Origin of the sequence: Neobacillus cucumis, from assembly GCF_002860255.1 — a bacterium.
Taxonomy (GTDB): domain Bacteria; phylum Bacillota; class Bacilli; order Bacillales; family Cytobacillaceae; genus Neobacillus; species Neobacillus cucumis_A.
This window is the reverse complement of sequence record NZ_PGVE01000054.1, coordinates 1-50,966: the sequence shown is the minus strand read 5'-3', so window position 1 is coordinate 50,966 and position 50,966 is coordinate 1. Positions and strand designations below refer to the sequence as shown.

The following is a 50,966-nucleotide window of genomic DNA, read 5'->3' as shown; positions in this document are numbered from 1 at the left end:
TAGCCCCGGTTTCCCGGAGTTATCCCAGTCTTACAGGCAGGTTACCCACGTGTTACTCACCCGTCCGCCGCTAACCAACAGGGAGCAAGCTCCTATTGTTCGCTCGACTTGCATGTATTAGGCACGCCGCCAGCGTTCGTCCTGAGCCAGGATCAAACTCTCCAAGAAAGTTGATTAGCTCAAAAATGTTACGTTGGCTTCATTTCGTAAGAAATGAATAATTATTGTTTGTTGACGTTTTTGTTTGTTTAGTTTTCAAAGAACAATCATCCTATCGCTCAAAGGCGACTTTGTTATCTTACCAAGTTATCAACGTAATGTCAACAACTTTTTAAATTCTTTTTTCTTCCTTGTTACTGTCTCGCAGCAACAGATAATAATATACCACCATTAATTAATGGGCGCAATACCTTTTTTCAAAGTAAAAATATTCACTCTTCTTTTCTTCAGCTATAGAAAAAGCGCCGGATTCCTCCAGCGCTTTTTACTATTTATTTATGACGCATTAATGGGAATAATAGTACATCACGAATGGACGGAGAATTAGTTAAAAGCATTACCAAACGGTCAATACCAATTCCTAATCCGCCTGTTGGCGGCATGCCATATTCTAAAGCTTCGACAAAGTCTTCGTCCATCTCATGCGCTTCATCATTACCCTGCTCACGTTCTTTTAATTGTGCTTCAAAACGCTCTCTTTGATCAATTGGATCATTAAGTTCAGTAAAGGCATTTGCATGCTCACGGGCAACAATAAACAACTCAAAACGATCAGTAAAACGTGGATCCTCTTCATTTTTCTTTGCAAGTGGTGAAATCTCCACAGGATGTCCGTAAATGAATGTCGGCTGAATTAATTTTTCCTCAACACGCTGTTCAAAAAACTCATTAACAATATGACCATAGAGCATGTGCTCTGTTATTTCAATATTGTGTTCTTTGGCAAGTGCACGAGCTTCTTCAACACTCATTTCCTTCCAGAAGTCGACTCCTGTATATTCTTTTATGGCATCAACCATATGAAGTCTCTTCCATTCAGGTTTAAGATCCACTTCATAGTCTCCGTATTGGACAGTTGTTGATCCTAAAACTTCTTGAGCGATGTGTGCAATTAGATTTTCCGTAAGACTCATTATATCTCTATAATCTGCATAGGCTTCATAAAGCTCAATCATTGTGAATTCTGGATTATGGCGGGTAGATACACCTTCGTTCCTAAAAACTCGGCCAATCTCGTATACTTTTTCTAAACCGCCAACAATTAGACGCTTTAAATGAAGCTCGATAGCAATCCGCATAAACAACGGCATATCTAGCGCATTATGGTGTGTGATAAACGGTCTTGCGGAAGCACCGCCGGCAATCGCATGCATCATTGGTGTTTCAACTTCTAAATAACCATGCTCATCCAGATAACGGCGCATAGATTGAATAATCCGGCTTCTAGTAATAAAAGTTTCCTTACTTTCCTGGCTCATGATTAAATCCAAATAACGTTGACGGTAACGCTGTTCTACATCCTTTAAACCGTGGAATTTATCTGGAAGAGGACGCAGTGCCTTCGAAAGGAACACAAACTCCTTAACTTTTACAGATAATTCGCCTACTTTTGTTTTAAAAAGGGTTCCAGTTACCCCAATGATGTCCCCAAGATCTGCTGAATCAAATAACTCATATGATTCTTCCCCAATAGCATCTTGACGAACATATACTTGAATTTGACCTGTCAAATCCTGAATATGGGCAAAACCAGCCTTTCCTTTACCACGTTTAGTCATAATCCGGCCAGCAAGAGAAACAGAAACATCTTTTGCCTCAAGTTCTTCTTTGTCTAATCCCTCGAATTGCTCAACAATTTCTTTTGTAGTATGAGAACGGTCAAAACGCTTGCCAAATGGATCTAATCCCTTTTCACGCATCGCATTCATTTTTTCACGTCTGACCAAAAATTGGTCGTTTAATTCTTCCTGACTCATCATTACTCAACTCCATAACTTTCTATATTATGTAAAACTAAAAGAATACTGGCGATTAACTTCTTTTGCTTCAGTGCCTAGCCACCTGGGAATTACATTATTCCTTTAAGCTGTTTGGCTAATTTTAGACCATCCGCTTTTTTGCATACTATATTATTTTACACAAACTTGATAATTCAGACATCAAAAAAGTTTTTAAATACATAAAAACTGCCAGTAATCTACCGGCAGCTTTAAATAGTAAACAAAATTATTATAGAGAATACGTACTTGACTGTCAAATTAACCTACAATTAACTGACTTTTTTCTATTTCTTCAACCTCGGCTACCAAACCGTTTAATAAGGTCACCAAGTCTTCTCTCGTATTACACTCATTAATGGCATTACGTACACTTGCATTCCCGCGGACACCTTTTAAATACCATGCTGCATGCTTACGCATTTCACGTACAGCGATATGTTCATTTTTAAGAGCAATTAGTCGATCTAAATGCAAGATACAAACGTCGATTTTTTCTCTAACAGAAGGTTCGCCTAAAAGCTTACCTGTTTCCAAGTATTGCACCGTACGATAAATCATCCATGGGTTGCCTAATGCAGCTCTTCCGATCATCACACCATCAACACCTGTTTCTTCAAGCATTCTTTTGGCATCCTGGGGTGTTTGTACATCTCCATTACCTATTACAGGGATGTTAACAGATTGTTTTACTTCACGAATGATATCCCAATTAGCTTTTCCTTCGTACATTTGTACACGCGTACGACCATGCATCGCGACTGCTTTACCTCCTGCACGTTCTACCATCCGGGCATTTTTGACTGCAAAAATATGCTCTTCATCCCAGCCCATGCGCATTTTTACCGTTACCGGTTTTTCTACAGCATCAACAACAGCCGAAACCATTTCATAGATTTTATCTGGGTCTAACAGCCATCTTGCTCCGGCATCACACTTAGTTATCTTCGGAACTGGACAACCCATATTAATATCAATAATGTCAGCATTAGTATTTTTATCTACAAATTTTGCTGCCTCAACAAGAGTTTCTTTTTCACCGCCAAAAATTTGCAGACTAAGCGGCTTTTCACGCTCATCGATATAAAGCATATTCATTGTTTTTTCATTCTTAAATAAAATCCCTTTATCACTTACCATTTCTGCACATACTAAACCAGCGCCAAACTCTTTAACAGTCAGACGGAATGCAGAGTTACATACACCTGCCATTGGTGCTAAAACAACAGGGTTTTTTATTTCAATATCACCTATTTTTAACATCGGGCAACCTCCTATTCTTTATTATTCTTTCGGCTTTAAATCCTCTATACTAATTTTTAAAGATTGAGCTATTCTTTCGATTAAATCTTCTGCAGGCAGTCGATTTCCTCTTTCGATCTCACCTAAAATAGATACTGATACACCTAGTTCCCTCGAGAAGCCTTCCTGTGTATAACCCTTTAGCTTCCGATAGGCACGAATACGTCTTCCCCATTTTTCCGCTTCCATATTCGGACTCCTTCTTTATCTGGTAGTTCGTTTAATAATATGTTAAGAGGTTCATCCACCCCAGGTAATCTAAGGTTTTGATCAATTTCTACTAATGGAACTAATACAAATGCCCGCTCTAGCATTCTAGGATGCGGTACAATAAGTTTCTCTGATTCAATATTTTCTTGGTTAAAAGTCAGAATGTCAAGGTCTACCGTCCGTGGGCCCCACTTAATTTCCCTTTTCCTTCCAAGTTCGTTTTCAGTTTTTAAACATATATCTAATAATCCTATCGCAGTCAGACTAGTCTTTACCTTGATTACCATGTTTAAAAATAAATCTTGATCCTCATATCCAACAGGGTCTGTCTCATAAATAGATGATAAATTTACCAATTGAATGGCAGGATATCCATTCAGCCGGTTAATCGCATTCACAATATTATCATATCGGTTTCCCATATTCGATCCAAGGGCAATATATGCTGTGTTTTCCAATATTATCTTCCCCTCGTTATTTCTACCGCAACAGATTTATAATGGCCGGGAATGGGCGGATCAGGTTTTATAACCTTTACAGTTACATCCACTATAAGCGGAAAGACCGTTAGAACGCTTGACGCAATTTTTTCTGCAACCGCCTCAAGGAGCTTATATGGTTTTCCTTCAACCACTTCTTTACAAACTTGATATAATTCCCCGTAGTTAACTGAAAAAGTAAGATCATCCGTTTCTCCAGCCTTTTTTATATCAACTGAGACAACTAAATCTACTATGAAACGCTGGCCAAGCCGATTCTCTTCTGCAAACACACCATGATAACCATAAAACTCCATCCTATTTACATAAATCTTATCCAATGGTGACATCCTTTCCCATCAATATATCCATCATTTTGGCCATTCGGCTCATTTCTTTTACATCGTGGACTCGAATCATCTGACATCCTTTTTGGATGCCGTAACAAATCGTTGCTCCAGTCCCTTCCATTCTTTCTTGGACAGGAAGATTTAAAGCCTGGCCAATCATTGATTTTCTGGATGTTCCTAATAATACAGGATAGCCCAACATAACAAACTTTTCTAGACTTTGCATGGTTAATACGTTTTGCTGATAATCTCTGGCAAACCCAATCCCAGGATCAAGGATAATATTCTCATCCTTAACACCAGCTTTTTTTGCAATAGAGATGCTTTCATACAGATCATTTAATACATCCCTGATAAAAGTGTGGTAGTTCCGGTCATGACGATTATGCATAAGAATGATAGGAACATTGTATTCTGCAGCAACCTGAGCCATTCTTTTGTCTGCTTTTGCTCCCCAAATATCGTTAATGATATGAGCACCAGCCTCAATGGCCTGCTTGGCTACTTCTGCTTTATAAGTATCAATTGATATTGGGATTGGAACCTGTTCCGAAATGGCTTTTATTACTGGTACGACCCGTTCAATCTCTTCCTCATCGGAAATGACCGTATAACCCGGCCTGGTGGATTCTCCTCCAATATCAATAATATCTGCCCCATTTGCTGCCATTTCCTTTGCACGTTCAACCGCCCGTTCAATTTGATTAAATTTTCCGCCATCAGAAAAGGAATCTGGGGTAACATTTAAAATTCCCATTACAATGGTCTTCTTGGAATAATCTAAGGTATATGGCCCGCATTTAATTTGTTCTGAAGTTGAATTCATCCCATATTCCCCCAAAGCTTGTTTTTTCACATTTTATCATATTTTTCACAAAAAAAGAGGCTTTGGCAAAAATGCCAACGCCTCCCGTTCTAATTATTCAGCATCATATTGGTAAAGTGGAGTACTTAAATAACGCTCACCGTTATCCGGAATAATCGCTAATACCTTTTTGCCCTTACCTAATTCCTTTGCTACTTTTAAAGCTGCAGAAATCGCTGCACCTGAAGAAATACCACCTAGGATTCCTTCCTCTCGAGCAGCACGGCGAGATGCTTCAAACGCTTCTTCTGTATTAATTTGAATAACCTCATCATAGATATTTGTATTTAGGGTATCAGGAACAAATCCTGCACCAAGTCCTTGAAGTTTGTGAGGACCAGGATTACCACCTGATAGTACAGGTGAATCTTTTGGTTCTACTGCAACAATCTTTACTTCTGGGAATTTCTCACGAATGACACTACCTGCACCTGAAATCGTTCCACCTGTTCCAATACCTGAAACAAACGCATCCAGTTGATCCATTTGTTCAACAATTTCTTTACCAGTAGTTCTCTTGTGAACTTCAGGGTTTGCTTGGTTTTTAAATTGTTGCGGTAAGAAATAACCATGTTCCTTCACTAGCTCTTCTGCTTTAGCAATAGCACCCTTCATACCTGCAGGTCCAGGTGTTAAAACTAGCTCTGCACCATATGCACGAAGAAGATTTCTTCTTTCTAAGCTCATTGTTTCAGGCATAACGAAGATTGCTTTGTAACCTTTTGCTGCAGCAATCATAGCAAGTCCAATACCTGTATTTCCACTTGTTGGTTCAATAATTGTATCGCCTGGTTTAATTAAACCTTGCTCTTCTGCAGCTTCAATCATTGCTAGACCAATACGATCTTTAACACTGCTGCCTGGGTTAAAATACTCAAGCTTTAAATAAACCTCTGCACTATTTTCATCTACTAATCTGTTTAACTTAACAATCGGTGTTTGGCCGACCAATTCGGCCACTGAATTTGCAACACGAACCATTAGGGCACCCCTATTCCGAGTAATTTTATTGGATTTATATTATTAAATTTACCAGTTTTTTAGCCAACTTGTCAATTGTTTTGATTCAAAAATTTCAAATAAATTGAAAATATTATAGTAGTTATGTACTACTAATTATAAGACATTTGCACTAGTTTCCGCCATGCCCTATTTCTACTATTTCCATTTCATAATAAAAAACACAGGATAGCACCTGTGTTTTCAACTGATATTAGCTTCATCCCAATTTTAGAAAAGCACATGGTTTATTTTGAGTAATTGAAACTTATTTTGCTTCTTCTCTAAACGCTTCTAATTCTTCCTTCGAATAGTGATATTTTTCATTACAGAAGTGACAGTGTGCCTCAGCCTGTCCATCTTCTTCAATCATTGCTGTAATTTCAGCCGCACCTAATCCTATAATGGCATTGGCAAAACGCTCTTTTGAACAATTACATTCAAAGCTGACTGGCATTGTTTCTAAAATCTTTATATGCTCTTTTCCAAACAGTTCTTCCAGGATTTGCTCCGGTGTCAGACCTCGTTCTACTAATTTTGAAATGGGTTCAATAGTTTTCAAACGCTCCTCTAATTGAGCAATAAGAGAATCAGGTGTGTTAGGCATTAATTGAAAAATAAATCCCCCAGCAGCCAAAATCGAATCATCCGGATTCACCAATACACCGACACCAACAGAAGAAGGTACTTGCTCAGAAGTTGCAAAGTAATAGGTAAAATCCTCGCCTAGTTCTCCAGAAACAAGAGGTACCTGTCCAGAAAAAAAGTCACGTAATCCAATATCCTTCACCACAGCTAACATACCCTCAGTGCCGACCGCACGGCGGACATCAAGCTTGCCATGTTCATTTGATTCAAAATCAACCTCCGGATTGGTTACATATCCACGGACTTCCCCTTTTGCGTTACTGTCTACAACAATCGGGCCAAGCGGACCTCCGCCATTAATTTTTACAGTGAGTTTATCCTCACCTTTTAGCATGGCCCCCATCATGACCGCTGCAGTCATCGTGCGGCCAAGCGCCGCTGACGCAGTACGCCATGTTTGATGACGTCGCTGCGCTTCGCTGATTGTATCAGTCGTGCGAACAGCATAGGCACGTATATTCCCATCATAGGCCAAAGCCTTTACTAGATAATCCTTCATTGTATAACTCCCTTCTTGCTGAATAACTATAGGTTATCCCATGTTTCGTTTATAGATAAGTGAAAGACCCTTTAAAGTTAAAAATGGATCGACGATATCAATGATAGTTGACTCCTGTGAAATTAAGCCCGCTAGTCCCCCTGTAGCAATGACAGTAGGTTTCTTTGCACTTTGATCCATCATTCTTTTCACGATTCCCTCTACCTGTCCTACATAGCCATACACTATCCCTGCCTGCATAGCAGAAACCGTGTTTTTCCCAATAACCCCTTCAGGTCTAGCAATTTCAATCCGCGGTAATTTTGCCGCTCTTGAATATAGTGCTTCAGTAGAAATTCCAATACCAGGAGCAATAGCACCTCCCATATATTGACGTTCCTCATTCACATAACAATAGGTTGTTGCTGTTCCAAAATCCACAATAATGAGCGGGCTGCCATATTCATGTATAGCAGCAACTGCATTAACAATGCGGTCTGCCCCGACTTCTCTTGGATTTTCGTATTTAATATTAAGCCCTGTCTTAATGCCAGGTCCGACGACAAGAGGCTTTAGGTGAAAATACTTTTGACACATTCTTTCTAAAGCAAACATAATAGGCGGCACTACTGAAGAAATAATAATGCCATCAATATCAGAAAATTTAAGACCTGAAAAGTCAAATAATGATTTTATATTCATTCCAAATTCATCTTCTGTACGATTGCGGTTTGTTTCAATCCGCCAATGATACTTAAGGTTATCCCCATCATAAACACCTAAGACGATATTGGTATTTCCCACATCAAATACGAAAATCAAATCTATCACTCGCTTTTATTTATATTCTTTTCCTCATACGCAACATCATATCATAAATAGTATATGAGTAAAAAAAAAGAGTGCCTCCTTGAAGCACTCTTTTCACTTTATTTACTTATAATCAATATCATCAGAAGGACTATCTAGGAAAGACTTTTCCTCGTTATCTGCTTCATCCTTCTTTTTATTGATATTAACCTTTACATCGTCCACCTTCTTCGGTTCAACCTTAACTGACTCTAAAGTTAGCGAAGGATCAGGCATGTGACCGTGGTCAACTAAGTATCTAATTTGTTCAGCGTTAAGTGTCTCAACTTCAAGAAGCGTTTTAGCGATGAGATCTAGCTTATCGCGATTTTCAGTAAGAATCTGCTTCGCTCTTTCGTAGGACTCTTTAATGATACGTTGAATCTCAAGATCAATTTCATAAGCAATGGCATCAGAATAGTTTTGCTCATTGTGAAGGTCACGACCAAGGAATACTTGACCGCCTGATGCTTGACCGAACTGTAAAGGTCCCAGTTTATCACTCATACCATATTCAGTTACCATCTTACGGGCGATACCAGTTGCACGCTGGAAGTCGTTGTGGGCGCCAGTACTTACCTCTCCAAAAACAATTTCCTCAGCTACCCGGCCGCCTAATAAGCCGACAATCTTATCAAGTAATTCTGGTTTTGTCATAAAGTAGCGGTCTTCTCTTGGAAGCATAACAGCATATCCACCTGCCTGCCCGCGTGGGACAATCGTTACTTTATGAACCATATCCGCTTCATCAAGAACTAATCCAATGACAGTGTGACCGCCCTCATGGAAGGCTACAATGCGGCGTTCTTTTTCTGAAATCACACGGCTCTTTTTCGCAGGACCTGCAATCACACGATCCGTAGCTTCATCGATATCTGCCATATCGATCTTCTTCTTATTTTGACGTGCTGCCACTAGTGCGGCCTCATTCAGTAAGTTTTCAAGATCTGCACCTGAAAAACCAGGGGTACGCATAGCAACATTTTTTAAGTTAATGGATTCATCTAACGGTTTATTTCGCGCATGTACTCGAAGTACCGCTTCACGGCCAGTTACATCAGGACGGTCAACTGTAATTTGACGGTCAAAACGTCCAGGACGAAGTAATGCCGGATCAAGAATATCAGGACGGTTTGTTGCAGCAACAATAATTATTCCTTCGTTTGCCCCGAATCCATCCATTTCAACAAGCAATTGGTTTAAGGTTTGTTCGCGCTCATCGTGTCCGCCGCCTAATCCGGCACCACGCTGGCGTCCTACCGCATCAATCTCATCAATAAAGATAATACATGGAGCATTTTTCTTAGCATTTTCAAATAAATCACGAACACGGGAGGCCCCGACCCCGACAAACATTTCAACGAAATCCGAACCGCTGATTGAAAAGAACGGCACGCCTGCTTCACCGGCAACAGCACGGGCAAGCAATGTTTTACCAGTACCAGGAGGTCCTACGAGTAAAACCCCTTTTGGAATACGAGCACCAAGTTCAGCAAATTTACGAGGATCCTTTAAAAACTCAACCACCTCGACTAATTCTGCTTTTTCTTCATCTGCACCGGCAACATCTCTAAAACGAACCTTTTTCTTATCATCGTTATAAAGCTTTGCCTTTGATTTACCAAAGTTCATGACTCGGCTTCCGCCGCCTTGAGCTTGGTTTAACAAAAAGAAGAATAAAATAAAGATAATCACGAACGGAATAATGGAAGTAAAGAAAGTAACCCAGCCGCTTGTTTCCTTTGCCGGCATAACTTCCACTTTTGAATCTGCCTTATCAATACGGTCTAGAATCTTTTCACTGTTAGGAATATACGTAATAAACTTCTTATTATTTGTTTCTAATTCGCCTCGAACTTCATAAACACCTCGTTCAGGCTGCATGGAGAATGATTTAACTTTACCACTTTCAAGCTGCGTTACAAACTTATCATATGAAATATGATCTGTTGGTTCATTGCTTCCATTAAAGAAACTAACCACGCCGATAATGACTAAAAATATTAATAAATAAAAGATGGTATTACGGAAAATCCGATTCATCTCTTACCTCCTCCCGCGGATAAAAACTATATTAAATAGTATCATAGAAAATCTTACTAATTCAAGGAATTACTCTCAATTCCAATGGTTCTAGTTCCATTCTTCAGAAGCATTTCCTTTATGATTATTTGCTGTAAACCTCAGGTTTCAACACACCAATATATGGAAGGTTTCGATATTTTTCAATATAATCTAAACCATAACCTACAACAAACTCATCTGGAACAACAAATCCTACATAGTCTGCTTGTATATCGCTCTTCCTGCCCGCTGGTTTATCTAGCAATGTAACGATTTTTATGGAATTTGCTTTACGATAACGGAATAAATCGACTAAATAACTTAGTGTTAATCCACTATCAATAATGTCTTCAATAATTAATATGTCCCTTCCTTCCACAGATGTATCTAAGTCCTTTAAAATTTTTACCTCTCCGGAAGATACAAGAGCAGAACCATAACTTGAAACATCCATAAAATCCATTTCAAGATAACAATCCATACGTTTTAATAAGTCCGCCATAAATGGCATGGCTCCTTTTAAAACTCCAACCGCAAGCGGGAAACGATCTTGATACTCTTCAGTTAATTGTGCCGCTAATTCTTTAATTTTCTCTTGAATTTCTTCTTCTGAAACTAATACCTTTTCAATATCATCTTTCATCATAAATTGTGCCCCCTAGAAGATCATTACTTATTGTATGTGAGTAGTATATATTGTTCTGCAGTTGGATCAATACCTTCAAGAGAAGACCTTTTTATATTTGGTATCCAAATAATGAATCCCTCTCCGTCCGTAATGACAGGCCACAACTCCCGTTCCTCTCTCGGAACTTTTTGATCAATAAAAATATCCTTTAACTTCTTTGATCCTTGGATGCCTTTTAATGTCATTCGATCGCCTTTTTTTCTGCTGCGTATGATCAATGGAAAATGAATTTGATCTGCATTAAAGATCGCATTGTTCCCTTTCACATCAAGATTTTCCCCGGCTATAAAATCGATTGTAAGGCTCCCCCCATTGGGAAGCATAATCGTTCCAGGACTATTGATTTCAAAATAATATGGTTTAGCGCTAATTTGCTCATATTGGAAAGAAAGTTGAAGATAAGAGCGAATAACCTTTAAACCATTTGGAAGATCAAGTATACCCGAAGGTTCATGATGGTGGATTAAAGAAAATATTTGATCGATATGTATCGCAGAAAGAGATGCAGGTTTTTCCTTGTAAAGATAGTTTAATATTAGTTGAATACCTCTCCTTTGTAAAGGTAAAGGCATTGCAAGAAATTGTTTTATGTCAATAGTAATTTTGCCCTCTTCTCTTTTCGTCAATACTGTATTCAATCGTTCAATAGTTAATTCCAGCAAAAACTCTTCATCACTTTGCAGATCTTCACTAAACCGTTGAAAATGTTGATGTACATGGCTGTTTTCAGTTTTCAGAAAAGGTAAAACGTGTTTACGAAAACGATTCCTGCTGTAAATACCTTTCTCATTGCTAGGGTCTATCCTAGGGATAAGCTTATGTCTTTCGCAATAATTTTGTAGCTCATCCTTTGTTAGGCATAAGAACGGGCGAAAGATTATTCCTTCATAAAAAGAACGGGCGAATGGAATACCTGCTCTGGCTTTTCCACTGCTGCCTCTTGTCAGCCGCATTAGCATGGTTTCTACCTGGTCATCTCCATGATGTCCAAGTGCTAAATAGGGCGCCTGATACTGTTCCATGACTTTATGATAAAAATCATATCTTACTTCTCTTGCTGCAATTTGTGAACTCTTTCCTGTTTCCTCCATGATTTTTGTTACATTAACTTGAACCATTTCAAAGGGGATGTTGTTTGACATGCAAAAATCTTTTACAAACATGGCATCACGATAAGATTCTTCACCACGGAACATGTGGTCAACGTGGGATACCACAAGAAATAGGTTTCTTTTTTCTTTTTCATTCAACAAATAGTGAAGCAGTGCTAATGAATCCGGCCCGCCCGACACCCCCACAACGATCCTTTTATTTTCAAGTGAAAAGGAATGACGTGCAAGAAAGGATTCAACTTTTGATTCCAACATTTGAATTGCACACTTTCTTAGGCAAATTTGGTTTACTTTTAAACGAAAACCAGGCGCTTTCGCTTTTCTTTTTAGCTTACCACTTTTGGTTATTAACTATCAAAAATAAAGGTATTACAAATTCAATTGTAATTTTCCAGTCACATTTTACTTGGTCTCCCATTTATACGGATGAATGTAAAATTAGTTTCATTTTTTATTACGGTAAATTATTAAAAGTATACCAAGCATATAACACACCTAGAACGATTGTAATAAATAAAAATTCCATCCAGCCGCTTTTTTTCTTTTTTCTCCGGTAGCTAGCTCTGGAGAGTGAAACGCTTTGGGTTCCGTTTCCAGTCTTTACTCCGGTTTGTTTGCTATGTACCGAATTTGGTTTGTTTACTCTCGGATTTATTTTTACCGTAGAATGGTTCTCGACCATTATATCTAATAAATCATCACGCATTTGTTTCGCACGGCTGTAGTGTCCCTGTATCGCCTTTAGGATGACAGGCTCAAACTTTATTAAATCTTGTTTTTGCCGTATAGCATCCTTCAGCTGCGCAACACCTCCCGTTGTTTTCGCAAACCGTTTTGGATAGGCTGTATTGATTATAATCATTGCTACCGCGAATAAGTCGTAGGATGGTTCCGCTTTTCTTGATCCTAATCCCCAATAACCGCGGTCATAAAACTCAGTGAACTCTTTGATCGCTCGTCCCTGAATAGTTGTCCCTCCAACATCTATACACCTTATTTTCGGTGGAGGTCCAGTGACAATTAAGTTCTCCGGCTTAAGGTCACCAAAGACCCAGCCATTCTGATGCATCTGCTCTAAATCATTTAAAAGTTGTAAAAATAAAACACTTGTCCAAGACGGACCTTTTGTTTGTAAAAACGTCAGGAAATCAGGACCTTGAATATATTCCATCACATAAAAGGATATACGGTTATTATTCCAATGCCAGTCATCGACATCAAGCAAACAAGGTCCGAGGGAGTGTCCCTGGACCTTTGCAAAGGATTTTAAAACATTAACCTCTGAGGTGATTGACATGCCATTATCGCTCATTTTTAAAGCGACCTGAGTGTCTTTATGTCTGGCAAGATAGACCACACCATTTGCACCAAATCCTAGTTCCTTTATTATAGTATATTTCTGAGAATGCCATTTTCCAGTAATGATTGTCCCTTGACTTACCTTACATTGATTCTTCAAAGTATGATTCATCATCACGAGACAGTAAGCTCCTTAAGGATTGTTTTTTTTCTGTAAAAGCTGACAAGGCTGTTCTTAATGCCGGACCTGTCGGCGTGATGCCACCGGTCGACAACTGTGAAAAGACACTTGTCAAAACTTGTAGCTTTGGCGTCCAATCGAGCAATTTTTCGACATCATTCTTTTTCCCGGGAAATACATACACAGAAAACAAATTATCTCCTGTTCGTGCGTTTAAGCTTAGAGAAAGGTCTAGAAGTGCTTCTTTTACAGTCGGGAGCTTGTGCTTCATACTCGCGCTTGTATCGACAAGAATCAACACTTCTAATTCGACAGTTTCTCCTAATTCATCGACAACCTCCATAACCTCCCCGCGTTTTTCTGGCGGAAGATCCTCCATCGTTTGGGAACGTCCCAATATTTCCTGAAGCTGACGATTGACTACACCTTGTATGGTTTGATTCATGGCTTTACGGGTAACCATCTGTACCGTTTGAGAAAGCCGTTCTGCATAAACGATTTGACTTACTCCGCCGCCAGACATGGCAATTCCATCAATTTCGGTCATTCCTTTTTCATCGATCACATCATGTTCCATGACACCAATAACATTAACCGTTATTCCCTGTTCATTCGCAAGTGCTGCCATCGCAATCGGGTCTTCTCCTTGGTTTGAACATCCATCGGTTATCAAAAGTATTTGCCGTATCTTCCCTGTGTACATAACCTTCTCCCTTCACTTACAGTATTGCTACCATTTTCGACAGGATTGGGTCAATTTATACATAATGTATGAGAAGAACGGTTAAATTAAATGGTTAGGCATGACGTTTTATTTTATGGAGAGGGATGGTTGCCCACTTCGGTGTATTATGCTTAATTTTTGCAACGGTTACCGTCATATCATCATCAATTAAGCCCGATCTAGAGCGAATAACTTCCTCCATAATTAAATCAGCAATCTCTTGTGGGTCTTCAGTCTCTAGCTCTTGTACCTTGCGTTTCATCCATAAATCGTAATTTTCGACATGCTTTGGACCTTCAAATACACCATCACTCATCATAATCAGGAGGTCCCCTGCTTTTAATTGTTCGCTGACAACATCCACTTCAAATTCTTGTAGAATGCCCATTGGCAAATTACTTGCTTGAATTTTAATTACTTTATTCCCCCTTTTAATAAAGCTTGGTGTCGAACCAATTTTAAGGAATTTTGCAGAAGCATTTTTCAAATCAATCATTGCTAAATCTAATGTAGAAAAAATTTCATCTGTAGTCCTTAGTGATAGGATGCTGTTTACAGATTTTATAGCAACCTTTTCTTCGATTCCGGACTGTAGTATTTTTTGCAACAGCTGAAGTGTCTCACTGCTTTCATAATGAGCTCTTTCACCATTACCCATCCCATCACTAATGGCAATGGCAAATTTCCCTAATCCAAGCTCTATGGTGGAATAGCTATCACCTGAAACTAGACCTCCATCTTTCGCTGCGTGGGCAACACCCGTCTCTACTGTATAGGCCTTTGATGATCTGAAGTTTACATTACACAATTCATGAGGGATGGTATCATATTCCTCCTTGTTCACGATAATGGTTTCGCCTAGAATATCGGACAACATCGGGGCGATTAACTTTTCACACTCTCCATGGCTATTGCCAAACGGTACTGTCATCTCAATATCGACATTGCCTGGCTCTAGGCTGTAGATTTCGACTTGTTCAATATGAATGCCAAAATCCTGAATGGCCTCCATAATTTGTTCCTCTTGTTTATAGTGATTCTCTCTTTCACGCTGGATTTCTTTGGAGAAGTTATCCATTACTTCGGAAACGCCTAATAATTGCTCCGCAACTAGTTTGCGGCTTTCCCTTACCTGCTTCTTTAATTTTAGATTGGCTTGGAAAAATGTTAACTGCTGGCCAATGGTTTCATATACTTTTTTTGAACGGGAACAAATTTTATCCCATTCCCTGGCTAATCTTGGCGAAACATTGCCGTCATTTTGATCCATTTCGTGTATAATCTCTTCCATTGTGGCATAGGTTGTATTAAAATTCTTCGCCCAGCATTGTTCCTTTTTAAAGCAAGTTTGGCAAGTTCGTTCGGTAACATTACTCATAAAATAGTCCATTTCACGGTCCTGCTCCTCATCCTCCTGCATCACTTCCATTTGAGAAAAGCTTTTTGAAAGAGCATGAAAGACACTAGAGAATTGAGACACTCGCTGTGCCGTCACATCACGCATTTTGCGCATGTATTTTTGCTGCTCAGCGGTATGCTCCGGTGTTCCTGGGATATATTTTGCCAGCCTTGAAGTAAAGGCTTGAGGTGTTAATAGGAATAAGAGAATAGCTGATAGTGTTTCTAAGACCGTTTGTAAGATTGAGCCTTCTCCCTGTCCATACATGCCGATTAGCAAAGTAGCAATAAATAGCCCGATAGAAACCCCTATTTTTTTCCCTTCCTTTAGTAGACCGCCCAGTACACCCGAAAATGCTAGAAGACTCATATGATAGAAGCTGGAAACACTCGCTAAACTAAAAATCAATCCAGTGACTACGCCTACTGTTGAACCTACCGTAGCGCCTGCAATAAAAGAAAATACTAGAACTAAATATCGCGACATGATATGTTCAATCGACATATCATAAACCTTCCATCCGATGGTTCCTGACATAATAGAAGCAAGCATGATAATTAAACAAACAATTTCTTCCGTTTTCAGTAATTGTCTGCGTTTATTTAAAGTTAATAATGGGATGCTTTGTAAAAAAATCAGCGTCAGAATGAAGGCAAGGCTTGCTTGGACTCCAACCATCATTAAATCGTACATGGTTAATTGCCTTGATAGAATGAAGGCCTCTGCTAATTTCCCAAACCCTAAAATAATCCCGACAAAAAATGGCAAGGACCGTACTTCATTTGTGAGCCACTTTTCACTCATTCGATAGATTGCTAGAAAAAGGACTGTAACGGCAAAGGTAAAGGCAGCATTCCCTAATGAAATAGTGGCCGCCCCAACGATCAACCCAATCAGAGCAAGCGGTGCCCGATCTCTCTTGATTAAATAGACAGAAGCGAAAAATGGCAGGCAGAATGGGGTTAATTTAGCTAAAATCAGCGCCCGCCCAAGAAGGAATCCTACAAAGATTAGAAGATAACCCTTTTTTATAAAGAAGGACTCGAGCATTAACTGGATTTTCCGTAATCCTCTTCCCAAATCCCATTTAGATGAATGAAGGTTGACTTCTCCGACTGGTTCTATCAAACTTACGTTAGTCTTTTCCATAAATCACACTCCCTATTCTTTCATCGTTGGAAACTATTATAAAATTAATAGATTTAAAAGTTTGTCAAAATAGTGAACGAGTTCAAATAATCGTTCGACGCTTTCCACTATATTCATCCAAATAATATAAATATGTCGTTTAAAGTAGAAAAAGTGACAGGCACCATGTGAAGTATTCACATGGTGCCTGTCACCTTTTCTACTATTTTTAGGTTATTAATACAATAAAAAAAGACAAGCCGCCGTTGACTTGTCTTTATATTTAAAGTGAAACCTGACTTATCCCATTAAGCGTGCAGCAAGTTAACCCCGTCTAGCGCCTCTTCCTCCACGTTTGGATTCGGTGTTACGCTTCAAGGAAGATAAACGATCCTCACTATCTTTTAGGAATTTTGCCATTTTGGACTCAAAAGTTTCCGGTTTATTGTTATTACGATCGTTTGAACGGTTTTGACGAGGGCGTGGCGAATGTGAATATGGCTTTTTTTCAGGCTCTGGGCGATCCTTTGCCTTTTTAATTGATAAGCCGATTTTCCCGTCGTTCTCAACATTAAGGACTTTTACCTCAACTTGGTCGCCAACTTTTAAATGGTCATTGATATCCTTTACATAATTGTCAGCAACCTCACTGATGTGTACAAGTCCTGTTGATCCATCCGGCAATGCCACAAACGCTCCGAATTTAGTTATCCCTGTTACCTTCCCTTGTAACTTGCTGCCTACTTCAATTGACATAAAAAGAATGTTCCTCCTTAAAATATTCAAAATCAATTTTCTATATATTATACAGAAACTAAAAATTCAGTGTCAATAACTCGCACAACTGGCTCAATTTTCCTTATTATCATCCGGAATATTAAAAATAACTTCATTCTTTTCTGAGAAGAAATACTCTTTCCTCGCCAGCTTTCCAATATAATCATCATCATTTAACTTGATGATATCTTCTTTAAGAATAGATTCCTGCTTTTTTAGGTCAGCAAACTGATGTTCGAGCTTTTTCTTTTGTGCCAGTTTAGCATCGAGTTTAGCGGTTTGGGAAAGGTTATTTGAAATCATCAAATAGGTTAGTAAGCTAGCAAAAACAAAAAACACCGATAAGCGTCTTAGCACTAGTTTTCTTTTTCTGCTTGAGGCAATTTCGGCATATTCTTGCTGCTCTACATAGGTTGTCTGCATTTTTGATACATTTCTTTTTAAGTCTGCGGCCATTTCCCCTAAAACCTCCTTACTCCTTTTTCCTTTTCCATTTGTCCAGCCATTTATTTATATAATTCCTTATTGCCAAGAAATTTCCTGCCGTTTTATTATATAACTTCTCGACGGTTTTTTTAATACTTTTCGGCAAAAGTTTCCAAAATAATAAAACGATCTTTTGCAATGGTACAAAGATGATTTTCAATATAAATAGTAAAACCTTTAAAACAAATTTGACAAGGGTTATAAGTCCCCTGCCAAGTGCAAGAATAATGATAATCAATAGTTGGATAAGACTAACGACAGGTTTATAAATTAACAGATGAATCGTTTTAGTTATAAATTTATAAATAGCGATAACAGTCTGAATCCCCATCTCTAAGAGACGGAGATAAATACCCTTAAATAAAGCCTGGTAAGCTGCAAACCCACATAGAAGGGCTATAAAGATATAAAAACGTAATTCTCCGCTATTCACTAAGAATAAAGTATAAAAAATAATTAAAGCTTGAATGACCCAAAATAAGATATCATTTATGAAGACAATCCAAGCTTTTTGTTTTGGACGATTTAAAAACCGCTGATACGTATCAAACATGGCTCCGAACAATGACCCCATGCCAATCATGGAGAGCATGGTAAAAAATTGCGTTGAAAGGGTCATTTGAATAACTTGCTAAAGAAACCTTTAGCTTTCTCCCCATGCTGTTCATCTAGGTAAACTAAGTCAAAAATCTTTCCTTTAATAGAGACAATTCCTTTTTCAACATCAAGGTTTTTCATTTGCAGGTTCTGGCCTTTAATTGCTAAAAACCCCATGACTGTTTCTAATAAGAATTCCTCATTATCAAAGCTTTCTACTTGTTTAACCCCGGTAATATCAAGCAGCTTCCTTCCCCTCATAATGACATCATGATCCGGAACACTGCTCTTTGATGGATTGTTATCATAATATTGGCTCATTCTTCATCCCTCACAATCGTTTGTACAACCCTTTTGTACATTTTTATGTGAAGAGGGACATGATTAGAACAGTATTACCTAAAAAGGGTCAGGAGAGCTAAGCTTCTCTTCATTTAGAATCGTGTACATCTCAGCAGCTTCTTCCTTGCGTGAGGTCTCCTGAATTCGATCAATTCGCGCGGTAATTTTGCGCTGGCCAAGCCGGATCGTTAATTCGTCGCCTACCTTAACAGTGGAACTGGCTTTTGCCTCTTTCCCATTGATTTCAATTCTGCCCTGGTCTGACACTTCTTTTGCTAAAGTCCTTCTTTTGATTATTCTTGATACCTTTAAAAACTTATCCAATCGCATGTGTGTTTCCCCCTCATCTATAATCCTTTCTCTTTCGCTTCATCCCAATACAAATCAAGCTGTTCAAGTGTATGTTCTTCAAATGACCGGCCGCTTGACTTTACCTTTTCTTCCACATACTGAAACCTGCGGATGAACTTTTCATTTGTTTCGAACAAGGCTTCCTCTGGATGAATTTTTAAAAATCTCGCTACATTTACAAATGCAAACAGCAGGTCACCAAATTCCTTTTTAGCCAGTATAAGACCTTCCTCTGTTCCATTAAGTTCATTCACAAACTCATCTAGCTCTTCTCTCACTTTCTCTATAGCCGGCCCAATTTCCTGCCAATCAAAACCAACCTTTGCCGCTTTCTTTTGCAGCTCATACGCCCGAAGCAAGTTTGGCTGTGCCTTTGAAACGCCATCTAACAGAGAGATTTCCTTTCCCGTCTCTCCTTTTTCCTGCTTTTTAATTTCCTGCCAATTCACTACCACTTGGTCCGCATTATCTGCCTTCACATTTCCAAAAACATGTGGATGCCTGCGAATCATTTTTTCTGATAGACCCTCAATCACATCATCAATGGAAAAATACCCATCATCCTCACCAATTTGAGCATGCAGCATGACTTGGAGCAGGACATCTCCCAGCTCTTCAACCAAATGATCAATATCCTCATGATTAATAGCATCAATCACTTCATATGTTTCTTCAATTAAATATCTTTTTAAAGATTCATGCGTTTGTTCCTTATCCCACGGACAGCCATTTGGCCCTCTTAAAATGGCAATTATATCACGCAGCTTTGCAAAATTCTTATATAATAGTTGCTCATCCTTAACCGGCGGAACATAGACAGAAGTTAAGTTGTTAAGTGTTACATTTCGATCTAGCTCGTACAGGACTACTTTTTCAATGAGCTCTTGACTGCTTCCCGCAGCCGTAACGATATAAACTTCATAATCATCCGGTAATTTTTCCATTAGAGTTAGTTTAACTTCAGAGGCAATAAATTGATCATACACCTGGCTAATAAAAATATGCTGCTCCAGATGGAGCTGGCTGGCAGATAGGGCTGTACCGTCGAGAAGTTGGAACCCTTCAACAGGATCAATCTTTAATGCAGTAAAGATGGCATCCAAAAAGCTCTGTCCTCCGCCAATGGTAATATGTACACCTTCCTTTGGACCATATTCTAAAAGGAGCTGTACCGTCCGCTCAGCAACTAGCGGGTGTCCAGGAACAGCATAAATCACTGTCCCTTTTTCAGACTCTTTTAATAGGGTTTGAGCAATTTCCTCATAGACCGCTTCAAATTGATCGTGTTTTTCATAGGCATGATCAAAAGAAATATAGGTTAAACCTTCTTTTTCTAGGCTTGAGACAACAGGATGTTCTTTTGTACGTAAAAAGAGACTGTTTGCCTGCAATAATTTCTTATATACCCCGACAGGCAGCTGATCTAACTCACCAGCTCCCAGTCCGAGAACTTCAATTTCTTTAACCATTTTAATTCCTTTCCTTTCGTGCAAGTAAATGTATTAGTTTGCTTCCAAGCGGGAATAACACCAATTCCTCCTCAAGGAAAATCCTGTCCCGAATAATTATCAATAAAAAGAGCAATCCTCCGCATAAAACTGCGGTTATTGATTGAATCGCTGCCCCCAGCCGCTCCATTTCAAAAAAAGGAAAGAGATCATCCGTTAGATATAAATAACTCTTTAATAGCAATACCATGCTAAGAGTTGCAATAAGGAGCGTTCTTAAGAATCCTTTTCCTAACAGCGGACCTGTCGACATTTTTCTAAATTTCACCCATAAAATTAGTGTAACGATTGCTAAGGAAATTAGCGAGGAAACTGCTGCTCCCATGATGCCGAATGCCGGAATAAGAAGAAGGTTTAATAAATATTTTAACGGAAAGACAAGCACGACAGCAAAGGCAGGAAACCAGACCTTTCCTAATCCCTGCATAATCGCAATAATGGTTGAAATAATGGATGTAAAGAAAATAACAAAACTTAGGACACCCAATACAGACGAACCTGAATGATTTTTAAACAGCATGATGTTCGTGGGCTCGATAATGGCCCAAAGCCCTGCCGAAGCACCCACCCCCACTACAATACTAACTTTTAATGATAATTGAATTTTTTCATGAAGTTCAGCCGGCTTAGAAGCTAGTCGTGCACTTGTGATTAATGGCACCAGGGTTAGCGACATGGATGTGGCAGCAACTGTCCCCAATTGAATTAATGGCTGACCGCGGTCAAAAACCCCTTTTACACTTTTGGCCAGTTCCGATTCCATCCCATTTGCAACAAGTAAAGAGAATAGATTCAGGGAATCGGCTAATTGTGTAAAGATCATTAACATTCCACTTATACAAATCATAAATCCCTGGAAAAAGAGCGCCTTCCAAATAGACCCAATTTCTCTTTTATAATTTTTAAATATCCCTTTAACAGGCGTGATTATCTTCCATTCTTTACGAATCCATAAGAACATAAACAGAACGAGGGCAGAAATCATACTGCCGGTGATGGAACCAAACATGGCACCGCCGCCGACTATATAAAGCGAATAACCCTTAGCCATAAAAAGGGAGGACAAAAATATGATGGTCAGTACCCGGATCGATTGTTCACCCACTTGTGACAAAGCGGTGGGTACCATATCCCCAATCGCCTGAAAGTACCCTCTTAACAAAGAGCTAATTGGAAAGGCTAGAAAAACAATCGCTACCACCTTAAGTAAGATTGCTAAATGTGGATCATTCATCCACCCGGCAATTTCTTCTGCACCGATATAAAGAATTAAAAAACATATGATTCCAAATATTTGTAAAAACAGATAAGAGACAAACAAGAGCAAACGAGATTTTACATCGTTCTCCCGTTCCTTTTGCTCGGCATAAAGCTTAGAGATAACAACGGGAAAACCGGTTGTAGACAAAACCACAGCCATGCCATAAAAGGGGTAAACTTGCTGATATATGTAAAAGCCGACATCACCGACGATATTTTGAAAAGGAATTCGGTAAAAGGCACTTAAGATTTTAGTCACTATGGCCGCAAGGGTTAAAATAAAAGCACCTTTAAAAACGGCTTTTGATTGATGGATGGACTTTTGCATTTCTTCACCTGCTTATTAAAACTCCAAGGTATTATAGCATAAAAGAAAAGCGGAAGCCCCTAGGCGTTACAGCTAGACATATAAAAAAGACAGCATCTGCTGTCTTTTTTATTAAAAATATAAGATCTAATTACGACTCCATCTGTCTAGCCAAGAACCCGGCTGCAGTTTCCACTGCTTTTTGCTCTACTTCACCAAGGGTTCCTTCTTTTGAAAAGATAATAACTGCACCAATTGGATCGCCATTTGCAATGATAGGGCCAATAGTGTAAGATGAGACCGTTTCGTTATTTCCTTCCGCTAAAGCAATATCACCCTGCTGCGTATGTAGAACAGAGTTTCGTTCTTCCATTGTTTTTTCAACTAAATCGCTGATGTTCTTATTTAGGTAATCCTTTTTCGAACCACCAGCAACTGCAATATAAGTATCTCTATCACAGATTAATACAGGATTTCCGAGGCTATCAAATAGGGCTTCTGCATATTCTTTGGCAAAATCGCTTAGCTCGCTGATTGGTGAATATTTTTTTAAAATCACTTCTCCGTCTCGATCCACAAAAATCTCTAACGGATCCCCTTCACGGATACGCAATGTTCTGCGTATTTCTTTGGGAATAACAACACGACCCAAATCATCGATTCGACGAACAATTCCAGTTGCTTTCATCCAATGTTGCCTCACTTTCATCTGATGATTTTACTAACATGGTAATGATGTTAATCATCACCAGCCTTGAATTTAGTATCTTTCATCTGGAAAGTTCTATGCACAAACATAATATTTTTTCACTTATAAGAAAAAATCACATAAATGGAATAATATTGTTCGCCATTAAGTCGCCTTAGATTTAATTTACAGGATTACCTTGACTTCTTTTTGCCTGCGAAACCCCTTTAACCATTTCTCTCACAACATGCAGCCATTGTGCCGTCTCGTACTCTTTAGTCCTGATCATTATTTTTAACTTGGAGCCTTCCATTCCAGGAGCGATGTTTCGGCCAAACTGATTACCTATTTGGAATATTTTACTTCCATCAATAATCCCGGTGACCTCTTCATTTACTAAGATGGTTACCTCCTGTTTTGCCTGTTTGATTTGTTCAACACCGTTAAGCAGGGCATAAACTTTTATCTCAGCAATTTGGAAGAGATAATCTACCTCCACTGGATATTCACCAAATCGATCGAGCATTTCTGATTGGAGTTCTTCGATTTCCTCCAGGCTCTCAGCCCCTCTGAACCGTTTATACATTTCAATTTTTTGATGGCCATCCTTAATATAGGTATCAGGGATGTAGGCATCAATTTCGAGGTCAATCTCTACAGATTTTTTCACTTCGCCGCCAAGGTCGCCCTTCCGCTCTTCTATTGCTTCCTTCAGCATTTGTGAATACAAATCAAATCCAACAGAGTCAATAAACCCGTGCTGCTGAGCACCTAATAAATTCCCTGCTCCGCGAATCGATAAATCCCGCATGGCGATTTTAAATCCGGAACCTAACTCTGTAAATTCCTTAATCGCTTGTAACCGCTTTTCTGCAACCTCTGTTAAGACCTTATCCTTTCGGTACGTAAAATAGGCATAAGCGACACGATTCGATCTGCCTACCCGGCCGCGCAGCTGATAGAGGGTTGAAAGGCCCATTCGATCTGCATCGAAAACAATTAACGTATTTACATTAGGAATATCTACACCTGTTTCAATAATCGTCGTGCTCACAAGCACGTCAAATTCTCCGGCTAAGAAACTGAGCATAACAGATTCCAATTCGTTTTCTGTCATTTGTCCATGCGCAAAGGTGACGCGGGCATCAGGAACAAGCATGGAAATTTCCTCCGCCTTACGCTCAATATCCTCCACTCGGTTATATAAAAAGAATACTTGTCCGTCCCTGGCAAGTTCACGTTCAATAGCTTCCCTTACTAATGAACCATTGTACTCCATGACGTATGTTTGGACAGGGAAACGATTTTCTGGAGGTGTTTCAATAACTGATAAATCCCGGACACCCAGCATCGACATATGAAGGGTCCTTGGAATTGGTGTGGCCGTTAGTGTTAAAACATCGACATTTGTTTTAAGTTTCTTGATCTTTTCTTTATGTGTCACACCAAATCTCTGTTCTTCGTCGACAATTAACAGTCCTAAATCATGATAGACGATATCCTTTGAAAGTAATCGGTGAGTCCCAACGACTATATCCACCGTACCCGCTTTTAAGCCTTTCATTGTTTCCGTTTGTTGTTTTTTGGTTCGGAAACGGCTTAATAAGCCAATATTAATTGGGTAATCTTGAAAACGCTCCCTAAGCGTCTCAAAGTGCTGTTGAGCTAGGATCGTTGTTGGAACTAAAAAGGCTACCTGTTTTCCATCCGCAATAGCTTTGAAGGCGGCACGAATGGCCACTTCCGTCTTCCCGTATCCAACGTCACCACATAATAAGCGGTCCATCGGCCGAGGTCTTTCCATATCCTTTTTAATTTCATGGATAGAGCGAAGCTGGTCTTCGGTTTCCTGGTAAGCAAAGGACGTTTCAAAATCACGCTGCAGATCCCCGTCCGGTGAAAATGCATATCCAACGGCCGCTTCCCGCTCAGCATATAGCTTAATAAGATCATCAGCAATATCTTGTACCGATGATTCAACTTTCTTCTTAACCTTCTTCCAATCACTGCCGCCAAGCTTATAAACCTTTGGCTCTTTTCCTTCAGAGCCTACATATTTTTGAACTAGGTCAATTTGTTCGACAGGAACGTAGAGTTTATCTGATCCTTGATAGCGGATATGCAGGTAATCTTTATGAATGCCATTAATGACAAGTGTTTCAATCCCTAAATATTTACCGATCCCATGATTTACATGGACGACATAATCACCAATTTTTAACTCAGAATAACTTTTTATCCGTTCGGCATTTGATAACTTTTGCCGGCTGGCTGACTTTTTGACACGCTTATTAAATAATTCTTCCTCTGTGATAATAGCTATTTTTTGAATAGAGAGTTCAAACCCTGCATGGAGGTTCCCTTTCATGATTTGAACTTTACCAGGTGAGAGCTGTTGATTCTCTTTTATCATACTCGCACTTATTTCGTAATCCTCTAGGACCCGTTCTAATTTCTTAACCCTTTCTTCATCGGGACCTAAAAATAGAATGCAATAATTTCCTTTTTTCCATCTGTCGATTTCCGCTTTTAATAGATGCATTTGACCATGGAAATTTTGCATTTGCTTACAGGTAATATTAATAATATTTTGTGGACTGGTATTGGCTACATGCCGTAAAAATAAAGACATATAGAGTAGTGGGAATTCTTTTCTTTGCAGCATCGCCTGCAGGTCATGAGAAATATGCAGATCATGGATAATCTGCCCCTCAGCAAGTAGTCCCGTATACCATTCAGCTTCTTCTTTTACAAGAGAATCATTCATCTCTTGAACCCTGCTGATTTCATCAACAAAGACAAGCCCGTTACTTGGTAAATAGTCTAGTAAACTAGCAGGCCTGTCACAGGCTAATGATAAGTATTTATAGACTTGATCTGGTTTTTGACCATTTTTCAATTGTTCCAGTTCATAGCTGATGTTTTGGCTAAGCTGCATTTTAGCTTTGTCATCTTTTAGTTTTCTTAAGGACAGTGCCAACCCTTCTTCAAGCTTCCCGATGATTCGGCTGTAATCCTCTTCTTCAAGGAGGATTTCTGTTGCCGGACCAATGAAAACCTCATTCACTTTTTCCTTAGATCTCTGGTCATCAAGAGAGAAATAACGAATTGAGTCAATTTCTGTATCAAATAATTCAATTCGCAGAGGATCTGCTTCTGTAAGAGGATAAATATCTATAATCCCGCCCCTTACGCTAAATTCCCCTGGAGTGGTTACCATCTCAGAACGGGCGTAGCCCATTTTAACAAAAGTGGTTAATATCTTTTCTATATGGATGTCTTCTCCCAATTTTAAAGACAATTGGTATTGCTTCCATAATGATTTAGGAGGAACAATCTTTTTTAAGCCGGCAATCGGGACAATTAAAACCCCTTTACTATGCCGGCTCCAGTAATTTAGGGCCTCTATTCGCTGTGCTTTTAATTCCGGGCTTGCAACGCCGAGCTCGGCCGCTATCAATTCATTGGCAGGAAAAAGGAAGACTTCTTTTTCACTTAATAGATTGACAAGGTCATCATAGAGTTTTTGGGCTTGTAATAGATTATGGGTAACAAGCATGATCGGCCTGTTCATTTGCTCATAAACCGAAGCAGTTAAGACTGTTCGTGACGATCCGGATAGACCTGCAACTAGTTGTTCCTTTAAACCTTCTTCTATTCCGGCAATAATGGAGTGAACATCTTCCTGCTTTAAAAATAGTGATTTTAAACCATTCAAGGTTTCTCCTCCCTTCCTAAGAAATAATTATATTAAAACAATATTTATATTAGAAAATCTTTAAACAGAAAAACGCTTTGGAGGACTTCCAAAGCTGAGTAGAATAGCGGAAGCGCCCGATTAACGGCGCGCACTAGCCCTCAGGCGCTAAGCTAGACTATTATCTAAGTAGAGTATTTTACTCTTAGTGAATAAGAAAATCATATTGATGATAGTCTGGATTTCGTTCTAACGTTTCCTGACAATCTTCGCAAATAGCTTTAATATGAATATCACCGGTTGGTTCATACGAGACCATTTCTTGTCTTTCTTGGTCCGTTAATTTATGAAGACCAAGTGTTTCTGAATGAATCGATGTTTGTTCAATTGAACCAAGTTTCGTACCACAGTGACGGCAATGATAATGAATGACCACGCCTGTCCCTCCCTAATCTAGGATTCCACTACTAGTATTAACCTGGTAGAAGGAACTTATTCAACTAGATTACGGCAGCACGGGTTATATCGTTTTTCTTCAATGTATGAATGAAAGACTTGTATCATGAACAATTATTGATTATATTCATTCATAACCTGTAAAAATGGCTTCTTTAGCCAAGCAGCGCAGGCTTCTGCACTTCTCTTCACAGCATCTTGAGTCAATGGCCTCTCCTCGGGACGGAAACGTCCAAGGACATAGTCAGGTACACTCATCCCTGGAGTTGGACGGTCAATGCCAATCCGTATACGATTAAACTCCTGCGTCCCTAAATGGGCAACGGTAGACTTAATTCCGTTATGTCCCCCAGGGCTACCTTTTTGACGAAGTCTGATTTTGCCAACAGGCAGATCCAAGTCATCATAAATGACTAATAAATCTTCTAACTCTATTTGATAATAATCCATTACCGCCCTGATTGATTCCCCTGATAAGTTCATATAAGTCAATGGTTTTAATAGTAATACCTTTTCCCCGTTATGTAGACCTATCCCATACATCCCCTTAAATTTAGATTGATTTAAAGGAATGGAGAATTGGCCGGAGAGTGCATCGATTACCTCAAAGCCAATATTATGTCTTGTCTGATCGTATTGCTTTCCAGGGTTACCTAAACCAACGATTAGCTTCATCTGTGTTCCCACCTCTTCCGGTTTAGTCATCCTTCTAAAAATTTTTCGGAACATTGCCATTCTCCCATAATAACATGAATTCTTTAATTATGCGTTAAAAGACGTAACCTTAAATAGGTTACGTCTTTTATTTATTCTTCAGTGACAGGTGTTGTCTCTCTGCCTTCTTCGTGGTCAGGGTGACCCTCTTGCTGCTGTTCACCTGAGTTAATTTCTTCTTCCGCTTTCGGAGGTAAGATGGAAGCTACAACTTCATCATCTTCATGATTAATGGTAAAGCCGCCGCCGGAAGGAATATTCCCAACCAATACCGTTTCACCTACTTGAAGATTCGTTATATCCACTTCAATTTGCTGTGGAATATTATCTGGAGTGGCAGTAATGGAAAGTTGGTGAATAGGCTGCTGCAAGACACCGCCATCTTTAACCCCAATAGCATCCCCAACAAGTGCAAGTCTAACTTCCACAGTAATTTTTGAGGACTTGTCTACTGCTAAGAAATCAACATGGATGATTTCATTTTTAATAGAGTCCTGTTGGTAATCAGATAAAATGACATCGTGCTTGAAGCCATCGACATCAAGGGAGATCACACCGTTTCTGCCGACCGCACGGATGGTTTTAGTTAAATCAGCTGAGCTTACAGACACAGGTTTGCTCTCAACCTTAGAACCATAAACCACTGCAGGGATGTTTCCATTATTACGAAGTTGTTTTAATGCCGAATGGCGGAGTTCCGTCCGTTCCTTTGCTTGTAAAACTGTACTCATAAGTTTAAATACCCTCCTATTTATTACACTTAACACTTTCTAATAGAAAAGCGGAAGGCGCCTGCTTATCGGCGACAAGCATAAGACAAGCCGGTAGGAAGGTTGCTCTTTAACCTTCCTAACGGATTGGCTTATGACCTCGAGCCGATGGCGCCTGTAGCTAGACATTATTAAAAATGCCCTAAAATAGGAAGGTCTAAACATTAATTATTAATCAAATAAGGTACTTACTGATTGCTCTTCATGAACACGGATAATTGCTTCACCAAGTAATGGAGCAACAGAGAGATGAATAATTTTATCAATATTTTTCTCTTCAGGAAGCTCAATGGAGTTAGTGATGACTAGTTCTTTTATTTTTGAATTTTGGATTCTTTCGATTGCAGGACCTGACAACACAGGGTGTGTACAGCAGGCATATACTTCTTGTGCTCCATTTTCAACTAAGGCATTAGCAGCAAGGGTAATGGTTCCAGCAGTATCAATAATATCGTCGATTAAAATAGCTATCTTTCCTTCGATGTTACCTACAATATTCATAACTTCCGCTACATTCGGTCTTGGACGACGTTTATCAATAATCGCAATCGGAGCCTTCAAACGTTCTGCTAATTTACGCGCTCTTGTTACACCGCCATGGTCAGGAGAAACGATGACCACATCTCCATTAAACTGTTGTTTCTTAAAATACTCTGCTAATATCGGTACTCCCATTAAATGGTCCGTTGGAATTTCAAAGAAACCTTGAATTTGCGGCGCATGCAGGTCTAGACAGATGCCTCGTGTCGCTCCAGCCGTCTCAAGCAGATTGGCAACCAGTTTAGCGGTAATTGGCTCACGGGCACGGGCTTTACGATCTTGACGAGCATAGCCATAGTAAGGCATAACAATGTTAATGGTTTTTGCAGAAGCTCTCTTTAAAGCATCAATCATGATGAGTAATTCCATGATATTTTCATTCACTGGCTGGCTTGTGGATTGAATAACATAGACATCACAACCACGGATACTTTCTTCAATATTGATTTGGATCTCACCGTCACTAAATCTCGTTACCGAGCATTTTCCAAGCTCTACGCCGATGAATTTTGCAATTTCTTTGGCCAACGACATATTTGAGTTTAAACTAAACACCTTTAAGTTCGGATCTAAATATTGATTTGACATAATGTCCTCCCATTATAAATGGATTATTTCTTGAGATTAAGCTTCTCAACATAACCTTCTTTATTCACTTGTTTCGCACGTGCAATCGCTAATGCCTCTTCAGGTACATTCTTTGTAATGGTGGATCCTGCTGCCACATATGATCCTTTTTTAATTGTTACTGGAGCCACTAGATTTGAATTACAGCCAATAAATACTCCGTCTTCTATCTTTGTTAAGAATTTATTTTTCCCATCGTAATTAACTGTAATCGAGCCGCAGCCGATGTTGACATCACTACCCACCTCAGCATCGCCAATATAGCTAAGATGTGAGGCCTTACTTCCCTTACCAAACACAGCCTTCTTAATTTCTACAAAGTTCCCAATTTTAACATCATCCAAAATGGTGGAATCTGGACGAATATGAGCAAATGGTCCGATGTTGACATTTGATCCAATTGAACTGTTAAATGCGGCTGATTGGCGGATCACCGTTTCATTACCGATTTCACATACATCAATCTCGGAATTTGGCCCAATAATACATTCTGTACCAATAATCGATTGACCTTTAATCATGGTTCCTGGATAGATAACAGTATCTTGCCCAATTTGAACATCTGCTTCTATGTAAGTATTCGCAGGGTCAATAATGGTTACCCCATTACGCATATGGGATTCATTAATCCGTGAACGCATAATCCGTTCAGCTTCTGCTAAAGCCACCCGATCATTTACTCCAAGGGTTTCTTCAAACTCATCGGTTTGATAAGCTGTTACTACTTCACCTTGTTTCTTCAAGATTTCAATTACATCTGGTAAGTAGTATTCCCCTTGTACATTTTCATTGGAAACATTTTTTAGTGCTTCAAACAAAGCACGGTTGTCAAAACAATAAGTACCCGTATTGATTTCATTGATTTTTCGCTCTTTTTCTGAAGCATCTTTATGCTCCACGATCTTTTCGACAAGACCCTCTTCATTGCGAATAATACGTCCGTATCCTGTCGGGTTATCTATTTTGGCTGTAAGGATTGTCGCTTTTGCCTTTAATTCTTCATGATGTTTAAATATAGCTTCCATTGTTTCAGCTTTAATTAATGGGGTGTCACCGCAAACAACAATGGTTATTCCTTCTTTTCCCTCAAGCATATCTTGAGCCTGCATAACAGCGTGAGCAGTGCCTAGCTGCTCTTTTTGCAAGGCATAGAGGCTTCTATCACCTAATTGGGCTTGGACCATTTCAGCACCATGACCAATAATAGTGACGATTTCCTTAATATTAAGATTCGTGATTTGATCGACTACATGTTGTACCATAGGTTTACCGCACACCGGGTGTAAAACTTTATAAAGCTTAGATTTCATCCGCGTTCCTTGCCCCGCAGCCAAAATCACAGCATAACGATTAGACATGGACAGTCCTCCAATTTACCTTTTTATCCATTAAAAATATTAACGTAAATGGACTCGCATTTCAAGGAATCAAGGAAAAGTGTCTAATTTTGTCATATAATGTAGAATTGTAAATTGGAGAATCTGAGCATTGGGGATGTTGGAGGGGAAAATAAAAAAGAGCCTTACTTAGAAGAAAGGCCCTAGTTGTTAAAATCCTTAGGAAGCTCCGGCTTCTTCAAATTCTACTTCCAATTCACCTAAACGGTGATACTCTGCCAAAACAGCTTCTTGGATTTTACCGCGTGTTCCTGAATTGATTGGATGCGCAATGTCACGAAATTCTCCATCTGGAGTACGTTTACTTGGCATAGCTACAAATAAACCGTTGTTTCCGTCAATAACACGAATGTCATGAACAACAAATTCATTGTCCAATGTGATTGATGCAATCGCTCTCATTCTTCCATCCGTATTAACCCGGCGTAATCTTACGTCAGTTACTTCCATGTGCTCACACCCTTTTTTTGTTATATAAAATGCTAGTTAAATAAATTCAACAATTAATTCTATTATCCTTCTCAATTTTTAAAATTTTTTTGAAAAATTAGGGCAAAATCGTGAACAATTGTAATAATTAACATTTTTAACACCTGTATAGTAGAAATCAGTCGATTTTATAAGCATTTGGACTTATTTTCCAGCACAAAAAAAACGCTCGGATTATTTCACGAGCGCTACTACTTCGATTTCTACTAATGCATCTTTTGGTAACCGAGCCACCTCAACACAAGAACGGGCAGGTTTATGGGCAGAGAAATATTCTCCATACACTTCATTTACTGCAGCAAATTCATCCATATTTTTGATAAAAACAGTTGCTTTAACAACGGTCTCAAGGGATGCCCCTGCTTCAGCTAAAACTGCTTGAAGGTTCTTAAATACTTGATGGGTTTGTTCTTTCACATCTCCGGTTACCATAACCCCTTCAGCCGTTAATGGGATCTGTCCAGAGCTATAAAATAGGTTATTTACCACAATCCCTTGAGAATAAGGGCCGATAGCAGCCGGTGCTTGATTTGTTTGAACAACTTTCATGTTAATCCCTCCATATATTAAAATAATTACCCGCTTGTACACTAATCCTTTTTTCTTTTACATCCACATCAGACAGCTGTACCAGCGATAAATATTCATCGACTAACCGTTCTTGAATTTTCTCATCTTCCACCAAAACGGCAATTCCAGCAAGCTCAGAGTTAAATTCCTCAAGCATACTGATCATTCCCATGACTGTTCCGCCTGCTTTCATAAAATCATCGACAATTAGAACACGTGAATCCTGTCTCATACTTTTTTTGGAAAGTACCATGGTTTGGATTCTTTTAGCAGACCCAGATACATAATTAATACTTACGGTTGGACCCTCCGTCACTTTACTGTCTCTTCGAACAATAACAACGGGTACATTCAATTGGCTTGCAACCGCATACGCAAGTGGGATTCCTTTTGTTGCAACCGTCATAACCACATCAATTTTTGTGTCAGCATAAGCGGAAGCAATAATTCGTCCAGCCTTTTGGACAATTTGCGGATCACCTAATATATCTGTTAAATACAAATAACCTCCCGGCAAGAGCCGTTCAGGATTGGCAATTAACTGACAAAGTTCTTCTACAAATGGTTCTGCTTTTTCCCGGCTTACTTTTACAAAAAATTTCACACCACCGGCAGCTCCCGGTACTGTTTGCAAGGTACCTATTCCTCTCTGCTCAAAGGTCTCCTTCACGATCGCTAAATCCTCACTAATTGAGGACTTTGCTGAATCATATCGTTCCGCAAAATATGTAAGCGGCACAAGCTGGCGAGGATGGTCAAGTAAATAATTTGTCATATCAATCAAACGTTCACTGCGGCGAAATTTCATAATTAACCCCCAGAACCCGAATATTCTAATTAAAGGATATCATTATTGTACGCCTCTAATCAAGCGAATGTCGTTCTCCAAGCATCCGAACTGCAAAAACTTGGTCACAAAAACCTCTTAATCCATTATAGATCCGATGCATTCTCGAGTCATGCTGGACAATTCCAAATACGGTTGGCCCGCTCCCGCTCATTAACACCGCATCCGCGCCAAAACGCTTCATTTGGTCTTTAATTTGGGCAACCTCTGGATGGAGATTCAACGTCACACCCTCTAGAACGTTTCCCACATTAAGGCATACTTGTTGATAGTCATGCTGTTCTATCGCTTTGATCATCCCGTTAATATCCGGATGTTTGGTACCATTTAGGTCCAGACGACGATAAACCTCAGCAGTTGAAACCCCGATAAATGGTTTTGCTAAAATAACCCAGCAGGTTGGCGGCGGCTGGAGTTCTGTAATGATTTCACCCCTGCCCTTTGCCAAGGCAGTGCCCCCATAGACGCAAAAAGAAACATCTGACCCAATCTCGCTTCCGAGCTCGGCTAATTCATCCAAGCTTAAGCCGAGGCCCCACAGTTTATTTAGCCCTCTTAAAGTTGCTGCAGCATCACTGCTGCCCCCTGCTAGACCGGCCGCTACGGGGATTGTTTTTTCGATTGAAATTAATACACCCTTCTTAACTCCAAAACGGTCCTTTAACAGCTGGGCCGCTTGATAGGCTAAATTTCGCTGATCATCTGGAACATAGCGATTATGAGAAAGAATATGTATTTTATCCTGCTCTAGTAAAGTTAGTTCAACCCTGTCAGCTAAATCGATCGTGGTCATAATCATTTCAACTTCATGATAGCCATCCGGGCGTTTATGTAAAACATCTAAAGCTAAATTTATTTTAGCCGGTGCTTTGACTAAAAGCTTCACTACGTCACCTACTTTTGTTTTGGTCCACAAAGTACCCAATGGGCACTTTACATTACGATTCCAAAATTCCACATTTTGTCCTATTTTACCACAAAAAGATAAATGTAAGACGTCCGATATGATATATCTATACAATTTTATTATTATATTAGTCGTTTTTCGTCGAAAAAGGCCATTTTTTGGACAAAAAACGAAAAGCTGCAGCGCCTTGAGCAGGCTCTAGACATTTCTCAAAGTCCATTTTTATATCTTATCAAAAAAAACAAAAAGGCCAATGCAAAAAGAGCCACTATGTGGTTCCTTGCACTGACCATGCTGTGGTGTAAGTTAAGATTGGCGATTTTGATTTACTAGCTGCTGCTGCGCGAGTTCAACGGCACGCTTCACCATGTTTCCAGCGTCTTTTGCACGGATGCCGCCCCAGCCCTCTTTTTGAACGACATCATAAAAGCCGAGTTCTTTTGCTAGCTCCTCTTTAAAGCGATGAGACATAATCCCTCTTCTTCTAGCCATCTAAACAACCCCTTTCATACCACAGCATTCTTAGTATGTAGAAGAATATTCATTTTCATGACTTTTTTAAACACCGTAATATAAATGGACAGCAAAAAGCAGTAAACCCTTGTTTACTGCCACCCATTGCTTATATACTAGCTTAAAGCTACATGTCCTGCTGCATCATCATAGAAGGTAATTTGAACGGTTTCTGTTAGAACATCCGCATAACTATACGAAACACGCTCGAACGAATTTTCATCCTGATCTAACTCAATCACAAAAACAGACGGGTAAGTTTCTGCTAAAACTCCTGAACGTTCAATTGTTTTCCTTCGTCCACCGTTGGCTTTCAGCAATAATCTTTTTCCCAAATTCGTGTCAAGAGCCTTTTTAATATCGGCTAAGGTTTTTGGCATTCGGTCCACCTCACTGTGTAAAGTATAACACACTGACATAGTTCTGTCAAACAAAAATATAAATTATATCAGTCCAACAAAATGATTGTCAATATTTTTTGTTCTACTTTTTCTTCTAATTTTCAACATTGTTATAGTTGCCCTTTTAACTAGTTAATATGTATGCATTTTAAAAATATAGTGCCCACTAGAATAAAGGGGAGCCAATTATGAATCTAATTATAGCTCCACTTTTCTAATAGGCTTATTCGTCCTCTTCAATGATTGGCCGATAAGGCATTCCGGTTCGTAATACTCCCCTTGTTTCAATTCCTCCGAGTCCTTTATCGCCCGTTAATGTATTCCTTAAGACGTCCCATACATTAATGCGTTCCATAAACGGGGTAAAACTTACTTTTGCCACTATATAGACGGGATCAAGTGCGTGAATATTAATTCTTGTGGGGGAACTGGCAAAGTTTGCTCCCGCGTGAATGAGCGATTCAAAATGAGATTGACAGGCTCCTGCAAAGATGACGAGTTGATCTAAATGAGGAACCTTTTTTCGGGCTTCTCTTACAGCTTGGACGAAATGCCTAGAATGTCGGTAAGCATTTATATCTGACATCTTTCCCTTGGCCTTTGAGTATGCATCGTGCCCTGTAATGACTAGAATGTCTGGACGGTATTGGTCCATTAAGATCCCTATTCTTTCAGGCATTTCCTTTTCATTACAGTGTATCCCTACCACCGGTATGCCGATTTTTTCGTACACTGCCATACACTTTTTTAAATAGGAAGGATCACCGTCCATGTGAAGGACCTTGCCTGGCATTTGGAAATAATTGCTAGGTTTTACATAACCGCCTGTCGCTGCATATTCCTGCTGATGCTTTATCAGATCAACATCCTGCCTAAATAGCCTTAGAGACTGTTCTTCTAGTGTTCTATATTCTTGCTGCAATTTTACCCGTTCATTTTGATTAAGGACGACCAAATCAGTGTAAGGCGCATCTGCTGCCAGACGGAAATCCTCCCCATAGAGGATGGCTACCTTCTGGTTGTTAATATGTTGAATATCGATAACGCGGAACATGAGGTCACAGTTATACGATTTTCTTCCGACAATATCATTTACCTTTATATCCACTGCCGTCACTCCAATAAGACCATCTTAGGCCCTTTAATTAAGGGTTCTCTCATAGGCTATGCAGGGAATGTTGTCCTTGTTAAAAATTCAAGGAAAAATGATACATAAGTAGGGGGACATTGGCTTAAATAAAAAAGCCCTCATGGAATAATCCATGAGGACAACAGTCATTAATGAAGGCTCTTTTCGTAAACGATTTTGCTTTTGGACCTTGTAAAGGACCAAAAACTTAAGTTTCAGAGCAATTTTCGCAAATGTTCTTACGAAAAGATGCCACGAGGCATAAGTTATACGGGTCGATGACTTTTACGGAAAACAACAATTTATGCGAAAATAACCTTAATGAAAATACGTATAAAGTTCATCAGCTAACCGGCCAAATTCTTCTAAAGAAAGAGTTTCTCCCCGGCGGCCAGGGTCAATTCCGCTTGCACTTAGTGCCGCAAGAATCTCCTCTTTCTTTTGTTTTCCATCTGGCAGCTGACTAGTTAAATTATTCAATAAAGTTTTCCGCCTTTGGGCAAAGCTTGCCTTTGTCACTTGGAAAAAGAAATTTTCATCCTTCACTTCAACGGCAGGCTGAACCCGTTTGGTTAATCGGATAACAGCAGAATCCACATTAGGCTGCGGGACAAACACCGTTTTTGGAACAATCATTACGGTCTCTGCTTCAGTGTAATATTGAACGGCAATTGAAAGCGAACCATAATCCTTTGAACCTGGCTTAGCAGAAATTCGGTCTGCTACCTCTTTTTGCAGCATACAAACAATTCCGCGAATAGGAAGATGCTCTTCAAGGAGTTTCATAATAATCGGGGTAGTGACATAATAAGGAAGATTGGCAACCACCATTATATCATCCATCCCATGAAACTCTTCTTCCATCACCATTTGCACATTCGCCTCTAAAACGTCTTTATGTATGACCTTTACATTTTCATAAGGTGACAATGTATCCTGTAAAATAGGCAGCAATCTTTGATCAATTTCAAATGCAATAACCTTTTTGCTTGAACGAGCCAGCTGCTCAGTTAGGGCACCTATTCCGGGACCAATTTCGATTGCCCCCGAATTTTCAGTTAAATTCGCAAAGCTGACAATTTTTTTAAGTATATTTGTATCGATTAAAAAGTTTTGCCCTAAGCTTTTCTTAAAAGAAAAGCCGTATTTTTCAAGAATCGCTCTGGTTCTGACCGGTGTTGCTATATCCTTATCCATTCTGTTCCTCCTGACGTATAACCCTTAATGCTTCTGCAAACTCTTCTCTGCTGATTCGAAACATCATGAGCCGCTTGTGCAGCTGCTTGCCATTTGTATAACCAATTTTTAAAAGCTTGCCAAGTATAATCCTGCGGTCCTTTGAACCTTCCCCCCCGATCAGGCCGGCTGTTACTAAGTCCTCCTGGGTAATTTCCTCTGAAATCACCTCGTGCATGATTTGAGCATCCTTTAATGCTATTCTAATAGCCTCAGGACTGGCATGTTCAACGCCTAAACCCTTACCTCCCTTTGCAATTGCTGCTTCCTTTGGTAAAAAGGCATGTTTACACCCTGGAACAGCAGCAGCAATGGTCTTTCTGATTTTTTCACCAGGGAAATCTGGATCCGTAAATATAATTACTCCGCGCGTTTCTTGAGCACGCTTAATTTTTTCAATAGTAGTTTGATTTACAGCAGATCCGTTTGTTTCTATGGTATCCGCATCAACCGCTCGTTTTATCCTTGTCGTATCATCTTTCCCCTCAACGACGATGATTTCTTTGATTTTCATTTTATAAATAAAAGCCTCCGTAACAAAAAAATTAAAAGTGAAAAAATTGAAACATTTTTGTAATGTCTCTCGTCTATATTATTGATAGATTTCATACATTAAAATATAAACTTTACTACAGAATATCGAAACATGTATTCGTTGTTAGTATAAAGAATTTTAGGGAAAAAGCAAAATGCAGAGGAATCAAATTCCTCTGCACCTTAGAAATTTAGTTTAAGACGGTAATCTTTACTTTTTTACGCCCCCAGCGGTATGCATCTGCATGTGACGGCATTAATAAATCAATAATATACCCTTTGATGGCTCCGCCAGTATCAGCAGCCACCGCGTAACCATAGCCCTCTACATACACTTTTGAGCCGAGTGGAATAACATTTGGATCAACAGCAATGACTTTCATATTTGGATTAGCTCGGATATTTAGACCTGTCGCAGTGCGTCCAGAACAGCCATTACAATAGGCGGTATAAGCAGTTGCCGTTACATAAAACTCTTTGCCTTCAGGGGTCTCACCGCGGGACACCTGTAACGCCAAATCCTTCGTACCGACAGCTACAATTTTATCCTGTTTCTGTAAGATATTCTGCTCGCTGATCAACTTTCTAGCAACTTCTTTACCATTTTCAAGCATGACTTCGTACTGTCTTGAAACACGTCCTTGCTTCCCATTAGCAATGAGTTTTTCCTGCCCTCTTTGCAAACTCTCATCCTTTTTCGTTACTACGGCAAATTGGACGGGTTCTTCCACTACATCGGTGACTTTTTCTACTCGAATGACGTTCACAACACCATCCTGTGGTATCTTTTCTGTTAGTGAAGGTTCAACTCGGTCTAATTCATTTAGTTTAATCCCATGTTGTGTTAAAAAGTCAGCGACCGTAGTCGAAGTGGTCCAAACCTTTTGCGCCTTTCCGCCGTCCACGTATGTAAGATGAAACGCGATATTTAACTTTAAATTCATCTTATTTTTAATTGCCGTTTGTGGATTTGGTGAAATTTGATCGTGTTCTTTTAATACAATCTTCTGCTCTTTTAGGAGTTCAGCCACAGTATCGGCTGTAGTCCAGATCGTTTTCTTCTCGTTGTCTTTGACAATATGAACCATGTTCGCCTGCTTCCAAATGACATTAAGGTCATCCTTTACCTTTGTATTTGCCTTCGGATACAGGTAGTCTTTTGATGCGGGGTGTACATCCAGTTCATCTAATAATTCCTTGATGGTATCTGCATGTGTGTTCACAACCATCTTTTTGCCATTGAGTGTCATTGCTACAGCATTCTTTGAGCCTTCAAAAAAGAAAATCCCTAGAGTTGTAAGCAAAACTATAAAACTAGCAAATATGATGGTCCATGTCCTCCCGCTCAAAGACTTTGGAAACAGGTTTTTCATGTTTTGGAATACGATGAAAAACGCCTCCTTTTCTTTGGAGAGATTATAGAGAACCATACGCCGGCTGTAAATCCTTGCTAATCCTGTTAGGTAGTTCTAATTATGCACAACCTTAGGAGGTTTGCAAAGAAAAACTTATCGACACGGTCATCCTATGTTGAAAAGGAGACATGTAGAACTTTTTGTTATCATAAAAAATTAGGACAAGCTTCTTGCCTCTTCGACAAATTCCCTTATCATTTTATGGCGAATAATTTTTTAGCATTTTCTGTCGTGGTTTGGGCAACCTCTTCAAATGTCAACCCCTTTATTTCTGCAATTTGTTCAGCTACGAGCTTCACATACCCTGGTTCATTCCTTTTCCCTCGGTATGGATGCGGAGCCAAATAAGGGCAATCCGTTTCAATTAAAAGCTTTTCAAGTGGAATTTCCGCTGCTACTTCTTTTGGCTTCTTCGCATTTTTAAAGGTAACAGGGCCGCCTAAAGAAATATAGAAATTCATTTTCACACATTCTTTTGCAACCTCAGGACTGCCGCTAAAGCAATGCATGATCCCTCCCACTTCTTCTGCTCCTTCTTGTTTTAATATCTCAACGATATCTGCTGTTGCCTCCCTATTATGAATAACGATCGGGAGTTTCACTTTTTTCGCCAAGCGAATTTGTCTGCGAAAAACCTCTTGCTGAATATCTTTTGGCGACTTGTCCCAATGATAATCTAAGCCCATTTCTCCTAAAGCAACAACCTTAGGATGGGATGCAAGTTCCTCAATCCATGATAAGTCTTCATCCGTCATGTCGATTGCGTCCACTGGATGCCAGCCCACACAGGCATACATAAAGTCATAGCGTTCGACTAATTCCATGGCCCTTTGAATCGTAGGACGGTCAAATCCTACGATAACCATGTTAGTAACTCCCTCAGTTTGAGCCCGCCCGATGACATCTTCAAGGTCTTCGTTATATTGAGTGTCATTTAAATGGGCATGTGTGTCGAATAACATAATAAATCAAATCCCTCTTTTCTATTTATTTCTCTTAATTGTGTACTTGTCACATCTCAATGTCAAAAAACATCTAAAAAACAGGATAAATGTTCCACGTGAAACATTGAAAAATGGGAGCGCCTCTAGGCGCTGAAGCTAGACATCTCAAGATAAAAAGATGTAGACATTTTTCGAAGAAAAAAACGCCCTATATCGGGCGCTTTAATAATTACATATTTTACTTTACCTTCGAGCCATTTGGTAAAGATTGATCAACCGTTGCAATAGAAAGCTGGCCGTCCTTGGAACCAGCTAAAATCATCCCTTGGGATAATTCACCACGAAGTTTAACAGGCTTCAAGTTGGTAATACAAATGACCTTCCGCCCTACCAAATCTTCCGGCTTATAGTATTGGGCAATTCCTGAAACGACCTGACGTTTTTCATAGCCTAAATCCAGCTGAAGTTTTAAGAGTTTATCTGCCTTTTTAACTGGCTCAGCTTGAACGACTTCAGCTACACGTAAATCCACCTTCATAAAATCATCAATGGATATTTCCGCAAGCTCCTCCGGTTTTTCTTCTTCTTTCTTCTGTTCAGCTGCCGGTGCCGTTGCTTGCATTTTTGTTTTGATGAATTCAACTTCTTCAGCAATTTCAAGTCTTGGGAATAACGGCGCATCTTTTTCTACCTTCGTACCGCTTGGAATCAATCCAAAACGCTCAAGACTTTCCCATGTTTTTAATTCTTCAGCTTGAATACCAAGTTGTTTAAAAATCCCATCGGGCGTACGTGTTAAAAAAGGCTTTAATAGAATGGCAATACGGCGTAAAGATTCAGCTAGGTGGACCATTACACTAGCAAGTTCTCCTCTTTGCTCCTCATTTTTAGCCAATGTCCACGGTTGTGTTTCATCAATATATTTATTAGTTCTGCTGACTAACTGCCAAATAGAAGTTAAAGCTACAGAGAACTCCATTTTTTCCATTGCTTCTTCATATTTAGAAACCGTTTCTCTATTAACCTGCAGCAATGATTCATCAAATTCACCAACAGAACCTGCATAATCAGGAGTCACACCTGCAAAGTACTTTTCAATCATGGCTACTGTACGGTTTAATAGGTTTCCAAGATCATTAGCCAAATCAAAATTAATTCTTTCAACAAATCCTTCTGGTGTAAACACACCGTCTGCACCAAATGGTACTTCCCGTAATAAATAATAGCGTAAGGCATCTAGGCCGTAGCGGTCGATTAAAGTAACCGGGTCAACTACATTGCCTTTTGATTTCGACATTTTTCCATCCTTCATCAATAACCAGCCATGAGCAAATACCTTCTTTGGAAGAGGCAGGTCTAATGCCATTAACATGATTGGCCAATAGATTGTATGGAAACGGACAATTTCCTTACCAACAAGATGAACATCAGCTGGCCAGTAATTTTTATATTTCGTATCATCATCAGTACCATATCCGAGAGCAGTAATGTAATTGGATAGCGCATCAATCCATACATAGATTACATGCTTAGGATTTCCTGGCACTTTAATACCCCAGTCAAATGTTGTTCTTGAAACCGCTAGGTCCTCAAGACCCGGCTTAATAAAGTTATTAATCATTTCATTTTTACGAGATTCCGGCTGTATAAACTCTGGATTTTCTTCATAATATTGCAAAAGTCTGTCCACATACTTACTCATTCTAAAAAAGTATGATTCTTCCTTAACCTTTTCTACTGGACGTCCACAATCAGGACAATTTCCATCTACTAATTGGCGGTCTGTAAAAAAGGATTCACATGGTGTACAATACCAGCCCTCATATTGATCAAGATAGATGTCTCCCTGCTCTAAGAGAGTAGCAAAGATTTTTTCAACGACCCGCTTATGTCTATCTTCAGTAGTCCGAATAAAATCATCGTACGAAATATCAAGCTTTTTCCAAAGTTCTTTAATACCTCCAACAATATCATCCACATACTGTTGTGGTGTAATCCCCTTTTCTTCGGCCTTGCGTTGGATTTTTTGCCCATGTTCATCCGTACCTGTTAAATACATCACATCAAATCCGCGCAGCCTCTTATAACGAGCCATGGCATCACCAGCCACAGTGGTATACGCATGTCCAATATGTAAATTCCCACTTGGATAATAGATCGGTGTGGTTAAATAAAAAGTCTTTGACTTTTCAACCATTTTTAATTCCCTCCTAAACAATACAATTCCCATTAAACCATTATTGCCTCTTTTTAACGCTTCTATCATCAAAATATACCGAAAAATAAACTTTTGTGCAAGAAAGCGTACTGGTAGACTTCCAGTTTTTTAAATTTTTTTCCTATAACACCCATAAAGGCGGCCACCTATGCGAAAACTATGAAGAATAATAGAAATTATGTAGAACTTTGTCGAATTGAGAATTAATTGGCGAAAGTAATATTTCCAACACAATAGTATTATTTATTCGTTATTTATATAAAATTTAATAACAAATCCTTTCATATCAACAAGTTATCTATTGGAAAATATTTCACACCTACTTTTTAAAATAAAATAATTGACGGATATGGGAAGTACTGGTATTATGGGTTTATAAGAAATTTGTCGAATTGTGACGAATTAAGAGAGATAAAAATAGATAAATAATGTTAATGATTACGAGAGGAGATTAAAAAATGAAATCTACAGGTATTGTTCGTAAAGTTGATGAGTTAGGCCGCGTAGTTATCCCTATTGAATTAAGACGCACACTTGGTATTGCTGAAAAAGATGCTCTTGAAATCTATGTGGATGATGAGCGTATTATCTTGAAAAAATACAAGCCAAATATGACTTGCCAAGTAACTGGTGAAGTTTCCGATGATAACTTGGCTCTTGCAGGCGGTAAATTAATTCTTAGCCGTGAAGGTGCAGAACAGTTATTAGAAGAAATTCAAAAGAATTTTGAACTTGTAAAATAAAAAATGCTCCAGCACTAAATCAGTGCTGGAGTTTTTTTATTATGGCTCTTTTCGTAATCTTTGTTGCTTTTGAACCTTGTTAAGGACCAATTAACTAAGTATCATGGCAATTTTCGCATATGGGCTTACGAAAAGATGCCACGATGCATATAGTTATACGGGTTGATGAACTTTTACGATAGCAACAATTTATGCGGAAATAGCCTTTATTGTTCATCAATATGGTAGACTTGGTAGACCTCCCGCTTGTTAAGTCCACGGTCTTTGGCTGTCTGTTTAATGGCTTCCTTTGAAGAAATATTCTTCACCGTTATGTAATGGTTCACATGTTCCTCCACTGATAAATCCTGCCACCAGCTTAATTCCTCTTCATCATCAAGAGTTTCTGTTCCTTCAACAATCAAACAAAATTCCCCGCGGATTTCATTAGAATGAGCCCAATGATTGATTTCCTCAAGCGTCCCTCGAATAAACTCTTCATACTTCTTTGTTAATTCCCTGCAAATGACGATTTTTCTATCCCCCAAGACTTCGAACATAACTGCTAAGGTTTCTTTTAAACGATGGGGAGATTCATAAAAAATTAAGCTCGCATTTTGTCTTCTTAAGACCTCTAATTCTGCCCGCTTCTCTTTCTTATTCCGATTTAAAAACCCATAAAAATAAAAGGGCTGGCAAGAAATCCCCGAGGCAATTAATGCTGTTAGTGCTGCATTTGCCCCAGGTAACGGAACCACTGCCACATGTTCATGAATGGCAGCTTGGACAAGCTCATATCCAGGATCAGAAATGGCTGGCATCCCGGCATCACTCACTAGAGCCACCTTCAAGCCTTGTTTAACCTTCTCAATCAGCTTTTCCCCGCTTGTTTCTTTATTATGTTCATGATAGCTGACAATCGGCGTATCAATTTCAAAGTAATTGCACAGCTTTTTTGTATTTCTTGTATCTTCCGCAGCAATCCAATCTGCTTCTTTTAAGATTCGAATGGCCCGGAAACTCATATCCTCAAGATTTCCTATTGGAGTAGGAACAAGATAAAGGATTCCTTTACCTGCTTCATTCTCAAAGCTTTTCTGCTGCCACATCCAACTCACCTGCTCTCATTAAATACTCCAGCTTTTTTTTCCTTGGTAGCTGTTTAAACCGGTACTCAGCCCTCAGCGCCTCACCTTTACTGGCATATGCCTGATAAAAAGTGAGTTCAACTGGTCCTCTTCCCCGTGTATACTTTGCACCTTTTCCTTCATTATGCTGTTCAATCCGTCGTTTGAGATCCTTTGTATAACCGCCATACAAGCTGCCATCATTGCATGTCAACACATAAAAATAATGAGTGTTATTCTCCATATAAAATCCCTCTGATTTCAGGTGTGTATTCACCTGCTTCATCGTATACAATCAATGGAGGGAGGATCTTTAAATCAGGACTTCCGTCTTTTATCGCTTCTACTAAAAGGATATTCGCTTCTTTTCCCAGCTTGGGATAAACAAACTGAATCCGTTTTGGTTCAAGCCTGTACTGCCGCATTAATGTAATGATATCAATTAGACGGCCAGGACGATGGACAAAAGCAACTTTGCCTCCCTGCCGAACTAATTGACTGGATGCCTTTATGGCATCTTCAAGTGTGCAGAGAATTTCATGACGGGCAATGGCTAAGTGCTCATTAGGATTAATTTCATCACTTGAAGGAGTTATAAAGTAAGGTGGATTACAGGTAACAACATCAAATTTTCCATGGCCTAATGCTTTAGGCATTTCTTTAATATCACCATGAATCATTTTTAAACGTTCTTCCAAGCCATTGTATTCGATACTTCGAATGGCCATATCATATAATCTCTCTTGAATTTCCACACCTGTAATTTTTCCTTTTGTCCGTGCACTTAAAAATAAAGGGATCACTCCGTTGCCACTGCAGAGATCAATTAAATTTCCCTTTTGAATCGGCACATAGACGAACCGAGCCAGCAAAACTGCATCGAGAGAGAAAGCAAACACAGATGGGCTTTGAATAATTCGAAGTTTTTCAGCTAGTAAATAATCAAGCCGTTCATCTTCTTTTAAATTCACCACAACGATCCATCCTAACTTAAAGATATGAAAAATAGAGGCTGTATCAATCAGCCTCTTGAGGTTATTTCTTATTAAGAAAAGAAAGACAAAATAAACAATCGCCTTCCTTACGCAAGCTGCCGAAGTGGAGATTACAAATATGAAACCCTTCTTGATAAAGCCTTGCGAGATTATCATATCCTTCGCCAACATCAAAATGTTTTCCCCTTGGTGATTCCGCAGCTGCAGCAGCGCCCTGTTTCATTTCCGTTTCTTTCTTTTCTTCTTCCGTGGTTACATCTAAACGGCGCCTTAGATGTTCATTTTCAAGTTTTAAATAATGATTCTCTTCTAGTATTTCGGCTAAATGCTGCTTTAATTCCCCTAATTGCTGGTAAAGATGGCCAATTTGTGTTTCCATATTACTCACTGATTCAAATATTTCCTTTTTATCCACGGCTTCCACCTCTTAATCTGTGGATTGTATAGAAAAGGCACCTTCTTTAATGATTTCATCCAAAGTATACTCCAGAACCCGTTCTTGTTCCTTTAGTTCAACCTGAAGTACCCGCTCTAATATATTTAATCCTACCACTTTTCCTTTACCTTGTGGTGTTTCAATGATTTCCCCTAAATCAGGCAGCGCCTCTTTAGCGGTTTCATATTCATCATTTTCATACTTCAAGCAGCACATAAGTCTTCCGCATAATCCGGAAATCTTCGTTGGATTTAATGAAAGATTTTGATCCTTTGCCATTTTAATGGAGACAGGGTCAAAATCACCTAAAAAGGTTGAACAGCATAACATTCTTCCGCATGGTCCAATACCGCCAAGCATTTTTGCTTCATCGCGTACTCCGATTTGACGCAGTTCAATACGTGTCCGGAAGATAGCTGCTAAATCTTTTACAAGCTCTCGGAAATCAACTCTTCCATCTGCAGTAAAGTAGAAGATTACCTTGTTCCGATCAAATGTGTATTCAACATCTACTAGCTTCATATCCAGCTGATGTTCATTTACTTTTTCATTACACACTTCATAAGCCTCTTGAGCTGCTAACTTATTTTCCTCGACAATCATTCGATCCTTTTGGTCGGCAATTCTGACCACCTTTTTTAATGGAAGGACAACATCATGTTCCTCAACTTGTTTACGGGCAATAACTGCCTTCCCATATTCAACACCGCGAACAGTTTCGACAATGACAAAGTCATCCTTTTCTATTGAGAGGTCTCCCGGATCAAAATAATAGATTTTCCCAGCTTTTTTAAAGCGTACTCCTACAACATCATACAAATGAAGATCCCTCCTGCAATTTTAAGACAAGCTGTTCCATCATCAGCTGAGGATTCATATTTGCCTGCAGCTTCCTTTTGGCATCAAGAATAGCTGACATTTGATCCGATAAGCGCCGTCCAGATGTTTGCAGGGCATACTGTCTTAACCGCTCATTCTCCTCTATGAAAACAAGCTGCTCCTGCCTATCTAATTGTATATATAATAAATCCTTAAAGATTAGAAGTAAAAGATCTAAACCACGTTGAATCTGTTCTTTCTCTTTAAAGTGTAAAAACCAATCTCCCTGGAGTGTAACCAGTGCCTCCAGTGGATTCTTTTTTAACACCTCATATAATTTTACCACTATTTTTTGGGCTTGTGCAAACCATTCATCGACATTTAATTTGAGAGCTTCTTCCAAATTATTGGTAAGCTGTGCAAGTAATGGTGCTTTAGCAGGAGATACGCCATTTTCAATTAACTGTTTAATCATCATCTGCGGGGCTAATGGCTGAAAGACCAGTGTTTGGCACCTTGATAAAATAGTCGGAAGAAGCTGTTGAACTTGCTCTGTTAATAGAAAAGCAACCGTACCCGGATTAGGTTCTTCAAGGAATTTTAATAAGCTATTGGAAGCACTCACGCTCATTTTATCAGCATGAGAGATTACATATACTTTATGTAAAGATTCTACTCCCTTTTTTGAAAACTCTGCTTGCAGGTTTCGAATCTGCTCCACTTTAATCGATAATCCATCAGGCTCAACAATATGAACATCCGGATGATTTCCATTATTGATTCGAAGGCAATTATTGCACGACTCGCAAGGTTTATGCCCCTCTACTAGCTGTTCACAAAATAGGGATTTTGTTAGTAATAGGGCTATTTCCTTTTTCCCTGTTCCTCTCATGCCTTCAAAAAGGTACGCATGGGCCACCCGATTTTTCAGCAAGCTGTTTTTTAACATACGAAGTACTGTCGGCTGCAGCTCTAAAAGTTGATCCCATGTTTTAACCAAATTAATCACTCACGATCTATAAATTAAAAATGCATATATTGTTCAATTGGTAATACAAATACGGTTGCTCCGCCTACCTCAACCTCTACTGGATATGGGACATAGGAATCAGCGTTTCCTCCCATAGGTGAAACAGGGGCAACCAGTTGATCTCTAGATTTACAATTGTCCTTTATTATTTGAAGAGCCCGGTCTACCCGGATATCCTCTGTACCTATCATAAAGGTAGTATTCCCCGACTTCAAAAAACCTCCTGTACTAGCTAATTTGGTTGCTCTAAAATTATTATCTACCAATGCTTTAGATAAACGATTGCTATCTTGGTCTTGAACGACGGCTATGATAAGTTTCATAAGGAATACCCTCTCCTCAAATTCTTTTATTTTATTATAACAGGTTATCCGCTGTCATACCTTGGTTATACAAAAAAAAGCCTTATACTTAAGGCCTTTTCTCTTCTAATCTTTCTCTAATTATTCTTATTGTTTTTTGAAAGACTTCATCGACTGTACCTGATGCATCAATCCGGACCATTCTGTTTGGAAATCGCTCTATTAATAAATGATATCCTTCGCGGACTTTATGATGGAAATCGAGATTTTCTAAGTCGAGGCGATTTATTTCTCTTCCTTTGTTTTTATTAATCCTCTTCATCCCTAATTCCGGTTCAATATCAAAGTAGATCGTCAGCTCAGGCATTAAATCCTCAATAGCAAACTGATTAATCGTATAAACCTCATCCATTCCTAACCCGCGTGCATAGCCCTGATAGGCCAGTGAGCTATCAATAAATCGATCGCATAAGACTACTTTCCCATTCGTTAGTGCAGGTTTTACTTTTTCAATTAGATGCTGTCTACGGGCTGCAGCATATAGGAGCGCTTCTGTTCGGGGGTCCATTGCTGTATTTTCTGTATCTAAAATAACTCTTCTAATTTGTTCAGCTATTTCAATTCCTCCTGGCTCCCTAGTCAACAAAGCATCCTCTAGTTCTTTAGCTACAAGATTAATAATAGTCGTTTTCCCTGCACCATCCGGACCTTCGAATGTAATAAATGTTCCCTTTTCCTTCAAAAATAAAACCTCCAGTATGTAGTTTTCTTAAGTTGTTGTACAAAATGTCCTAATATAACCTGCTTTTAAGAGATGACCCTCTCCTTGAAACCTTCCACCTGTGTCTAATAGACTTTTAAGCTGGAAGAGCTTATTATTCGTTATTCTTTCACCCTTCATTAATAATGGAATCCCAGGAGGATAGGGAATTATGGCTTCTGCGCAAATTAACCCTAAAGCGTGCGCTAGTGGCACCTGCTTTACACTTAGTGCTTCCATTTCACGATAGCTGACCGCTAACTCCGAAATTCTTTGATCTCCTGACTGTAATACTTCTTTTATATCTTCAAACGCTAGACCATCAATCGCTCTATTGATTTTATCAACCGTCTCAAACCATGGGTAGGCTTGACCTTTTTTTAATAGAGGGAAAATAAATAAGACATTATATGGGTCTGCTAATTCTGTATAAACTCCATACGATTCTAGTCTTTTTTGTAATTCAAATCCGCTTAAACCACATCTTGTTTGGACTGTCATTTTAAGACAATCACCGAGATTTTCTGGAAATGTTAATACTTTGATTGTTTCAATTCCAGCTAATTCTTCTTTAAAAGAGTTAATTTCTGATAGAAGAAAGTGTAGGTCTGAATTATTATACGAGGCTAAATAATGCCTTGAAATGTCAAGCGATGCCATAATCGGATAGGAAGGACTGCTGGATTGAAATATTCCAAGATATTCCATTACCTTTTCTATGTTTATCAGGTTGCTATTAACATGCAAAAAGGAACCCATCGTCATTGCTGGAAGGGTCTTATGGGCTGAATGGACAACAAGGTCTGCCCCTAATTGCAGTGCTGATGCTGGAAAAGGTTCTCCAATAACAAAATGAGGTCCATGCGCCTCATCTACTAATACAGGTATTTGATAATGATGGACTAAATCAATGATTTCCTTTAATTCATAGACCATTCCATAATAATTCGGATATGTTAAGATAATAGCTTTAGCATGAGGATATCGTTTCAAAGCCTGTTGGACAGTTTCAATATTTACACCTGCTGCCGCCTTCCACTCTTGATTTACCTCCGGCTCAAGAAATACAGGTCTAACTTTTGCTATTTTCAGCCCGTTTAAAACCGATTTATGGCAATTTCGTTGAACTAGAACTGTCGAATCCTCTGGGCAGGCAGCCATGATCATAGCAAGGTTACCCACGGTTGAACCATTCACAAGAAAGAAGCTCTTTATTGTCTGATAAAACTCAGATAAAAGCTCTTCTGCTTCCCTAATCGCACCTTCTGGTGAATGCAGATCATCTAAGCCAGTTAGTTCCGTTGCATCTATTTTTAAGATACCTCTAAAAAATTCATCTTTTTCATAAGAAGACATCCCGCCATATTTATGGCCTGGAACGTGAAAAGATATAGGATTCTTGTTTATATGCCCCTTCAAAGCCTCATATATTGGTATTCTTAGTTGATTTCTCATTTTTATCTTCCTTATCTATAATCCTTACTGACTTAGGTATCACTTTATTTTAGCAAAAAAGTGTTAGGTTTCCCATTTTTCGCAAAGGCTATTTTCGCATTGATGGTTGTTTTCGTAAAAGTTCATCGGCTCGTATAACTATATACATCGTGGCATCTTTTCGTAAGAACATTTCGAAAATTGCCCTGAAACTTAAGTTTTTGGTCCTTTACAAGGTCCAAAAAGCAACAAAGTTTACGAAAAGAGCCTTCACAAAAAAATAAAGCCCTGTGTAGGACTTGTTATGAGAATATTTCCGGTGTTGTAATTTTTTTTAGCTGTTTAAGGAAATATTTATATCTGGGATCATTTGTATCTGTATGAATTAAATCATTTTCGCAGTCTGTACAAATAAAAGAAGTGTATAGATGTATGCCTTTTGGTTTTAGACTTTCACAAATAACGCACGTTTCCTCAAAATGATTATGTGCTAATAATGAACTCAATCCCCTCCACCTCCATACATCCATTCTGTCCGATACTGCAGATTTGTATACAATTTTTCGAATAATCTTTTTCTGCCGGCCCCTGTTTTATCTTATGTTAATGCGGCCGTTTGGGTGTATGTCTATATGTGTTTTCTTTGAAAACACTTCGTACTTTTTGTATTTCACCCATTTTTTTAAAGTTAAATACAAAAAGGACAACCCTCTCGGATTGTCCCATCACATGCCTGGCAACGTCCTACTCTCACAGGGGCGCTTGCCCCAACTACCATCGGCGCTGAGAAGCTTAACTTCCGTGTTCGGTATGGGAACGGGTGTGACCTTCTCGCCATAATTGCCAGAC

General features: G+C 39.1%; 52 protein-coding genes and 2 rRNA genes. 1 reads left to right on the top strand and 53 read right to left on the bottom strand.

Features of this window, described 5'->3' with window-relative positions; genetic code table 11:
- The 42 genes from CVD27_RS14735 to metG all read right to left on the bottom strand — a co-directional run.
- Positions 1-168: ribosomal RNA gene (locus tag CVD27_RS14735) — 16S ribosomal RNA — on the bottom strand; the annotation flags it as partial.
- Positions 169-491: 323 nt separating this feature from the next.
- A complete protein-coding gene (lysS, locus tag CVD27_RS14730) occupies positions 492-1,976 on the bottom strand; it encodes a lysine--tRNA ligase (RefSeq protein WP_101648668.1) in 1,485 nt (494 codons plus the stop codon).
- A 282-nt stretch (positions 1,977-2,258) separates the two neighbouring features.
- On the bottom strand, positions 2,259-3,260 hold the full coding sequence (gene dusB, locus CVD27_RS14725) for a tRNA dihydrouridine synthase DusB (RefSeq protein WP_101648667.1): 1,002 nt from the start codon (positions 3,258-3,260) through the stop codon (positions 2,259-2,261).
- A gap of 21 nt (positions 3,261-3,281) precedes the next feature.
- A complete protein-coding gene (locus CVD27_RS14720; RefSeq protein ID WP_101648666.1) occupies positions 3,282-3,488 on the bottom strand; it encodes a helix-turn-helix domain-containing protein in 207 nt (68 codons plus the stop codon).
- Positions 3,440-3,967 (bottom strand): 2-amino-4-hydroxy-6-hydroxymethyldihydropteridine diphosphokinase, encoded by a 528-nt coding sequence (folK, locus tag CVD27_RS14715; protein ID WP_101648665.1) that lies wholly within the window; start codon positions 3,965-3,967, stop codon positions 3,440-3,442. The genes CVD27_RS14720 and folK overlap by 49 nt, the downstream gene beginning before the upstream one ends.
- Before the next feature lie 2 nt (positions 3,968-3,969).
- Positions 3,970-4,329 carry a dihydroneopterin aldolase gene (gene folB / locus CVD27_RS14710; protein WP_101648664.1) on the bottom strand — a complete coding sequence of 120 codons (360 nt, stop codon included), beginning with the start codon at positions 4,327-4,329 and terminating at the stop codon, positions 3,970-3,972.
- The gene (gene folP, locus CVD27_RS14705; RefSeq protein WP_101648663.1) at positions 4,322-5,164 is read right to left on the bottom strand and encodes a dihydropteroate synthase; all 843 of its coding nucleotides are present in this window, start codon (positions 5,162-5,164) and stop codon (positions 4,322-4,324) included. The genes folB and folP overlap by 8 nt, the downstream gene beginning before the upstream one ends.
- A gap of 93 nt (positions 5,165-5,257) precedes the next feature.
- On the bottom strand, positions 5,258-6,184 hold the full coding sequence (gene cysK / locus CVD27_RS14700; protein WP_101648662.1) for a cysteine synthase A: 927 nt from the start codon (positions 6,182-6,184) through the stop codon (positions 5,258-5,260).
- A gap of 286 nt (positions 6,185-6,470) precedes the next feature.
- Positions 6,471-7,349 carry an Hsp33 family molecular chaperone HslO gene (gene hslO / locus CVD27_RS14695; protein ID WP_101648661.1) on the bottom strand — a complete coding sequence of 293 codons (879 nt, stop codon included), beginning with the start codon at positions 7,347-7,349 and terminating at the stop codon, positions 6,471-6,473.
- Positions 7,350-7,382: 33 nt separating this feature from the next.
- Entirely contained in the window at positions 7,383-8,150 is a 768-nt protein-coding gene (locus CVD27_RS14690) for a type III pantothenate kinase (protein WP_101648660.1), read from the bottom strand.
- A 111-nt stretch (positions 8,151-8,261) separates the two neighbouring features.
- Positions 8,262-10,220, bottom strand: coding sequence for an ATP-dependent zinc metalloprotease FtsH (ftsH, locus tag CVD27_RS14685; RefSeq protein WP_101648659.1), 1,959 nt, complete (start codon positions 10,218-10,220; stop codon positions 8,262-8,264).
- Positions 10,221-10,344: 124 nt separating this feature from the next.
- A complete protein-coding gene (gene hpt / locus CVD27_RS14680) occupies positions 10,345-10,884 on the bottom strand; it encodes a hypoxanthine phosphoribosyltransferase (RefSeq protein ID WP_445375983.1) in 540 nt (179 codons plus the stop codon).
- A 26-nt stretch (positions 10,885-10,910) separates the two neighbouring features.
- The gene (gene tilS / locus CVD27_RS14675) at positions 10,911-12,296 is read right to left on the bottom strand and encodes a tRNA lysidine(34) synthetase TilS (RefSeq protein ID WP_101648657.1); all 1,386 of its coding nucleotides are present in this window, start codon (positions 12,294-12,296) and stop codon (positions 10,911-10,913) included.
- Positions 12,297-12,495: 199 nt separating this feature from the next.
- On the bottom strand, positions 12,496-13,515 hold the full coding sequence (locus tag CVD27_RS14670) for a protein kinase domain-containing protein (RefSeq protein WP_101648656.1): 1,020 nt from the start codon (positions 13,513-13,515) through the stop codon (positions 12,496-12,498).
- Positions 13,484-14,224, bottom strand: a complete 741-nt coding sequence (locus CVD27_RS14665) for a vWA domain-containing protein (protein WP_101648655.1) — start codon at positions 14,222-14,224, stop codon at positions 13,484-13,486. Before CVD27_RS14665 ends, CVD27_RS14670 begins: the two co-directional genes overlap by 32 nt.
- Before the next feature lie 94 nt (positions 14,225-14,318).
- On the bottom strand, positions 14,319-16,793 hold the full coding sequence (gene spoIIE / locus CVD27_RS14660) for a stage II sporulation protein E (protein WP_101648654.1): 2,475 nt from the start codon (positions 16,791-16,793) through the stop codon (positions 14,319-14,321).
- 303 nt (positions 16,794-17,096) lie between these two features.
- Positions 17,097-17,528, bottom strand: a complete 432-nt coding sequence (locus CVD27_RS14655) for a S1 domain-containing RNA-binding protein (RefSeq protein WP_101648653.1) — start codon at positions 17,526-17,528, stop codon at positions 17,097-17,099.
- Between the two features lie 93 nt (positions 17,529-17,621).
- A complete protein-coding gene (locus tag CVD27_RS14650; RefSeq protein WP_101648652.1) occupies positions 17,622-18,005 on the bottom strand; it encodes an FtsB family cell division protein in 384 nt (127 codons plus the stop codon).
- 16 nt (positions 18,006-18,021) lie between these two features.
- The gene (gene yabQ / locus CVD27_RS14645) at positions 18,022-18,654 is read right to left on the bottom strand and encodes a spore cortex biosynthesis protein YabQ (protein ID WP_101648651.1); all 633 of its coding nucleotides are present in this window, start codon (positions 18,652-18,654) and stop codon (positions 18,022-18,024) included.
- Positions 18,651-18,953: a sporulation protein YabP gene (gene yabP / locus CVD27_RS14640; RefSeq protein WP_101648650.1), complete on the bottom strand. Its 303-nt coding sequence runs from the start codon at positions 18,951-18,953 to the stop codon at positions 18,651-18,653. The genes yabQ and yabP overlap by 4 nt, the downstream gene beginning before the upstream one ends.
- Before the next feature lie 78 nt (positions 18,954-19,031).
- Entirely contained in the window at positions 19,032-19,304 is a 273-nt protein-coding gene (locus CVD27_RS14635; RefSeq protein ID WP_101648649.1) for an RNA-binding S4 domain-containing protein, read from the bottom strand.
- A gap of 17 nt (positions 19,305-19,321) precedes the next feature.
- Positions 19,322-20,794, bottom strand: a complete 1,473-nt coding sequence (gene mazG, locus CVD27_RS14630) for a nucleoside triphosphate pyrophosphohydrolase (RefSeq protein WP_101648648.1) — start codon at positions 20,792-20,794, stop codon at positions 19,322-19,324.
- A gap of 1 nt (position 20,795) precedes the next feature.
- Positions 20,796-22,421: a putative polysaccharide biosynthesis protein gene (locus CVD27_RS14625; protein WP_101648647.1), complete on the bottom strand. Its 1,626-nt coding sequence runs from the start codon at positions 22,419-22,421 to the stop codon at positions 20,796-20,798.
- Positions 22,422-22,551: 130 nt separating this feature from the next.
- The gene (spoVT, locus tag CVD27_RS14620) at positions 22,552-23,088 is read right to left on the bottom strand and encodes a stage V sporulation protein T (RefSeq protein WP_101648646.1); all 537 of its coding nucleotides are present in this window, start codon (positions 23,086-23,088) and stop codon (positions 22,552-22,554) included.
- Positions 23,089-23,269: 181 nt separating this feature from the next.
- A complete protein-coding gene (gene mfd / locus CVD27_RS14615; RefSeq protein ID WP_101648645.1) occupies positions 23,270-26,806 on the bottom strand; it encodes a transcription-repair coupling factor in 3,537 nt (1,178 codons plus the stop codon).
- Positions 26,807-26,990: 184 nt separating this feature from the next.
- A complete protein-coding gene (locus CVD27_RS14610) occupies positions 26,991-27,221 on the bottom strand; it encodes an anti-sigma-F factor Fin family protein (protein WP_101648644.1) in 231 nt (76 codons plus the stop codon).
- Between the two features lie 134 nt (positions 27,222-27,355).
- Positions 27,356-27,916, bottom strand: coding sequence for an aminoacyl-tRNA hydrolase (gene pth, locus CVD27_RS14605; RefSeq protein ID WP_101648669.1), 561 nt, complete (start codon positions 27,914-27,916; stop codon positions 27,356-27,358).
- Between the two features lie 131 nt (positions 27,917-28,047).
- A complete protein-coding gene (locus CVD27_RS14600; protein WP_101648643.1) occupies positions 28,048-28,686 on the bottom strand; it encodes a 50S ribosomal protein L25/general stress protein Ctc in 639 nt (212 codons plus the stop codon).
- Positions 28,687-28,896: 210 nt separating this feature from the next.
- A complete protein-coding gene (locus tag CVD27_RS14595; RefSeq protein ID WP_101648642.1) occupies positions 28,897-29,853 on the bottom strand; it encodes a ribose-phosphate diphosphokinase in 957 nt (318 codons plus the stop codon).
- Positions 29,854-29,876: 23 nt separating this feature from the next.
- Positions 29,877-31,250 carry a bifunctional UDP-N-acetylglucosamine diphosphorylase/glucosamine-1-phosphate N-acetyltransferase GlmU gene (gene glmU / locus CVD27_RS14590; RefSeq protein WP_101648641.1) on the bottom strand — a complete coding sequence of 458 codons (1,374 nt, stop codon included), beginning with the start codon at positions 31,248-31,250 and terminating at the stop codon, positions 29,877-29,879.
- 198 nt (positions 31,251-31,448) lie between these two features.
- Positions 31,449-31,739 carry a septation regulator SpoVG gene (gene spoVG / locus CVD27_RS14585; protein ID WP_003347151.1) on the bottom strand — a complete coding sequence of 97 codons (291 nt, stop codon included), beginning with the start codon at positions 31,737-31,739 and terminating at the stop codon, positions 31,449-31,451.
- 213 nt (positions 31,740-31,952) lie between these two features.
- Positions 31,953-32,327: a 2-iminobutanoate/2-iminopropanoate deaminase gene (ridA, locus tag CVD27_RS14580; RefSeq protein WP_101648640.1), complete on the bottom strand. Its 375-nt coding sequence runs from the start codon at positions 32,325-32,327 to the stop codon at positions 31,953-31,955.
- Position 32,328: 1 nt separating this feature from the next.
- Positions 32,329-33,156, bottom strand: coding sequence for a pur operon repressor (purR, locus tag CVD27_RS14575; protein WP_101648639.1), 828 nt, complete (start codon positions 33,154-33,156; stop codon positions 32,329-32,331).
- Positions 33,157-33,211: 55 nt separating this feature from the next.
- Entirely contained in the window at positions 33,212-34,081 is an 870-nt protein-coding gene (ispE, locus tag CVD27_RS14570; RefSeq protein ID WP_101648638.1) for a 4-(cytidine 5'-diphospho)-2-C-methyl-D-erythritol kinase, read from the bottom strand.
- A gap of 327 nt (positions 34,082-34,408) precedes the next feature.
- Positions 34,409-34,594, bottom strand: a complete 186-nt coding sequence (locus tag CVD27_RS14565; protein ID WP_101648637.1) for a small, acid-soluble spore protein, alpha/beta type — start codon at positions 34,592-34,594, stop codon at positions 34,409-34,411.
- A gap of 137 nt (positions 34,595-34,731) precedes the next feature.
- Entirely contained in the window at positions 34,732-34,995 is a 264-nt protein-coding gene (veg, locus tag CVD27_RS14560) for a biofilm formation stimulator Veg (RefSeq protein WP_007084178.1), read from the bottom strand.
- Positions 34,996-35,239: 244 nt separating this feature from the next.
- On the bottom strand, positions 35,240-36,133 hold the full coding sequence (gene yabG, locus CVD27_RS14555; RefSeq protein WP_374703078.1) for a sporulation peptidase YabG: 894 nt from the start codon (positions 36,131-36,133) through the stop codon (positions 35,240-35,242).
- A gap of 330 nt (positions 36,134-36,463) precedes the next feature.
- Positions 36,464-37,342, bottom strand: coding sequence for a 16S rRNA (adenine(1518)-N(6)/adenine(1519)-N(6))-dimethyltransferase RsmA (rsmA, locus tag CVD27_RS14550; protein ID WP_101648635.1), 879 nt, complete (start codon positions 37,340-37,342; stop codon positions 36,464-36,466).
- The gene (rnmV, locus tag CVD27_RS14545; protein WP_101648634.1) at positions 37,335-37,895 is read right to left on the bottom strand and encodes a ribonuclease M5; all 561 of its coding nucleotides are present in this window, start codon (positions 37,893-37,895) and stop codon (positions 37,335-37,337) included. The genes rsmA and rnmV overlap by 8 nt, the downstream gene beginning before the upstream one ends.
- A gap of 211 nt (positions 37,896-38,106) precedes the next feature.
- A complete protein-coding gene (locus CVD27_RS14540) occupies positions 38,107-39,288 on the bottom strand; it encodes a G5 and 3D domain-containing protein (RefSeq protein ID WP_101648633.1) in 1,182 nt (393 codons plus the stop codon).
- Positions 39,289-39,524: 236 nt separating this feature from the next.
- Positions 39,525-40,292 carry a TatD family hydrolase gene (locus CVD27_RS14535; protein ID WP_101648632.1) on the bottom strand — a complete coding sequence of 256 codons (768 nt, stop codon included), beginning with the start codon at positions 40,290-40,292 and terminating at the stop codon, positions 39,525-39,527.
- Between the two features lie 220 nt (positions 40,293-40,512).
- Complete coding sequence (gene metG / locus CVD27_RS14530) at positions 40,513-42,504, bottom strand: methionine--tRNA ligase (protein WP_101648631.1); 1,992 nt, start codon at positions 42,502-42,504, stop codon at positions 40,513-40,515.
- A 446-nt stretch (positions 42,505-42,950) separates the two neighbouring features.
- Between metG and CVD27_RS14525 the strand changes: the two genes are divergently transcribed.
- On the top strand, positions 42,951-43,235 hold the full coding sequence (locus CVD27_RS14525; RefSeq protein WP_101648630.1) for an AbrB/MazE/SpoVT family DNA-binding domain-containing protein: 285 nt from the start codon (positions 42,951-42,953) through the stop codon (positions 43,233-43,235).
- Between the two features lie 206 nt (positions 43,236-43,441).
- On the opposite strand, the gene rsmI is transcribed toward CVD27_RS14525, so the two are convergent.
- The 11 genes from rsmI to rrf all read right to left on the bottom strand — a co-directional run bounded on the left by rsmI (position 43,442) and on the right by rrf (position 50,965).
- Positions 43,442-44,323 (bottom strand): 16S rRNA (cytidine(1402)-2'-O)-methyltransferase, encoded by an 882-nt coding sequence (rsmI, locus tag CVD27_RS14520; RefSeq protein WP_101648629.1) that lies wholly within the window; start codon positions 44,321-44,323, stop codon positions 43,442-43,444.
- Complete coding sequence (locus CVD27_RS14515; protein WP_101648628.1) at positions 44,301-44,585, bottom strand: GIY-YIG nuclease family protein; 285 nt, start codon at positions 44,583-44,585, stop codon at positions 44,301-44,303. Before CVD27_RS14515 ends, rsmI begins: the two co-directional genes overlap by 23 nt.
- A complete protein-coding gene (locus tag CVD27_RS14510; RefSeq protein ID WP_101648627.1) occupies positions 44,575-45,315 on the bottom strand; it encodes a tRNA1(Val) (adenine(37)-N6)-methyltransferase in 741 nt (246 codons plus the stop codon). The genes CVD27_RS14515 and CVD27_RS14510 overlap by 11 nt, the downstream gene beginning before the upstream one ends.
- Before the next feature lie 61 nt (positions 45,316-45,376).
- A complete protein-coding gene (gene yabA / locus CVD27_RS14505) occupies positions 45,377-45,751 on the bottom strand; it encodes a DNA replication initiation control protein YabA (protein WP_101648626.1) in 375 nt (124 codons plus the stop codon).
- 12 nt (positions 45,752-45,763) lie between these two features.
- Positions 45,764-46,591 carry a PSP1 domain-containing protein gene (locus tag CVD27_RS14500; protein WP_101648625.1) on the bottom strand — a complete coding sequence of 276 codons (828 nt, stop codon included), beginning with the start codon at positions 46,589-46,591 and terminating at the stop codon, positions 45,764-45,766.
- Entirely contained in the window at positions 46,584-47,591 is a 1,008-nt protein-coding gene (gene holB, locus CVD27_RS14495; protein ID WP_101648624.1) for a DNA polymerase III subunit delta', read from the bottom strand. Before holB ends, CVD27_RS14500 begins: the two co-directional genes overlap by 8 nt.
- Positions 47,592-47,614: 23 nt before the next feature.
- On the bottom strand, positions 47,615-47,944 hold the full coding sequence (locus tag CVD27_RS14490) for a cyclic-di-AMP receptor (protein WP_101648623.1): 330 nt from the start codon (positions 47,942-47,944) through the stop codon (positions 47,615-47,617).
- 88 nt (positions 47,945-48,032) lie between these two features.
- Positions 48,033-48,665, bottom strand: coding sequence for a dTMP kinase (gene tmk / locus CVD27_RS14485; RefSeq protein WP_101648622.1), 633 nt, complete (start codon positions 48,663-48,665; stop codon positions 48,033-48,035).
- A gap of 27 nt (positions 48,666-48,692) precedes the next feature.
- The gene (locus CVD27_RS14480) at positions 48,693-50,138 is read right to left on the bottom strand and encodes an aminotransferase class I/II-fold pyridoxal phosphate-dependent enzyme (protein ID WP_101648621.1); all 1,446 of its coding nucleotides are present in this window, start codon (positions 50,136-50,138) and stop codon (positions 48,693-48,695) included.
- Between the two features lie 281 nt (positions 50,139-50,419).
- On the bottom strand, positions 50,420-50,647 hold the full coding sequence (locus CVD27_RS14475; RefSeq protein WP_098530282.1) for a sigma factor G inhibitor Gin: 228 nt from the start codon (positions 50,645-50,647) through the stop codon (positions 50,420-50,422).
- A 201-nt stretch (positions 50,648-50,848) separates the two neighbouring features.
- Positions 50,849-50,965: ribosomal RNA gene (gene rrf / locus CVD27_RS14470) — 5S ribosomal RNA — on the bottom strand.
- Position 50,966: the final 1 nt, after the last annotated feature.

Excerpts from the sequence above, each read along its gene's own strand:
- lysS (WP_101648668.1), bottom strand. The coding sequence starts at position 1,976 with ATGAGTCAGGAAGAATTAAACGACCAATTTTTGGTCAGACGTGAAAAA.
- dusB (WP_101648667.1), bottom strand. The coding sequence starts at position 3,260 with ATGTTAAAAATAGGTGATATTGAAATAAAAAACCCTGTTGTTTTAGCA.
- CVD27_RS14720 (WP_101648666.1), bottom strand. The coding sequence starts at position 3,488 with ATGGAAGCGGAAAAATGGGGAAGACGTATTCGTGCCTATCGGAAGCTA.
- folP (WP_101648663.1), bottom strand. The coding sequence starts at position 5,164 with ATGAATTCAACTTCAGAACAAATTAAATGCGGGCCATATACCTTAGAT.
- cysK (WP_101648662.1), bottom strand. The coding sequence starts at position 6,184 with ATGGTTCGTGTTGCAAATTCAGTGGCCGAATTGGTCGGCCAAACACCG.
- hslO (WP_101648661.1), bottom strand. The coding sequence starts at position 7,349 with ATGAAGGATTATCTAGTAAAGGCTTTGGCCTATGATGGGAATATACGT.
- ftsH (WP_101648659.1), bottom strand. The coding sequence starts at position 10,220 with ATGAATCGGATTTTCCGTAATACCATCTTTTATTTATTAATATTTTTA.
- hpt (WP_445375983.1), bottom strand. The coding sequence starts at position 10,884 with ATGAAAGATGATATTGAAAAGGTATTAGTTTCAGAAGAAGAAATTCAA.
- tilS (WP_101648657.1), bottom strand. The coding sequence starts at position 12,296 with ATGTTGGAATCAAAAGTTGAATCCTTTCTTGCACGTCATTCCTTTTCA.
- CVD27_RS14670 (WP_101648656.1), bottom strand. The coding sequence starts at position 13,515 with ATGATGAATCATACTTTGAAGAATCAATGTAAGGTAAGTCAAGGGACA.
- CVD27_RS14665 (WP_101648655.1), bottom strand. The coding sequence starts at position 14,224 with ATGTACACAGGGAAGATACGGCAAATACTTTTGATAACCGATGGATGT.
- spoIIE (WP_101648654.1), bottom strand. The coding sequence starts at position 16,793 with ATGGAAAAGACTAACGTAAGTTTGATAGAACCAGTCGGAGAAGTCAAC.
- CVD27_RS14655 (WP_101648653.1), bottom strand. The coding sequence starts at position 17,528 with ATGTCAATTGAAGTAGGCAGCAAGTTACAAGGGAAGGTAACAGGGATA.
- CVD27_RS14650 (WP_101648652.1), bottom strand. The coding sequence starts at position 18,005 with ATGGCCGCAGACTTAAAAAGAAATGTATCAAAAATGCAGACAACCTAT.
- yabQ (WP_101648651.1), bottom strand. The coding sequence starts at position 18,654 with ATGACCCTTTCAACGCAATTTTTTACCATGCTCTCCATGATTGGCATG.
- yabP (WP_101648650.1), bottom strand. The coding sequence starts at position 18,953 with ATGAGCCAATATTATGATAACAATCCATCAAAGAGCAGTGTTCCGGAT.
- CVD27_RS14635 (WP_101648649.1), bottom strand. The coding sequence starts at position 19,304 with ATGCGATTGGATAAGTTTTTAAAGGTATCAAGAATAATCAAAAGAAGG.
- mazG (WP_101648648.1), bottom strand. The coding sequence starts at position 20,794 with ATGGTTAAAGAAATTGAAGTTCTCGGACTGGGAGCTGGTGAGTTAGAT.
- CVD27_RS14625 (WP_101648647.1), bottom strand. The coding sequence starts at position 22,421 with ATGCAAAAGTCCATCCATCAATCAAAAGCCGTTTTTAAAGGTGCTTTT.
- spoVT (WP_101648646.1), bottom strand. The coding sequence starts at position 23,088 with ATGAAAGCAACTGGAATTGTTCGTCGAATCGATGATTTGGGTCGTGTT.
- pth (WP_101648669.1), bottom strand. The coding sequence starts at position 27,916 with ATGAAGCTAATCGTTGGTTTAGGTAACCCTGGAAAGCAATACGATCAG.
- CVD27_RS14600 (WP_101648643.1), bottom strand. The coding sequence starts at position 28,686 with ATGAGTACAGTTTTACAAGCAAAGGAACGGACGGAACTCCGCCATTCG.
- CVD27_RS14595 (WP_101648642.1), bottom strand. The coding sequence starts at position 29,853 with ATGTCAAATCAATATTTAGATCCGAACTTAAAGGTGTTTAGTTTAAAC.
- glmU (WP_101648641.1), bottom strand. The coding sequence starts at position 31,250 with ATGTCTAATCGTTATGCTGTGATTTTGGCTGCGGGGCAAGGAACGCGG.
- spoVG (WP_003347151.1), bottom strand. The coding sequence starts at position 31,739 with ATGGAAGTAACTGACGTAAGATTACGCCGGGTTAATACGGATGGAAGA.
- ridA (WP_101648640.1), bottom strand. The coding sequence starts at position 32,327 with ATGAAAGTTGTTCAAACAAATCAAGCACCGGCTGCTATCGGCCCTTAT.
- purR (WP_101648639.1), bottom strand. The coding sequence starts at position 33,156 with ATGAAATTTCGCCGCAGTGAACGTTTGATTGATATGACAAATTATTTA.
- CVD27_RS14565 (WP_101648637.1), bottom strand. The coding sequence starts at position 34,594 with ATGGCTAGAAGAAGAGGGATTATGTCTCATCGCTTTAAAGAGGAGCTA.
- veg (WP_007084178.1), bottom strand. The coding sequence starts at position 34,995 with ATGCCAAAAACCTTAGCCGATATTAAAAAGGCTCTTGACACGAATTTG.
- rsmA (WP_101648635.1), bottom strand. The coding sequence starts at position 37,342 with ATGGATAAGGATATAGCAACACCGGTCAGAACCAGAGCGATTCTTGAA.
- rnmV (WP_101648634.1), bottom strand. The coding sequence starts at position 37,895 with ATGAAAATCAAAGAAATCATCGTCGTTGAGGGGAAAGATGATACGACA.
- CVD27_RS14540 (WP_101648633.1), bottom strand. The coding sequence starts at position 39,288 with ATGAAAAACCTGTTTCCAAAGTCTTTGAGCGGGAGGACATGGACCATC.
- CVD27_RS14535 (WP_101648632.1), bottom strand. The coding sequence starts at position 40,292 with ATGTTATTCGACACACATGCCCATTTAAATGACACTCAATATAACGAA.
- metG (WP_101648631.1), bottom strand. The coding sequence starts at position 42,504 with ATGGGAATTGTATTGTTTAGGAGGGAATTAAAAATGGTTGAAAAGTCA.
- CVD27_RS14525 (WP_101648630.1), top strand. The coding sequence starts at position 42,951 with ATGAAATCTACAGGTATTGTTCGTAAAGTTGATGAGTTAGGCCGCGTA.
- rsmI (WP_101648629.1), bottom strand. The coding sequence starts at position 44,323 with ATGTGGCAGCAGAAAAGCTTTGAGAATGAAGCAGGTAAAGGAATCCTT.
- CVD27_RS14515 (WP_101648628.1), bottom strand. The coding sequence starts at position 44,585 with ATGGAGAATAACACTCATTATTTTTATGTGTTGACATGCAATGATGGC.
- CVD27_RS14490 (WP_101648623.1), bottom strand. The coding sequence starts at position 47,944 with ATGAAACTTATCATAGCCGTCGTTCAAGACCAAGATAGCAATCGTTTA.
- CVD27_RS14480 (WP_101648621.1), bottom strand. The coding sequence starts at position 50,138 with ATGAGAAATCAACTAAGAATACCAATATATGAGGCTTTGAAGGGGCAT.
- CVD27_RS14475 (WP_098530282.1), bottom strand. The coding sequence starts at position 50,647 with ATGGATGTATGGAGGTGGAGGGGATTGAGTTCATTATTAGCACATAAT.